This window comes from Streptomyces sp. NPDC093109, assembly GCF_040701725.1.
GTDB lineage: Bacteria > Actinomycetota > Actinomycetes > Streptomycetales > Streptomycetaceae > Streptomyces.
Genome location: NZ_JBFBEZ010000020.1, coordinates 115,344 through 157,153, shown reverse-complemented (window position 1 = coordinate 157,153; position 41,810 = coordinate 115,344). Strand labels below are relative to the sequence as shown.

Genomic DNA, 41,810 nt, shown 5'->3' with positions numbered 1-41,810 from the left:
CCTTCATCAACCCCTACCCATAACCATCCACCCCCCCCCCCCCCGCCTCCCGATGTTGCTGATCCCCGCGGGGGGGGGGGGGGGTGGCGGGCCCCCGGGGGGGGGCCGCCCCCCCCCCCGCCCCTACTCCCCCGTCTTCTCGATCGCCGCGATGATCGCCTTCAGCTCCTCCCCGATCCACCCCTCCGCCGCCGCCTTGTCCACGCCCAGGCCCGCGAGCACCCCCGTGCCGTCCTCCTGCTCCAGCAGCGCCAGCAGGATGTGCTCCGTACCGACGTAGTTGTGACCCAGCCGCAGCGCCTGCCGGAAGGTGAGTTCGAGCGCCTTCTTCGCGCCGGCGTCGAACGGGATCAGCGCGGGCACCTCACCCTCGGGCGGCGCCGGGATCGCCGCGCTCGCGGCCTGCCGTACGGCGTCCAGGGTGACGCCCTGGTCGATGATCGCCTTCGCGGCGAGCCCCTCCGACTCGGTCAGGATGCCGAGCACCAGGTGTTCGGGGCCGATCTCGTGGCTGCCGGCCTTGCGGGCCTCGATCTGCGAGGCGACCACGACGTTGCGGGCGCGGTCGGTGTAGCGGCTGAAGCCCTGTTCGGCGCTCAGGTCGGCCGTGCCGTCCTTGACGACGAAGCGCTTCTGGGCGGCCTGCTTGCTGACGCCCATGCTGCGGCCGATCTCGGTCCAGGAGGCGCCGGAGCGGCGGGCCTGGTCCACGAAATGGCCGATGAGGTGATCGGCCACATCACCCAGGTGATCTGCGGCGACAACCGCATCGGAGAGCTGCTCGAGCGGCGCATCGGTGTGGGCCTTCTTGATGGCCTGGATGAGGTCGTCGAGGCGTACGGGATGAGGATCCTGCAAGGGGTTCGTCATGCGTCAACCATAGGTTGACGATCACGCAATCGTCAACCCCGGGTTGTCGATCTCGCGCCCCAAACCCAGGTGTCTCGTACCCATTTGATGGGCTTCCTGCACCTTTCGCGCATGGACGCCACACAGGGGAGGTACGTAATTCCCCATGACCGCCACCGACCCCACCGCCACCGACTCCACACCCCCCACGCCCCCGACCTGCCCGTTCGACTTCAACCAGTCCCTGGACTTCGACCCCGCCCTCGCCGACCTCATGTCCCGGGGGACCGTGACGCGGATCCGGCTGTCGTACGGCGACGCGGACGCCTGGCTGGTCACCGGGTTCGACGCCGTACGGCAGGTGACGACCGACCGTACGTTCAGCCGCGCGGCGATCATCGGCAAGGACTTCCCCCGGATGACGCCGGAGCCGATCGTCTCCCCCGAGTCGATCAACGTGATCGACCCGCCCCGGATCAGCAGGCTGCGCCGGCTCACCTCGCAGGCGTTCACCAAGCGGCGCGTGGACGCCATGCGGCCCGCCATCGAGGCCATCACCCACCGGCTGCTGGACGAGATGGCCGCGCACGGACAGCCCGCCGACCTCGTCCACCACCTCTCCGAGCGGCTGCCCCAGGAGACCATCTGCGAGCTGCTCGGCATTCCGGCGCCCGACCGGCCCTGGCTCCAGGCGTCCGCGCTCCGGATGCTGTCCATGACGCCCGACAGCCGCCAGGACGCGGCGGCGGCGAAGGCCGAGATCATCGCGTACTTCCACGAGCTGGTGACCGAGCGCCGGCGTGCGCCCGGGGACGATCTGCTGAGCGTCCTGGCCGCCGCCAGGGACGGCGAGGACATGTTCGACGACCAGGAGCTCGCCGTCATGGCGGAGACCCTGATGCTCAGCGGCCACGACACGGCCACCTGCCAGATCAGCGACATCGCGTATCTGCTGCTCACCCGCCCCGAGCTGGCGGACCGCCTCAGGGGCGCGCCGCGCGAGTCGCTCTCCCGGGCGCTGGACGAGCTGCTGCGCTACATCCCGTTCCGCAACGGCGTCGGGATTCCGCGCGTCGCCCTGAAGGACGCCGAGATCGACGGCGTACGGATCCGGGCGGGCGACTTCGTCCACGTCTCGTACCTCACGGCGAACCGCGATCCCGAGCGGTTCCCCGACCCGGACGTCATCGACCTCGACCGGCCGCCCACCCCGCACATGACCTTCGGCTGGGGCGGGCACCGCTGTATCGCCGTTCCGCTCGCCATGGCGGAGCTGGAGACGGCGATCGGCCTGCTGCTGACGCGCTTCCCGGGGCTGCGGCTCGCGGTGCCGCCGGAGGAGATCCGCTGGGACACCAGGACCATCAGGCGCTTCCCGATCGAGCTGCCCGTGGCCTGGGAGTAGCCGTTACGCCCCTACAGCACCTTGCAGCACCTTGCAGCGGCGCTTACAGCCCGGAGCCGCCGTGGACCATGTAGTGGTCGAGCAGTTTGGTACGGGCCGCCTCCAGGCGGCGGCCGAGGATCTGGGCGACCGTACGGGTCAGCGCGTAGCCGAGGACCGGATCGGCCTCGCACATCGACCGTACGGCCGCCGCGTCGAACTCATGGGCCCGTACGGGACTGAACGCCTCCGCCCCGAAGTGCCACTGGTGCGGCGGGAACAGCCAGGACCAGCCGAGCAGATCGCCGACGCCGAGGGTCTCCACCGTCACCCGGCGCCGGCCCGGTACGCACAGGTCCAGCGCCACCGTGCCCGTGTGGATGATCCAGAAGGTGTCGGCCTGGCTGCCTTCCTCGAAGATCCGCTCGTCCTGGGGGAAATAAACGTGGTGTGACAGCCTCATCAGCATGTCGCCGCGGTCGGCCGGAAGTCCTGTCAGCAAGCGCGTAGCGGAAGTCATGGTGGGAACCTCCCTGACGGGTGCCGACGAGTGAGCCCGATGGAACGCTCGGTAACCGGGGGCCGCGACGGCTGTACATACGATCGTATCCCCAAGGCCCCATATCGCCCCCGCCTCACCACCCACCCCGTACCACCCCGTACCACCCCGTACACAAGCAGGAACGCCGCACGCCCGCCCGCCCGCACGCACACAGCCGACCGGCCCGTACGGAAGGCGTCTCCGTACGGGCCGGTCGGGGGAAGGGCCGGGATCAGGGCCTGGCGGGCCCTGGGGTGGGGGGTGTCAGACCCCGGCCTGGGTCTTCTCGGTGGATACGGGGGCGGCGGCGGCCGGCGTCGCGGCCTCCGGCTCCGGCGTGTCCTCCACCGCTCCGTGGCCGTCGTCCACCAGCGTCTTCTCGTCGAACGGGATCTTCCCGGCGAGGACTTCGTCCACGCGGGCCTTGTCGATCTCCTTCGTCCACGTACCGATCAGCACCGTCGCGACCGCGTTGCCCGCGAAGTTCGTCATGGCACGCGCCTCGCTCATGAAGCGGTCGATACCGACGATCAGGCCGACACCGTCGACCAGTTCGGGGCGGTGCGACTGGAGGCCACCGGCCAGCGTCGCCAGACCGGCGCCCGTGACACCCGCCGCGCCCTTCGAGGCGACGATCATGAAGAGCAGCAACGAGATCTGCTCACCGATCTTGAGCGGGTTGCCCATGGACTCGGCGATGAAGAGCGACGCCATCGTCAGATAGATGGCCGTGCCGTCGAGGTTGAACGAGTAGCCGGTCGGGACGGTGATGCCGACGACGGGCTTGCTGACACCCAGGTGCTCCATCTTCGCGATGAGACGCGGCAGCGCCGACTCGGAGGACGAGGTGGAGAGGATCAGCAGGAACTCGCGGCCGAGGTACTTGAGCAGCGAGAAGATGTTCATGCCCGCGACCAGCCGCAGCAGGGCGCCCAGGATCAGGAAGACGAAGAGCGCACAGGTGACATAGAAGCCGATCATGATCATCGCGAGCGACTTCAGCGCGTCGAGACCGGTCTCGCCGACGACCGCCGCGATGGCGCCGAAGGCACCCACCGGCGCGGCCCACATGATCATGCCGAGGATGCGGAAGACGAGGCGCTGGATGTGGCCGATGCCCCGGATGATCGGCTCGCCGGACTTGCCCATCGCCTGGATGGCGAAGCCCGCGAGCAGCGCGATCAGCAGGGTCTGGAGGACCGAACCCTCGGTGAAGGCCGACACCATCGTCTTCGGGATGATCCCGAGGAGGAAGTCCGCGGTGGTCTCGCTCGCGCCTTCGGCCTGGGCGGCGCCCGCGCCCTTGGTGGCCTCGGTGAGGTGGAGCCCGGCGCCCGGCTGGAGGATGTTGCCGACGACCAGGCCGATGCCCAGCGCGACGGTCGACATCACCATGAAGTAGCCGAGGGCGAGCCCGCCGACCGCGCCGACCTTGGCGGCCTTGCGGACGGAACCGACGCCCAGCACGATGGTGCAGAAGATGACCGGCGAGATCATCATCTTGATGAGGTTCACGAAGCCGGTACCGAGCGGCTTCAGTTCGACGGCCACACCAGGAGCCGCGAAGCCCACCAGAATGCCCAGCACGACGGCTGCGATCACCGCGATGTACAGATAGTGGGTACGGTCCCGCCTTGCGGCCACGGGTCCTCCTTGACTCGTCACTGCGATTCCCCCCGTCCCTGTCCCGGGGGGTCCCGAGGACTATCCATCAGGCTGTGACGCCGGTCACCCTTACGTTCATTTCGTTCATATGAATCAGGCCAGGCATTCTTGTTTCATGCACCTGCCGCACCGTCCCCGTTCCCTCGCCACACAGCTCTTCGCGATGCAGGTCGTGCTGGTCGCGGCCGTCGTCGCGGGCTGCGGGGTGTTCGCGTACGTCACCGGCCGCGCGCACACGGACGAGACCGCGCGCAAGCAGGTACTGGCCACCGCCCACGCGCTGGCCGACTCGCCGTCCGTACGGGAGGCGATCCATACGCCCGACCCGAGCGCCGCGCTCCAGCCGTACGCGGAGCGGGTCCGCCACGACACCGGCATCGACTTCATCACGATCATGAACCCGGAGGGGATCCGCTGGACGCACCCCGACCCGGCCCAGATCGGGATGCGCTTCCTGGGGCGCCGGGACCCCGCGCTGCGCGGAAAGACCTTCACCGAGACCTACACCGGCACCCTCGGCCCGTCCGTCCGCGCGGTCACCCCCATCAAGGACGGGCCCGACGGCAGGATCATCGGACTGGTCAGCGTGGGCATCACCGTGGACCGGATCTCGACCGAGGTGACCCAGCAGGTCAAGGTGCTCGCCCTGGCCTCGGGCGCGGCACTGGTCCTCGGCGGGCTCGGTACGTACGTGATCAACGCGCGGCTGCGCCGGCACACCCACGGGATGAACGCGGCGGAGCTGAGCCGGATGCACGACTACCACCAGGCCGCGCTGCACGCCGTGCGCGAGGGGTTGCTGATGCTCGACGGGGCGCGCAGGATCGCCCTGATGAACGACGGCGGCCGGGAGCTGCTCGGCCTCGACGAGTCGGCGGTCGGCCGGCCCGTCGCCGAACTCGGCCTGCCCGCGCCGCTCACCGGCGCGCTGCTCGCCTCAGAACCGCGCGTGGACGAGGTCCATATGACCGATGACCGGATCGTGGTCGTGAACACCCGCCCGGTGGTGGGCGGTGAGCAGCGCGGTACGGTGATCACCCTGCGCGACCACACCGAACTTCAGGCGCTGTCGGGCGAGTTGGACTCGGAGCGCGGCTTCACCCAGGCCCTGCGCTCGCAGGCGCACGAGGCGGCCAACCGGCTGCACACGGTGGTCTCGCTGATCGAGCTCGGCCGGGTGGCGGAGGCGGTGGAGTTCGCGACGGCCGAGCTGGAGCTGGCCCAGGACCTCACGGACCGGGTGGTGGGCGCGGTCGGCGAACCGGTCCTGGCCGCACTGCTGCTGGGCAAGGCGGCGCAGGCGAACGAACGCGGGGTGGAACTGGTGCTGGCCGAGGACAGCCGTATCGACGACGGCGTACTGCCGCCGACCCTGCCCCCGCGCGATCTGGTCACCATCCTCGGCAACCTCATCGACAACGCGGTGGACGCGGCGCAGGGCGGCGAGGGCGCGCGGGTCACCGTGACGGCCCTGGCGGACGGCGGTGAACTGCTCCTGGCCGTACGGGACACGGGCGCCGGCGTCGACCCCGGCGACCGGGAGGAGGTCTTCCGGCGCGGCTGGTCGACCCGGGGGCCGGGGCGCGGTCTCGGGCTCGCCCTGGTCCGGCAGGCGGTCCACCGGGCACACGGCACCATCGAGCTGACGCCACCGGGCGGGGGCTCCGGCGCGGGTGACGCCGGTGGCAGGGGCGTCGGTGGCGCGGAGTTCACCGTACGGCTGCCGCTGAGCGCCCGTCCCGGCCGTACCGCCGCCGCCGAGGTGTCCTCATGAGCGCGGCGCCCATCCGGGTCCTGGTCGTCGAGGACGACCCGGTCGCGGCCGACGCGCACCAGCTGTACGTGGGCCGGGTGACGGGCTTCACCGTGGCGGGCGTGGCGCACTCGCGCGTCGAGGCGGGCCGGCTGCTGGACCGTACGGAGATCGATCTGATCCTCCTCGACCTCTACCTCCCCGACGGGCACGGCCTCCAGCTCCTGCGCAGCCTGCGGGCGGCCGGGCACCAGGCGGACGTCATCGCCGTCACCTCGGCGCGGGACCTGACGGTCGTCCGGGAAGGGGTGTCGCTGGGCGTCGTGCAGTACGTACTGAAACCGTTCACCTTCGCGACGCTGCGCGACCGGCTCGACCGGTACGCGGAGTTCCGCGGGGCGGCGGGCGAGGCGAGCGGGCAGGAGGAGGTGGACCGTGCCCTGGGCGCGCTGCGCGCTCCGCAGCCGTCCTCCCTGCCGAAAGGGCTGAGCGCGCCGACGCTGGAGGCGGTCACCCGCACCCTGCGCGACGCGGCCGGCGGCCTCACGGCGGCCGAGGCGGGCACCCGGGTCGGTATCTCCCGCATCACGGCGCGCCGCTATCTGGAACACCTGGTCACCAACGGCCGGGCGGCCCGCAGCCCGCAGTACGGCCAGGTGGGCCGCCCTGAGTTGCAGTACCGCTGGCTGCCGGCGGCGCGCTGAACGTCGGCCCGGCGCGGTGGTGACCAGCGGTGGTGACCCGGGTGGGGCGACCGGTGGTCAGGCCGCGTCCGGCCGCCGGGCCTGCCGCACGAATCGAGACCCGCGGCACCGGACAGCGGGCCGGCCGGAGCGGGCCGGCTAGAAGACCGACTCCGCCTCGAACATCCGGTCCTCCGGCACCGTCTTGAGCTGTGTCACGGCCTCCGCCAGCGGCACCATCTCGATCGCCGTCCCCCGCAGCGCCGTCATCCGCCCGAACTCCCCCCGGTGCGCCGCCTCCACCGCGTGCCAGCCGAAGCGGGTCGCGAGGACGCGGTCGTACGCCGTCGGGGTACCGCCGCGCTGGACGTGGCCGAGGATGACCGGCCTGGCCTCCTTGCCCATGCGGCGCTCCAGCTCCGCCGCGAGGACGTTGCCGATGCCCCGGAAGCGCTCGTGGCCGAACTGGTCGATCTCGCCCTTGCCGTACTCCATGGAGCCCGGCGCCGGGTGCGCGCCCTCGGCGACGCAGATGACGGCGAACTTCTTGCCCCGGGAGAAGCGCTCCTCGACCATCTTGACCAGGCTGTCGACCTCGAAGGGCCGCTCCGGCAGGCAGATGCCGTGCGCGCCGCCCGCCATGCCGGACTCCAGCGCGATCCAGCCCGCGTGCCGGCCCATGACCTCGACGACCATCACGCGCTGGTGGGACTCGGCGGTGGTCTTGAGGCGGTCGATGGCCTCGGTCGCGACCGTGACCGCGGTGTCGAATCCGAACGTGCGGTCGGTGGAGTAGATATCGTTGTCGATGGTCTTCGGGACGCCCACCACGGGCATTCCGGCGTCGGAGAGCAGCCGCGCGGCGGTCAGCGTGCCCTCGCCGCCGATCGGGATGAGCGCGTCGATCCCGTACCGGTGGGCCAGCTCCGCGCAGTTCTCGGCGGCTTCGCGCAGCCGCCCGCGCTCCAGCCGTGCCGAGCCGAGGATCGTGCCGCCGCGCGCGAGGATGCCGCTGACGGCGTCGAGGTCGAGCGGGCGGAAGTGGCCGTCGAGGAGGCCCTTGAACCCGTCCTCGAATCCGACGACTTCGTCTCCGTGCCCGGTCATGGCGCGATGCACGACCGAGCGGATCACCGCGTTCAGGCCGGGGCAGTCGCCGCCTGCCGTGAGAACTCCGATACGCATCGTGCTGTGTCTCCTGCTCGCTCGTCCTGCTCGCTCGTGTACTGCGGATACGTGCCACCCGGGGGTGGGGCCCCAGCCGTACGCCGGATCCGATCCTCCCACGCTTCCCTCGCGGCGTGACCCGGGCCACTTGCCCGCCCCCCGTCCCGTTCCCCTGCCCACTCCCCGGGCGCACTAACTATCTCCGGAGGTACTGTCAAGAGGGCATTGTCGCGCTTTGCCGCGCATTGCCACCCTCACGGGATTCGTCGTTCACCAGATGCGGGACATCCCACGGGCCGCCGGGCCGCAGGGGGACCCCCGAAACCCCGGCCCCGTCGCGCGATGTCCCACGAGCAGGGACAGGAGTGCACACGTGACGCGCAGCGTGTACGTGACCGGGATCGACCGCGGGGACGGCCGGCAGGTCGTGGAGCTGGGGGTCATGGAGCTCCTGACCCGCCAGGTGGACCGGGTGGGGGTCTTCCGTCCGCTGGTCCACGACGGTCCCGACCGCCTCTTCGACCTGCTGCGCGCCCGCTACCGGCTGTCCCAGGACCCGGCGACGGTGTACGGGCTCGACTACCACGAGGCGTCCGCGCTCCAGGCCGAGCGGGGCACCGACGAGCTGGTGTCGCGGCTGGTGGAGCGGTTCCACCGGGTGGCGCGGGAGTACGAGGTGGTGCTCGTGCTCGGGACGGACTTCGCGGCGACGCAGCTCCCCGACGAGCTGTCGCTGAACGCGCGGCTGGCGAACGAGTTCGGGGCCTCCGTGATCCCCGTGGTCGGCGGCAAGGGCCAGACCGCCGAGTCGGTACGTGCCGAGGCGCGCAACGCCCACCGCGCCTACGAGGTGCTGGGCTGCGAGGTGCTGGCCATGGTCGTCAACCGGGTCGCCGCCGAGGACCGTACGGAGATCGCCGAGCAGCTCTCGGCGCAGCTCCCGGTGGAGTGCTACGTGCTGCCGGACGAGCCGGCGCTGGCCGCCCCGACCGTCGCGCAGATCACCCAGGCGCTGGGCGGCACGGTGCTGCTCGGGGACGATTCGGGGCTGGCCAGGGACGCGCTGGACTTCGTCTTCGGCGGGGCGATGCTGCCGAACTTCCTGAACGCGCTGACGCCCGGCTGCATGGTGGTCACCCCCGGCGACCGGGCGGATCTCGTGGTGGGCGCGCTGGCCGCGCACTCCGCCGGTACGCCGCCCATCGCGGGCGTCCTGCTCACACTGGACGAGCGGCCCGACGACGCGGTGCTGACGCTGGCCGCGCGGCTCGCGCCGGGCACGCCGGTGGTCTCCGTACCGGGCCGCTCCTTCCCGACCGCGACCGAACTCTTCGGTATGGAGGGGAAGTTGAACGCGGCGACCCCGCGCAAGGCGGAGACCGCGCTCGGTCTGTTCGAGCGGTACGTGGACACGGCGGTGCTGCTGGGCCGGCTGGCGGTGGCGCGCAGCGGCCGGGTGACCCCGATGATGTTCGAGCACGAGCTGTTGGAGCAGGCGCGGGCCCACCGGCGCCGGGTGGTGCTGCCCGAGGGCGCCGAGGAGCGGGTGCTGCGCGCCGCCGATGTGCTGCTGCGCCGTGATGTGTGCGATCTGACGCTGCTCGGGGACACGGATGTCATCCGCAAGAAGGCGGCGGACCTCGGCATCGATCTGTCGTCGTCCGCGACCCAGCTGATCGACCCGGCCGCCTCCGAGCTGCGCCAGGGCTTCGCCGAGCGGTACGCGAAGCTGCGCGCGCACAAGGGCGTGACGGTGGAGCTGGCGTACGACGTGGTGGCGGACGCGAACTACTTCGGCACGCTGATGGTGGAGGAGGGGCTGGCCGACGGCATGGTGTCGGGCTCGGTCCACTCGACGGCCGCGACGATCCGTCCGGCGTTCGAGATCATCAAGACCCGGGCGGACGCGTCGATCGTCTCGTCGGTCTTCTTCATGTGCCTCGCCGAGAAGGTGCTCGTGTACGGGGACTGCGCGGTCAACCCGGATCCGGACGCGGAGCAGCTCGCCGACATCGCCGTGCAGTCCGCCGCGACCGCCGCCCGCTTCGGTGTGGAGCCGCGGATCGCGATGCTCTCGTACTCCACGGGCACCTCGGGCTCCGGCGCGGACGTCGACAAGGTGCGCGCGGCGACCGAGCGGGTGCGGGCGGCCAGGCCCGATCTGCGGATAGAGGGGCCGATCCAGTACGACGCGGCCGTCGAGCCGTCGGTGGCGGCGACGAAGCTGCCGGACTCGGAGGTCGCCGGGCAGGCGACGGTGCTGATCTTCCCGGACCTCAACACCGGCAACAACACCTACAAGGCCGTGCAGCGCTCGGCCAACGCCGTGGCCGTGGGCCCGGTGCTCCAGGGGCTGCGCAAGCCGGTCAACGACCTGTCGCGCGGCGCCCTGGTGCAGGACATCGTCAACACGGTCGCGATCACCGCGATACAGGCGCAGGGCGAGACCGCGTGACCGCCGCCGTACCCCCTTCCCCTTCAGCAGAGAGCAAGCAGCCAGTGACTTCGCGTGCCACCCGTGTCCTCGTCCTCAACTCCGGTTCCTCGTCGCTGAAGTACCAGCTGCTGGACATGCGGGACGGCTCCCGGCTCGCGGCCGGGCTGGTCGAGCGGATCGGCGAGGCGTCCTCGCGCCTGGTGCACACCCCGCTCGCGGGCCCGGACGCCGCCACCGACGGCGCGAAGCGCGAGCGTACGGAGCCGATCGCCGACCACGCGGCGGCGCTTGAGGCGGTCGCCGCCGAGCTGGCGCGCGACGGGCTCGGCCTCGACTCCCCCGAACTGGCGGCGATCGGCCACCGGGTGGTCCACGGCGGGCTGCGGTTCAGCGAGCCGACGGTCGTCGACGACGAGGTGCTGGCCGAGATCGAGCGGCTGGTGCCGGTGGCGCCGCTGCACAATCCGGCGAACCTGACCGGGATCCGTACGGCGCGGGCGCTCCGTCCCGATCTGCCGCAGGTCGCGGTCTTCGACACGGCGTTCCACACGACGATGCCGGAGTACGCGGCCCGGTACGCGATCGATGTGGCGACGGCCGACGCGCACCGGATCCGCCGCTACGGCTTCCACGGCACGTCGCACGCGTATGTCTCGCGCAGGACGGCCGAGCTGCTCGGCAAGGACCCGTCCGAGGTCAATGTCATCGTGCTGCACCTGGGCAACGGCGCGTCGGCGTCGGCCGTCGCGGGCGGGCGCTGTGTGGACACGTCGATGGGGCTGACCCCGCTGGAGGGGCTGGTGATGGGGACGCGGTCGGGGGACATCGATCCGGCGGTGACGTTCCATCTGCACCGGGTGGCCGGAATGTCCGTGGACGAGATCGATGAACTTCTGAACAAGAAGAGCGGTCTCGTCGGCCTCTGCGGGGACAACGACATGCGTGAGATCCGCCGCCGGGTGGACGAGGGCGACGAGCGGGCGCGGCTGGCGTTCGACGTCTACATCCACCGGCTGCGGAAGTACATCGGCGCGTACAGCGCGGTGCTCGGGCGGGTGGACGCGGTGGCGTTCACGGCGGGTGTGGGTGAGAACGCGGCGCCGGTACGGGAAGCTGCCGTGGCCGGGCTGGACACGCTGGGCCTGGCGGTGGACGCCGGGCTCAATGCCGTACGTTCCGACGAGCCGCGGGTCATCTCGCCGGCGGACTCCCGGGTGGTGGTGGCCGTCGTACCGACCGATGAGGAGCTGGAGATCGCACAGCAGACCTTCGCACTCGTGCGTGACGCCCGAACACGTATCGCCTGAGCGGCCCCCCGCCCATTTGTACGTTCCACCAGACGGAAAATTCCGCACTGAAACAAACCGATAGGATGCGCCTCATGCGCCGTTCCAAAATCGTCTGCACACTGGGCCCCGCCGTCGACTCCTACGAGCAGCTGAAGTCGCTCATCGAGGCCGGCATGAACGTGGCCCGGCTCAACATGAGCCACGGAAGCCACCCGGAGCACGAGGAGCGGTACCACCGCGTCCGGAAGGCGGCGGCCGACACCGGCCGCGCCGTCGGCGTGCTCGTGGACCTCCAGGGCCCCAAGATCCGTCTGGAGACCTTCGCCGAGGGACCCGTCGAGCTGGTACGCGGTGACGAGTTCACCATCACCACCGAGGACGTCCCCGGCGACAAGTCGATCTGCGGCACCACCTACAAGGGCCTGCCCGGCGATGTCTCCAAGGGCGACCAGATCCTGATCAACGACGGCAACGTGGAGTTGCGGGTCGTCGCGGTCGAGGGTCCCCGGGTCAGGTCCATCGTCATCGAGGGCGGGGTGATCTCCGACCACAAGGGCATCAACCTGCCGGGCGCGGCGGTCAACGTCCCGGCCCTGTCCGAGAAGGACGTCGAGGACCTGCGCTTCGGGCTGCGGATGGGCGCCGACATGGTCGCGCTCTCCTTCGTCCGCGACGCGAGCGACGTGCTGGACGTCCACAAGATCATGGACGAGGAGGGCCGCCGGGTCCCCGTCATCGCCAAGGTCGAGAAGCCGCAGGCGGTGGCCAACATGGAGGCCGTCGTCGCGGCCTTCGACAGCGTCATGGTGGCCCGTGGTGACCTGGCCGTAGAGTATCCGCTCGAAAAGGTCCCCATGGTCCAGAAGCGGCTGATCGAGCTGTGCCGCCGCAACGCCAAGCCGGTGATCGTGGCGACCCAGATGATGGAGTCGATGATCACCAACTCCCGCCCGACCCGCGCCGAGGCGTCCGACGTCGCGAACGCGATCCTGGACGGCGCGGACGCGGTCATGCTCTCCGCCGAGTCCTCGGTCGGCGCGTACCCGATCGAGACCGTCAAGACGATGTCGAAGATCGTGGTCGCGGCCGAGGAGGAGCTGCTCTCCAAGGGCCTCCAGCCGCTGGTCCCGGGCAAGAAGCCGCGCACGCAGGGCGGTTCGGTCGCCCGCGCGGCCTGCGAGATCGCGGACTTCCTGAGCGCCAAGGCGCTGGTCGCCTTCACCCAGTCCGGTGACACGGCCCGCCGTCTCTCCCGCTACCGCGCGGCCCAGCCGATCCTGGCCTTCACCACGGACGAGGCGACCCGCAACCAGCTCGCGCTGAGCTGGGGCGTGGAGCCCTTCGTGGTGCCGCTGGTGGACAGCACGGACGCGATGGTCGAGCTGGTCGACGAGGAGCTGCTCAAGCTCCAGCGGTACAGCGAGGGCGACTCCATGATCATCACCGCCGGCTCCCCGCCCGGAGTCTCCGGCACGACGAACATGGTCCGCGTCCACCACCTGGGCGGCACGAACCGCGGCTGACCCCGCGGCACGCACCACGGCCCGTACCACCCCCGCCGGGGAGGTACGGGCCGTTCGCGCGTCCGGGGAGAAAACGGGCCACGGATCCTCAGCCGGTGAGTCAGCCGGTGAGGTAGTTCCGCAGGCCGGGGATGGTGAGCGTGCCGCCGAACTGGCCGGCCTGGACCACATGCGCGTCCGTGAAGAAGGCGAAGGGGACGTTCAGCGGCGGCGGGGTCGCCGGGCTGAAGGTGACGGGGATGATGCCGAAGAGATTGCCCTTCAGCTCCTCCGTGTACATCGTCACCTCGCCGCCGCGGATCGTGGAGGTGGAGCCGGTACGTGCCTGGACATGGGCCGTCATGCCCATCGGGTAGACGGCGGTCTGGTGCAGGTCCTTGATGTCCAGCGAGGTCGCGGTGAACTTGAGCGCCTTCTTGACCACGCCGTTGCCCGTCCTGACCTCGACAATGCCGTGGTAGTCGAGGCCGCTCAGCGTGAGCAGGGTGCTGTCGAGCTGCCAGGGTTCGTCGGGCAGCAGAGGGATGCCGGACTCCTCCTCGGCGGCGGCCAGGGCCGCCGGGTCGGCGGTGGGGCAGGGGAAGGGCTCCTTGCCGGACGTGCCCACGGTGGTGGACGTGCCACCCGCCGCGGCGGGGATCTCGTCGTCCGCGCGGACGTCGAGTCCCCTGGCGTCCTCGTCCAGTTCCTCGACGGTGGCGCCGGCCTCGTCCGCCGCGTCCTTGATCGCGTCCTTGGCGGCGTCGGACGCGGAGTCCGCCGCGTCTTTCGTGTCCTTCGTGCCTTTCGTGTCCTCGGAGTCCTCCGCGTCCTCGGTGGCCTTCTTCCTCTTCTCCCCGGCCGGCACGAGGGCGCTCGGCTCCGGGTCGGTGGGCTCCGGGTCGGTGGGCTCCGCGCCGCTCGTCGCCTCCTCCTCGGTTCCGCCGCCGATGAGGCCGCTCAGCACGTCACCGAGGCCCAGCGGATCGAGCGGATTGCTGGACGACACGGCCGGCTCGGGCTCCGCGGACGCCGAAGGCGAGGGCGCAGGCTCCTTCGCCTTGTCCTTCTCCGCGTCCGACGCCGATTCCGACTCCGACGCCGAGGGCGACGGGGCATCCGTGGTCGACGAGGCCGAGGGCGACGGCGAGGACGGCGAAGCGGCGGAGGGAGTGGGAGCGGGCGTGGTGGGCGCCGGACTGGACGACGCCGACGCGTCCGGCTCGTCCGAGCGCGTCACACACGGTCCGGGGGCGAAGGGGATGTCCTTGTCGTCGGCCATCGCGAGCCGGGGCGTGAGGCCCATGCCCACGAAGACCGCCGTCGGCATCGCCGCCAGGGCCATCGCCTTGCCCGCGGGTATCTGGAGCTTGGTCAGGAACGACTTTCTGGGGGCCGCGTGCCGCGGCCCTTTCTTCACCCGGGTTCCATCGCCTCCGGCCGCGATGCGCTGCGCGTCGTCACCCCGCACTGTTCCTCCCGCCGTTGGCTTGAGCAGTCGTCGTATCCGTCACGTTCAGGCTCTCCCTGTCGCGCGGACCGGGAAGGTACGAGGCACCGGACCCGCCGGGGTCCACCTCGTCGTGGGGGGTGTCGTGCTCGGAGTCCGGCTCCACGGGTGTGCCGGGCATCCAGGAGATGGAGAGCGCCCCGCCGATCAGGGCGAACAGGAAGCCCAGCAGGAAACCGCCGATGTTGGAGACGGGGATCGACACGAGCGCCAGCAGGATCGCGGCGACTCCGGCGAATACGCGGACGACGCTCTGGAACCACATCGTCAGCCCCAGTGTCACCAACAGGACACCGATGATCAGCGAGCCCGCGCCGGCCGTGGTGGACATGGCCAGCGTGAGATTGCCGAAGTGCAGCTGTGCGTAAGGAAAGTAGGCGATCGGCAGTCCACCGAGAAGAGTGAACAGGCCCGCCCAGAACGGCCGGGTACCTCGCCAGCCTCTGAACCGAAGCCGCCAGTAAGAGAATCCGCGGGAACCTGTGGACTCGGCGCTCATGGAAAACAGCTCCCTGGGAAAACGGTAAGCGGTATTACGATCGGAAGGCGGGGCCGGGCGGGCCGAGCGGTCCGAGGACTGTTCGGCCCGCCCGCCGCGAGCGCCTAATAGCACTCGTACTGCTTCGGGTCACCGACTTTGAGCCTGAGGTTCAGGTCGGGGAGCCGGAAGGTGCCCGCGGTGGTGGCCCACGCGGTCTGCTTCACCTTGGTGAGCGTGGCGATTCGGGACTCCTGGCCGAAGCCGAACTTGCCCGCGTCCGAACCCTTGTAGAGCTTGTTCGAACCCGCCGCGATACCGATGTTGATGTCCTCGAAAACCGCGTCGGCGTCAAGGGATTCGACATCGAGGTAGAGATTGTCGGCGGTGATCTCCTTGCCCTTGTCACCGGCATTGAGCACCAGCGTCACGCTCGTACCGAGCAAGGGCACCGGAGTGACCACCGACTGGCACATCGAGGTGATCTCGGCCGACTTGAATCCGGACACCGCGACGGGGTGAGCCGCCTTGTTGCCCTTGGCGTCGACCCCCTCGGCGACCGCGCCGTACTGGACGAAGTCGTGGCCGACCAGCTTGTCGGCGGTGACCTTGAAGTTCTGACCCGACACACTGAAGGACGCCGCCAGCGCCCCCTGTGCCAGTGATACGCCTATCGCGGCCGTCGCGGCCACGCTGGGCACCATGACTACGGCGAACCGCTTCCATCTGGTCCCGCCACGAACTTGGGACTCCATGAATGTCCTCCTTCTCGGACGTACATCTCCGGATCGGGTGGAAACCGGCCCCGGGATGGGAGAAGTGCTACGTCCTCGGGAAGGAGAGCGCCCGTTCCGGAGGCGCTAACCGCGTTCCGAAGCACCGGCGATCACCCCCGAGCGACAACCACTGGGCCACGCGTTCGCGCAACCTCTGGACAGGCCCTGCCGGTTCGGCAGGAACCCCCCTGTCCGGACCGGCGACGCTGCCGCCGGACCACCCGGTGGGGCACCGGAACCGACGGGCGCGACTGGGTGCCGCGCCGGTGCGGAACTGGACCGAGCGTCGCTGATCGTGGTGCATTCACGCCGATGACACAAGGGGGTTCGTTACTGGCTAGTAACGGCCCGATAACCGGCCGGCGACCCGATGGCGTCGCGCCGCCACACAGGGTGCCGCCGACCGGTGCGACACAAGCGGTGAAGGTCGCCCATAGCGGGACAGAACTGGGGGGTTGATTTACTGCGAGTAACAGCAGCCGGGGTTATCAAGTTTTGGTAAACACGGCCACTGCCGGCATTACTTCACCAAGCCCGTGCTGGAGCCACGGATTCGGCGGCGCCGGCGAAACCGGCGCGGCCGACAGCCTATCGGTGGACAGGAAGCGGGCGGAAACACGCGCCCCTCCCCGCGTCGGCTAGAAAAGAACCCGCGCCAGCGCCGAACGGGCCGCGGTCACCCGGGGATCGTCACCGCCGATGACCTCGAACAGCTCCAGCAGCCGCACCCGCGCCGCCTCCCGGTCGTCCCCGAACGTCCGGCGCACGACCTCGACCAGCCGGCCGAAGGCGTCCTCGACATGTCCGCCGACCAGGTCGAGATCGGCGGCGGCGAACTGCGCCCCGATGTCGTCGGGCCGCTCGGCGCCGCCCTTCCGTACGGCGGCCGGGTCAAGACCCTGGACGCGCGCGAGGAGTTCGGCCTGGGCGAGGCCGAGCTTGGCCTCCGTGTTGCCGGGGTCGGCGGCGAGCACCTCGCGGTACGCGGCCGAGGCGCCGGCGAAGTCGTTGGCGTCCAGCGCGTCCACAGCCGCGGACAGCAGTGCGTCGTACGGCCCTTCGGGTACGGGCGCCTCCTCCGGCTCCGCACCGCCGTCGGCCTCGTCCGCCCCGGCGTCGACCGCGATCCCGGTGAGGCCGAAGCGCTCCTCGCCGACCTGGATCAACTGATCGAGCGTGGCGCGGATCTGGGCCTCGGGGGCCGCGCCCTGGAAGAGCGGCAGCGCCTGGCCGGCCACCACCGCGAAGACCGCGGGGATGCCCTGGATCCCGAACTGCTGCATCAGCATCTGGTTGGCGTCGACATCGATCTTGGCGAGCACGAAACGGCCGGCATACTCCCGCGCCAGCCGTTCCAGTACGGGGCTCAACTGCTTGCACGGCTCGCACCACTCGGCCCAGAAGTCGATGACGACCGGGACCTCCGTGGACCGCTGGAGGACATCGCGCTCGAAGCCCGCCTCATCGACGTCGATCACCAGGCTGGACGGGGGTACGGCGGCGGGGCCGCCCTGGCGGGCCGCCTCGGCACGGGCCTGCTCCGCCTTCACCTTGGCCTCACCGGCCGCCTTCACCGCGGCGAGGTCGACGACGCCGCTCATGGACATGTTCCTAGGCTGCATGAGTACATCCTCCCCCCTCCGCGCCCGCTCGGGAAAAGCGGTCCGCGCGCCATCGGCCGGCCGGGACCCGGCACGGGCCGAACTCCGGCTTACGCTACGGGTCGTAGCGTAACTTCCGGGTCCGGGGACCGGGCCGTTTCCACCGGTGAACTGGCTCACACGGGACCGTACCGAACGGGGCGCTCCGGACGTACCGAGCGGTATGGTCACCGTCATGGGCAGCCGCCGCACCAGCCCCGCCGACCCGGGCCCGGACGCACCGCACCGTACGGACACAGCACAGGCCCGTACGGACGCGCCGCGCCGTACCGGCCGCCCCCGCAGCGCCGGAGCGGACTCCGCGATCCTGGCCGCGACCCGTGAGGCGCTCGGTGAGCTGGGCTGGTCCAAGCTGACGATGGGCGAGGTGGCGGCCCGCGCGGGCGTCGCCAAGACCACGCTCTACCGGCGCTGGGCGGGCAAGAACGAACTCGTCGTGGACGCGGTCGCGGTCCTCTTCGACGCGCTGGAACTGCCGGACCGCGGCAGCCTGTCCGCCGATGTCGAGGGCGTGGTGCTCCAGCTCGCGGCGGTGCTGGAGCACCCGGAGGCCAAGACCGCGCTCATGGCGGTGATAGCCGAGTCCACCCGTGACGCGGCGCTGCGGGACCGGATCCGCGACTCGATCGTCGGCCGTCAGAAGCGGCTGGTCCTGCTGGGCCGCGAGCGCGCCCAGCACCGCGGCGAACTCCCCCGCGAACCCGATCCGGCGACGGCGGCCCGCACCGCCGACCTGATCTTCGACGTCATCGCCGGCGCGGTCGTCCACCGCACGCTGGTCAGCGCGGAGCCGGTGGACGAGAGCTGGGCCCGCGCCTTCACGGCCCTGCTGCTCGGCGGCCTGGCCCAGCGGGGAACTCAGCGCGCCAGCCTGCCCAGCAGGGACGAGGCCGCCACGATCCCCAGCACGGCCGCCACCAGCAGCACCCCGAAGTCCAGCGGCAGATGCGACGGCGTACCGAGCAGCAGCCCGCGCAGCGCGTCGACCTGATAGCTCAGCGGGTTGACGCGGCTGACGACCTGGAGCCAGCCCGGCATGATCGCCACCGGGTAGAGCGCGTTCGACGCGAAGAAGAGCGGCATGGTGATGGCCTGTCCGATGCCCATCAGCCGGTCGCGCGTGAGCACGATGCCCGCGATCGTCATGGACAGGCAGGAGAAGAAGGCCGAGCCGAGCACGACGGCGACGGCCACCCCGAGCAGCCGCAGCGGGTTCCAGGTCAGCCCCACGCCGAGGGCGGCGGCGATGACGATCACCACGACCGCCTGGATCAGCGCCTTGACCCCGGAGGCGAATGCCTTGCCGCTGATCAGGGCCGCTCTTGGGGTGGGTGTGACCAGCAGTTTGGTCAGAATCCCGGCATCGCGCTCCCAGATGATCATGATGCCGTAGAAGATCGCGATGAACATCGCGGACTGGGCGATGATGCCGGGCGCGAGATAGTCGATGTAGGGGATGCCGCCCGTGGGGATGGCCTTGATCCTGGTGAAGGTCTCACCGAAGATCAGCAGCCAGAGCGCGGGCTGCACGGCCCGGGTGTACAGCTCGGTACGGTCGTGGCGCAGCTTCTGCAGCTCCACCACGCACATCGCGGCGACCCTGGCGGGCAGCACGCGCCAGCCCGTACGGGCCTTGGGCGGTACGAGCAGGAGATTCGTCTCAGCCAACGCGGGTCGCGGTCCTGCGGGTGCTCCGAACATCGCGGAAGGCGCCTCCCTCCTCGTCGAGACCGCTGCCGGCGACGTCCCGGAAGACGTCCTCCAGCGTCGGTACCGGATCCTTCTCGCCGGAGACACCGGAGGCCGTCCGCCGCTCCCGCAGCGCGGCCCGCAGCTCGTCCGGCGTGCCGAGCGCGTGGATCCGGCCGCGGTGCATCAGCGCGACGCGGTCGCAGTACTGCTCGGCCTCGTCCATGTAGTGCGTGGTGACCAGGACGGTCATGCCCGTGGCCCGCCGTACGGCGGTGATGTGCTCCCACACGCTGGTACGGGCGATCGGGTCCAGGCCGATCGTCGGCTCGTCCAGCATCAGCAGCCGGGGCGCGCTGACGAGCGCCTGCGCGAGTTCGAGCCGGCGGATCATGCCGCCGGAGTACGTGGTGGTCATGCGGTCGGCGGCGTCGGTCAGGTCCACCGCGGCCAGCGCCTGGGCGACGCGCTCGGCGCGCTCGCGGCGGGAGACGTCGAAGACGCGGGCGAAGAGCGTGACGTTCTCGCGGCCGGTCAGCGCGGCGTCGGCGGACAGTTGCTGCGGTACGTAGCCGAGGAGCCGGCGCACGGCCATCTTCTCCCTGGCCGCGTCGTGCCCGAACACCCGGACCGTGCCCGCCCGGACGGGCAGCAGCGTGGTGATGCAGCGGATCGCGGTGGTCTTGCCGGCGCCGTTCGGCCCGAGCAGTCCGAAGACCTCGCCCGCGCCGACCGAGAGATCGAGGCCGTCGACGGCTCTGGTCTCGCCGAACTTGTACGTCAGGCTCCGGCAGCCGACGGCTTCGGCCGGCTCGCCCGTGGTGGTGGTTGGCGGTATCTCCCCGGTCATGGCGGTCATGGACCCTCCATCTCGTCACGCATGTTCCGGACGAGCCTGCGCAGTGCCGGCAGCGCCGCGACGAGGGCCGTCCGGTCCTCCTCGGTGAGCCGTGCCACCTGCTCCCTGACGAGAGCGGAGCGGCGCGCCTCCCACTGGGCCAGCCGCGCGGCGGCCTCCTCGGTGGGCAGCAGCCGGGCGGAGCGCCGGTCGGCGGGGTCCGTCTCACGGCGCAGATATCCGGCTCGGCCGAGCTGATTGACCAGCGTGGAGACCGAGTTGCCGGCGAGGTACAGCTCCTCGGCGGCGTCCGACACCCGGATCCCGGGCCGGTCCGCCACCAGCCGCAGCAGCTCGACCTGAGCGCCCCGCAGCGGCGGTGCGCTCAGGCCGGAACGCAGCCGCCGCCGGACGGTGCGCTGGAAACCTGCCAGCACGGCGGCGAGCGAGTCGGGGAACTCCTCGGTGGCCATGCTGTCCATTTTAGCTCTGCGTGAGAGGTATTACCTTAAATGCCCGGAGGTCCGGAGGTCAGGCGCGGAGAGCAGGCCCGGAGGTCAGGCCCGTTCAGAAGCCGGGCGGCTCCGTGTAGACGCCCCACTCGTCGCGCAGTACGCCGCAGATCTCGCCCAGCGTCGCCTCCGCCCTGACCGCCTCCAGCATCGGGGCGATCATGTTCGCGCCGGTACGGGCCGCCGTCAGCATCTCCGCGAGTGCGGTACGGACCCGGGCGTCGTCGCGGGCGGCCCTGCGCTCGCCCAGGACCCGCACCTGGTCGCGCTCGACCTCGTGGCTGACGCGGAGGATCTCCAGGTCGCCGGTGACCGAGCCGTGGTGGACGTTGACGCCGACGACCCGCTTCTCGCCCTTCTCCAGCGCGCGCTGGTACTGGAACGCCGACTCGGCGATCTCGCCGGTGAACCAGCCGTCCTCGATCCCGCGCAGGATCCCGGAGGTGATGGGGCCGATGGGGTGCAGCCCGTCCGGGTGGGCGCGCCGGCCGCGCTCCTTGATCTGCTCGAAGATCTTCTCGGCGTCGGCCTCGATCCGGTCGGTGAGCTGCTCCACGTACCAGGAGCCGCCGAGCGGGTCGGCCACGTTCGCGACGCCGGTCTCCTCCATCAGCACCTGCTGGGTACGGAGCGCGATCTCGGCGGCCTGTTCGCTGGGCAGGGCGAGGGTCTCGTCCAGGGCGTTCGTGTGCAGCGAGTTCGTGCCGCCCAGGACCGCCGACAGCGCCTCCACGGCCGTCCGTACGACGTTGTTGTACGGCTGCTGCGCGGTGAGCGAGACGCCGGCGGTCTGGGTGTGGAAGCGGAGCCACTGCGCCTTGTCGGTGCGCGCGCCGTACACGTCCCTCATCCAGCGCGCCCAGATCCGGCGGGCCGCCCGGAACTTGGCGATCTCCTCGAAGAAGTCGAGGTGCGCGTCGAAGAAGAAGGAGAGTCCCGGCGCGAAGACGTCCACGGCCAGGCCCCGGCTCAGCCCCAGCTCCACATAGCCGAAGCCGTCCGCGAGGGTGTACGCCAGCTCCTGCGCGGCCGTCGCGCCGGCCTCGCGGATGTGGTAGCCGGAGACGGAGAGCGGCTTGTAGGCGGGGATGGCGACGGCGCAGTGCTCCATCAGGTCCCCGATGAGCCGCAGATGGGGCTCGGGCTGGAAGAGCCACTCCTTCTGGGCGATGTACTCCTTGAAGATGTCGGTCTGGAGCGTGCCGTTGAGGACGGCAGGGTCGACGCCCTGGCGCTCCGCCGCGACGAGATACATGCAGAAGACCGGGACGGCCGGGCCGCTGATCGTCATGGAGGTGGTGACGTCACCGAGCGGGATGTCCCCGAAGAGGATCTCCATGTCGGCGGCCGAGTCGATGGCGACCCCGCAGTGACCGACCTCGCCGAGCGCGCGCGGGTCGTCGGAGTCGCGGCCCATGAGCGTGGGCATGTCGAAGGCGACGGAGAGCCCGCCGCCGCCGTTGGCCAGGATCTTCCGGTAGCGCTCGTTGGTCTGGAGGGCGTTGCCGAACCCGGCGAACTGGCGGATGGTCCACGTTCTGCCGCGGTAGCCGGTCGGGTGGAGGCCGCGGGTGAACGGGTACTCGCCGGGCCAGCCGATCCGCTCGAATCCCTCGTACGTGTCACCGGGCCGGGGCCCGTAGACCGGCTCCACCGGATCGCCGGAGAGCGTGGAGAAGTCCGCGTCGCGCTTGCGGGCCTTGTCGTAGCGGGCCTGCCAGCGCCGGCGGCCCTCTTCGATCGCGTCGGTCGCGCCCGTCGCTTCGGTGTTCATGCTTTAAATTTACTAGGACGTCCTAGTAAATGTCGATGGGAAACCGCCCACGCGTTCGGCGCGCGGGCGGGGAGAGAAAAGGAGGGGGTCGCCGGCGGCCTATGCCTCGGCCGCCACCGGCGTGCGGTCGGTCAGCAGGGGGCGGATCTCGCGGGTGATCTTCGGCTCCACGAAGAACGACGCGGCGGGGATACAGCCCACGGCCAGCACCCAGAGCAGCTTCCCGAAGGGCCACTTGGCCTTGGAGCCCAGGTCGAACGCGAAGACCACGTAGACGATGTACAGGATGCCGTGGATCTGGGAGATCAGCATCGTGTCACCGGTGTCGAACCCGTACTTCAGGACGATCGCCACGGTGAAGACCAGCAGCCATACGGCGGTGACGTACGCCATCACCCGGTAGCGCGACAGCACATTTGACTTCATGGGGCGAGCCTAACGGGGCACATGGGGCGATCTTCGCCCACCCCTGCCCGCCGCTTCCCCGTCCCTGCCGCCGCTCCCCCGTCCCCGCTCCCCCGCTCGCCTACTCCTCGAAGTCCTGCGCGGCGACCCGCAGCGGGCGGAGCATCGCGAAGATCTCCGCGCACTCCTCCGCGTCGTACGCCCCGAGCCCGAAGTCCATCTCCATCAGATCCCGGGTGGCCGCCTCGACCACCTCGCGCCCCTTGTCCGTGATCGAGGCGAGGGTGCCGCGGCCGTCGGCGGGGTTGGGGCGCTTGTCGACCAGACCGGCGGTGACCAGCCGGTCCACGGTGTTGGTGACCGACGTCGGATGCACCATCAGCCGCTCGCCGATCTTGGACATCGGCAGTTCGCCCGCCTTGGAGAAGGTCAGCAGCACCAGCGCCTCGTACCGGGCGAAGGTCAGTCCGTACGGTTTGACGACCGCGTCGACCCCGGCAAGCAGGATCTGGTGCGCGCGCATGACCGAGGTGATCGCGGCCATCGAGGGAACCGGCCCCCAGCGCTGCCGCCAGAGTTCATCGGCGCGGGCGATCGGGTCGAAGGGCAGACTGAGGGGCTTTGGCACGGCTTCGACCTTACCCACTGGCCACTTGAGGGTCAGCCCCGTCTCGCCCCTCGACCCTCCCGTCGGCCTTCCCGTCGGCCTTCCCGTCGGCCTCCCCGGCCACGGGCGTCCCGCCGCCGGGCCCCGCCGTCCGCCGGACCTCCCGTACGAGCACGAGGCAGCACAGGGTCCCGATCAGGCCGGACCCGGCCACGACCTGATGGACCGGGAAGAACTCGCCGGCGAGACCGGCGAGCGCCATACCGAGGCCCTGGATCGTCATCAGACCGGCCGTGAGCAGGGTCATCGCCCGGCCGCGCAGCTCCTCGGGGACCGCGTCGACGAACCACCGGTCGAGGCCGACGACATACGCGGCCCCCACCCCGGACAGAGCGAGCGCCGCCAGCGCCCAGCCGAGACCGGGCTCGGCCGCGTACACCAGCAGGGGCAGCAGCCCGACGGCGGCGACCGGCAGTACGATCCGCCCCCGGGCCCGCGGGGAGAGCTTCGAACCGACGTACAGCTCCGCCCCGATGTGCCCCACCGGAATCGCGCACATCAGCAGCCCCAGCGCCGCGGGCCCCACCCCCAGGGAGTCGGCGTACGGCGCGACGAGGGCCTCCGGGGCGACCGCGAACATGGCCGGAACCCAGAAGAGCAGCAGCAGCGCCCGCGTCCTGCGGTCACCGAGCAGCAGCCGGGCACCGCTGAACGAATCCCCCAGCAGCGCACCGCCGTTGCCCGCACTCCTGGCCGGCCTGGCCCGCGTCCCGAAGCGCAGCAGCACGGCCGAGCAGAGGAACGTGACGAACGTGATGGCGATCGCCCCGCGCGCGGGAATCACCGCGAGCAGCACCCCGCCCACCCCGAACCCGGCGAGCTGCGCGCCCTGCGAGACGAGCCGCAGGAGCGAGCGCCCCAGTACGTAGCGGTCACCGTCGCCGAGGATGTCGGTGAGCGTGGCCGCCCTGGTCCCGGTGAACACCGGCGCGATGGCGGCGACCACGCACCGCAGCGCCAGCAGCGCCGCGATCGGGGTGCCCGGCAGCACCATCACCCCGACGCAGCCGGCGCAGAGCAGATCGCAGACCACCAGCACCCGCCGGGCCGGGTAGCGGTCGGCGACCCCGGCGAAGAGGGTCCCGCCGATGAGGTACGGCAGCATGCCGAGGGCGAAGGTGAGCGCGCTGAGCAGGGGGGAGCGGGTGAGGACGTAGACGAGATAGGTCAGCGCGATCTCGCTGACGACCACCCCGAGCAGCGAGAGCAGGTGCGCGGCGAACACGTACCGGAACTCGCGCACGGCGAAGACGGCCCGGTACCCGCCGGGGGATGCGTTCTTGGACATGGGCACAGACTGAGGGAGCGGGCGCGCCCCGCCATAGACTTTCGGCCCCACCCGAATCCTCGCCTTCTCCCCCGTTCGAGAGCGTCCGCCACCGTGCCCTTCCATCTCCACTTCGCCGAGAGCGATCTGCTCCGCTGCCGCTTCGCCGTCTCGCCGCTCTGGGAGACCCAGGAGGCGGTACGCACCCTCGCGCGCCCCGAACGGCACGGCTACCACCTGCCCTGGCTGCGGCGGATCCGGGCCGCAGCCGACGGTCTCGATCTGCGCCCGCTGCATCTGCTGATGCCGCCGTTCGGCCACAATCCCGACTTCCTCAGCCAGACACCGCCGGGGCCCGGCGCCGTCTTCGAGGACGAGATCGCGGCCGTGCGCGCCACCGACCCGGAGACGGCCGGGGCCGATATCGCCCTGGCGCTCGCCGACACCCCCGGCGCCACGGAGAGCCCCGCCGGGCGGGCGATGCTGGCGGATCCGGCGCGGGCCGTCGGCGACCTGGCCGAACTGCTGGAACGGGCGTGGCGGGCGCTCGTCGAGCCCGAGTGGCCCCGGCTGCGCACCCTGCTGGAGGCCGATGTGGCCTACCGTTCGCGGCGGTTGGCGGAAGCGGGCTTCGAGCGGCTGATCGGGGAGCTGAGCCCCCAGCTCAGCTGGACCGACGGCGCCACCCTGACCATCACCGGGGTGAACGGCAGCCACACGCGCGTGCTCGGCGGCGAGGGGCTCGTGCTGATGCCGAGCGTCTTCTGCTGGCCCCGGGTCGTGAGCGGGTTCCTGCCGCCGTGGCGGCCGGCCGTGGTCTATCCGGTGCGCGGCATCGGCGGCCTGTGGACGGAGCCGTCGGACCGTACGCCCGACGCGCTCGCCCGGCTGCTGGGCCGCGCGCGGGCCCATGTGCTGTGCGCCCTCGACGAGCCGGCCTCCACCACCGCGCTGGCGCGGCTGCTCGGACTCGCGCCCTCCTCCGTGTCGGAGCATCTGTCGGTGCTGCGCGGGGCGGGGCTGCTGACCTCACGGCGGTACGGACATCAGGTGCTGTACGAGCGGACGCCGCTCGGGATCGCCCTCGCGGTGTCGCATCCCGGAACCGACTGAGCGTTATGTAACGATATGCCGGTCTCGCCATTCCCGTGCGCTCACCGCCCGAGAGGTATGGATGTCCGGCCGCAGACCACACCGCCCACGCACCGCGACCGCCCTCGTGGCGGCCCTCATCGGGCTGGCCCTGACCGGCTGTTCCGCCCTCTCCCCCGACCCGTCCGCCGCCGGTGACCGCCGGGACGCGTCCGGGCGGACCGACTCCGCCGAGGTACGGGGCGAGGCCGCTCCGGCCGTCGCGTCGCCCTTCTGGGTCGACCCGGACAGCGACGCGGCCCGCCAGGTCAGGGCGTGGGAGAAGCAGGGGCGCGCGGACGACGCCAGGATCCTGCGGCGCGTCGCGGAACACGCGGTCGCCGACTGGCCCGCCGGGGACGACCCGGAACCGCGGATCCGCACAGCCGTACGGGGCGCGAAGGCCGCCAAGCGCACCGCGGTCCTCGTCGCGTACAACATCCCGCACCGCGACTGCGGCCAGTACTCGGCGGGCGGCGCGCACGACGCCGACGCGTACCGCGCGTGGATCGGCGCCTTCGCCGGCGCGATCGGCGACGCCGACGCCATCGTGATCCTGGAGCCCGACGCCGTACCGCACCTGACGGACGGCTGCACTCCGGACGAGAACCAGGGCGAGCGGTACGAGCTGCTCTCCGGGGCGATCGGCCGGCTGAAGCAGCAGCCGCACACCCGGGTCTATCTGGACGCCGGCAACCCCGCCTGGGTCACCGACCCGGACAAGCTCGCCGGGGCGCTCCAGCGGGCGGGCGTCGGCGCGGCCGACGGCTTCTCCCTCAATGTGTCGAACTTCCAGACGAACGACACGGTCAAGACGTACGGCACCCGGCTCTCCTCGCTGCTGAACGACGCGCACTTCACCATCGACACCAGCCGCAACGGCGCGGGCCCGCTCTCCGGCGAACGCGACCAGGCCTGGTGCAATCCGCCGGGGCGGGCCCTGGGTTCGCCGCCCACCACCAACACCGGCAACGAGCTGGTCGACGCCTTCCTCTGGATCAAGCGGCCCGGCGATTCGGACGGCCCGTGCCGGGGCGGCCCGGCGGCCGGGACCTGGTGGCCGGAGTACGCGCTCGGCCTGGCCCGCCGGGCGAAGGGCTGACCGCGGGCGGTGCGGGCGGCGCCGCCCGCGCCCGTACGTCCCGCACGTCCTGCACGTCCCGTACGTCCCGTACGTCCCTCATCCGACCTGGATCCACTTCGCCTCCGACGGAACGCCCGCCGAGTCCGTGACGAAGAGCATGTACCAGCCCGGGGGCACCATCGCCCGGTCGTTGGGCGCCTCGACGGTCACCGCGCCCTTGGCCTTGCTGACCTTGAGGTCGACCGAGCGCTGTTCCACATCCGTCGAGTGGGTGACGGCGCTGGGGCGCATCAGGCGGGCCTTGGCGATGCGCTCCGGGTGGGGCGTACGGAAGGTCGCGCGGCCCTTGGCGTCGAGCTTGTCGGGCCCTGAGCCGAGGGAGGGGCGGTTCTCCTTCTTCCCCTTGTCGCCCTGGAGGTAGGGCGGGGTGTAGATCTCCACACGCTGTTCGAACGTGCCGAGTTTGGTGTTGTCGGCGTCGTTGAAGAGCGGGTCGGAGCCGAAGGTGACGACCCGGCCGTCGGGGAGCAGCAGCGCCTCCGAGTGGTAGTTGCGGCCGACGGTGGGGTCGGCGGCCGGGCGGAAGGTGTTGGCCTTGGGGTCGTAGAACTGCGCCTTGAGGATGTCGCTGGCGCTGCGGCCCCGGTAGCCGGAGGAGCCGCCGGTGGTGAAGACCGTGTCGTCGGGGAGGAGCACGCTGCTGAGGTAGCGGGTGCCCTGCGGCAGCTTCGGGCCCGCCGTGAAGGCGGGGCTGTCGCGGTTGAGGTCGACGATGGCCGTGCGGGCGGTGGATCTGGGCGACTCGCCGACCCCGCCGCCGCCCAGCAGCATCACCCGCTGGTCCTGGACCGGGGGCAGCATCAGGGAGGTGGAGGTCTCGGTCTGGTCGGCGTCGGTGAGACCGTCGATCTTCTTGAAGGTGTTCCGCTTCAGGTCCCAGAGCCCCGGCTGCCTGCCCTTGTCCGCGGGGCCGTACCCGGCGTTGGAGCCGGAGTAGAAGAGCTTGCCGCCCTTGGTGAGGAAGAGCGCGGGGTAGGTGGGGAAGTAGCGGGTGGGGCCCGGGGACCACTTCTTGGTCGCCGGGTCGTACAGCTCGTTGTCGCCGGTGACCACGGCCCCGACGTCGTCGAGGCCGGAGACGGCGAGGACCTTGCCGTCGTCCAGGGTGACGAGGGTGGGGTACCAGCGGGCCTCCCGCATCGGGTCGACGGGGACGTACTTCTCGGCCCTGGGGTCGAATTCGTACGCCGACTTGATGCCCTGGAAGTCCTGCTTCTCGGTGGTGAGCTTCTGCGCGAGGCCGTAGAGGTTGTCGGCGTCCTTGCCCTTGAGGCCGAGGATCTCGTACTGCGCGGCCTGGGTGGTGAGCGCCTGGGGGCCCTTGTCGACGGCTTCGACGAAAACGCGGGCCTCCCCGGCCGTGATCTTGGTCCGCCAGGGCAGCATCCGGCCGCTCTTGCCGTATCCGACCTGAAACTCCTTCTTCGCCTTGGGGACGGTGACGGCGGTGGTGGTGACGTACTCGATGCCCGACGGGGAGCGGAAGCGGGTGCCCTTCTTGAAGGTGTGGGCCCGGTCCGGGTTCTCGTTCTTGACGCGCATCCCGCCGCCGGCCCGGCTGACCTCGCCGTCGAGGACCTCGTAGCGCGCGGTGCCGCCCGCCACCAGGAGCCGTCCGTCGGGGAGCTGGGAGTGGCCGGCGCAGAAGAAGTCCTCGGGGGTGGGGATCCGCTTGAACGAGTTGTCGGCCGGGTTCCAGAGGATGGTGTCGAAGGAGCCCTCGTCGAATTTCCGCTGGTTGTTGCCCGAGCCCGCGACGATCAGCACCTTGCCGCTGTGCAGCAGGGCGGCGTGGATCGCGTTCGTACGGAACTTCTTGGGGACGTCGAGCATCGACCAGGAGCCGTAGCGCTGCATGTAGCCGGGCTGGGCGATCTTGTAGGCGTGGTACTTCTCGGCGGCGAAGGAGTAGGCGGCGGGCGCGTTGAGGCCGACGAGCACCACCAGGGCGCCGCCGCCCAGCAGCGTCTTCCGCAGTTTCTTCGACGGCCGGTACCGCGGCTTGTTCCGCGGCTCGTTCCGCTGCCTGTTCCGCTGCTGCATGGGTCAGTTCCCTCCTGACGTCGATACGGTCACCGGGACCGCGGCAGGCGCGTGTGTGGGGGCGGGCGCGGGCGCCTGCGCGGGGGCGGGGGCGCGCGTGGGGACGGCGTCCGTACGGGCGGCACCGGCGCGTTCGGCGCGCAGGGTCCAGAGCCAGACGGCGACCGGGGCGAGCGCGATCACGAGCGCGAGCGCGGCCCAGGTGCGCATCGCCGCATGGGTGTGGCCGAGGAGTACGGACGCGACGAGCGAGCCCGCGAGGACGGCGGCCCAGAAGAGGTGGAGCCGGAAGGTCGCGGGCCCGTCGGCGCTGGTCCGGCCGCCCTTGGGGGTGACCACGAAGCGGCCCTCGGTGCGCAGCAGCGCCGAGCAGAGCGACTTGAGGTAGACGGGCGCGGAGAGCGCCGACATCGCCATGCCGGCGAGACCGCCGGAGCCCTGGGGTTCGTGGGGCGAGACGTTGTGGCGCCGGTTCCAGAGGTAGAGGCCGATCTGGAGGGCGGCGGCGTCGCTGTAGAGCATCAGCAGGACCGAGGACGAGACCTGGGTGCCCGAGGCGCCGAGCCAGAGGAAGAGGACGCAGCTGAGGATGCCGAGGAACCAGTTGACGGCGGTCATGGGGTAGTAGACGAGCATCAGCGTGTAGCTGAGCAGCCGGCCCGGCGGCACCCGGAAGGGCGCCTTCCAGTACTGCTTGATGAGCGTCTCGTAGGTGCCCCGGGACCAGCGCAGCTGCTGGGTGAAGAAGTCGGTCCAGGACGCGGGCCCCTCGCCGACCGCCAGCACGTCGGGGGTGTACACGGAGCGCCAGAAGCGGCCGGTGAGCGGGTTGCGGGTGCGGTGGATCTCGAAGCCGGTGGCCATGTCCTCGGTGATCGAGTCGTACAGCCCGCCGATCTGCTGGAGCGCCTTGATCCGGACGACGTTGTTCGTGCCGACGAACATGGGGGCGTGGTAGCGGTTGCCGGCCCGCTGGATCAGCGCGTGGAACAGGAACTGCTGGGACTCGGCGGCCTTGGTGACGGGCGAGGTGTAGTTGCCGTACACCTGGGGGCCGACGACGAAGGCGATGTCCGGGTCGCGGAAGTAACCGAGCATCCGCTCCAGGAAGTTGGGGAGCGGGATGTGGTCGGTGTCGACGGAGGCGAAGAAGTCGTAGTCGTCGCCGTGCATCGCGAGCCAGGCGTTGTAGTTGCCGTGTTTGGTGCGCGCCTTGTGGACGCCCTTGCGGCGGTTCCACTCGGGGACACCCCTACGGGTGAAGTGCCGTACCCCCAGCTCCGCGCAGAGCGCCCGGGCGGCGGGGTCGTCGCCCTCGTCGAGCAGCCAGATGTCGAGCGGGCCGCGGTGGCGCAGCCGTACCGCTCCTTCGAGGGTGCCCCGCACCATGGCGAGCGGTTCGGTGCCGGGGACGTATGTGGTGAGGAAGGCGACCCGGGTGCCGATCTCGGCGGGGACGGGTATCGGGTCCCGCGCGACCATGGTGGCGTGGGCCACCGAGGCGACGTTGACCAGCATGAACAGGGCGATGCACCCGATCGAGCCGAGCATCACGTGGTCGAAGACGATGAGCCAGCGGTCGCCGCCCTCGCGCTCGGTGCGGTGGCTGGGCCAGACCAGGTAGACCAGCAGGGCGCCGGAGAGGACCGGTGCGAGGGCCATCAGCAGGACGGCGCGTATTCGGCGGGGCTCGCGCGCGAGCAGACTCCGGTAGCCCACTCGGTAGGGGGCGGTCCGGCCGGGCTCCATGAGGGGGCCGGCCAGACAGCTGTGGGCGTCGTAGTCGTAGGCGAGTACGTCGTCCTGGTCGAGGTCGAGGTCGTTGTCGTCACCCTCGGGCCGCACGGTGCCTCCAGCTGATTCGCGAGGTCGATATCCCCACAGAAAGGGAGATTGACCGGCGTGTCGACTGGAGGCGTCCGTGCGGGCGGTTTTACGCTCGCGGGTTACTGCGTACGGGGTCCACCGGGGGCGGATCCGCGGCGGCGGCTACGGGGCGAGGTAGCGCTCCACGGTCTCGACCTTCGAGGTGAGACCGTCGGTGACGCCGGGCCTGATGTCGGCCTTGAGGACGAGCGAGACGCGGCCGGCGCGGGCCTCGACGGCGGCGACGGCGCGCTTGACGACGTCCATCACCTCGTCCCAGTCGCCTTCTACGGAGGTGAACATCGCGTCCGTACGGTTCGGCAGACCGGACTCGCGGACGACCCTGACGGCGTCGGCGACATACTCGCCGACGTCCTCCCCGACACCGAGGGGAGAGACGGAGAAGGCGACGATCATGCGGTCACGGTACCTTCGCGGCGGGCGCGGGAGGCGATGACGGCGTCGTCGAGTTCGCGCTTGAGCTTGCGGTCCGCGAAGAAGCCGCCGGCCGGCAGCACGGAGAGCACGAAGTAGAGGGCGGCCGTCCCGAAGGACCACCGGACGCGGATCCAGGCGAGGGCCCAGAAGATCACGTACAGGATGAACAGGACGCCATGGATGGCTCCCATCACCGGGACCGCGTTGAAGTCCGTCGTCCGCTTGAGCACCGAGCAGACCATGAGGAGGAGGAACGATACGGCCTCCGGCACGGAGATCAGGCGGAGGCGGTGGAGCGGGGCGGCGTTGCTGATGTCCACGAGGCAGGCACCTTCGTCATCGGGGGCTACGTGATCTCGTGCGGCGCCAACCCGATCTTGTGAAAGCGCGCACAAGCGCTCGGCCATTGTGCCAGCCCGGCTTCGGCCCGTTCCGGCCAGGGTCGGGTCAGGGGTGTGTCCGGGACGGCTCAGGGGCCGTTCAGGGGCCGTTCGGGGGCGGAAGCCCTGTCGGCGGCGGGTGGGGCCGGGATACCGTCGATGCGTGGCTCAGTTCCGACTGCAAGGCAGCAAGGTGCTCGCCGTCGACATGACCGGCGACGCCGTCAAGGCGAAGAACGGTTCGATGGTCGCGTACGACGGCCGGATGACGTTCAAGAAACTGACGGGCGGCGGTGAGGGGCTGCGGGGAATGGTGACCCGTCGGCTCACCGGCGAACAGATGACCGTGATGGAGGTGAAGGGCCAGGGGACCTGCTATTTCGCGGATCGCGCGAGCGATATCAACCTCGTCTCGCTGCACGGCGACAAGCTCCATGTCGAGTCGAGCAATCTGCTCTGCACCGACGCGGGGCTGCGCACCGGCACGACGTTCACGGGGCTGCGCGGGGGCGCGTCGGGCAATGGCCTGTTCACGACCACGGTCGAGGGCACGGGCCAGGCGGCGATCATGTCGGACGGCGAGGCGGTGATCCTCCGGGTGACCCCCCAGTACCCGCTGTACGTCGACCCGGGCGCGTACATCGCGCATCAGGGGAAGCTCCAGCAGAAGCTCCAGTCCGGGGTGAACTTCCGGACGATCATCGGGGAGGGAACGGGCGAGTCCTTCCAGATCCGCTTCGAGGGCGACGGGCTCGTCTACGTACAGCCGAGCGAGCGCAACACGATCGGGGGTGATCTCTAGTGCCGTTCCGGGAGATCAACGCGAAGGTGGTCGAGGCGACGGTGGCGCCCGGCCGGACGATGTACAGCCAGCGGGGCGCGATGCTCGCGTACCGGGGCGAGGTCAGTTTCACGCCGAACATCCAGGGCGGCCAGGGTGGCCTGATGTCGATGATCGGCCGGCGCGTGGCCAACGAGGCCACCCCGCTGATGACGGTGGAGGGGAACGGCACGGTGATGTTCGGCCACGGCGGCCACCACATCCAGGTGATCAACCTCGCCGGCGACACCCTGTACGTGGAGGCCGACCGGCTGCTCGCCTTCGACGGGACGCTCCAGCAGGGCACGATGTTCATGGGCTCGCAGGGCGGGGTCATGGGCATGGTGCGCGGCCAGGTGACCGGCCAGGGGCTGTTCACCACCACGCTCAAGGGCCATGGCGCGGTCGCGGTGATGGCGCACGGCGGGGTGATCGAGCTGCCGATCACCCCGGGCGCGGACATCCGGGTGGACCCGCAGGCGTACGTGGCCCACCACGGCGACGTACGGAACAAGCTCTCGGCGGCGGTCGGCTGGCGCGAGATGGTGGGCCGCGGTTCGGGCGAGGCGTTCCAGCTGGAGCTGAGCGGCACCGGCGCGGTCTATGTCCAGGCATCGGAGGACAAGCTGTGAGCGGTGGAGCCCTGAGCGCGCCGGTGGTGTTCGACCCGACGACGCTGCCGAGCGACGACAACGTCAACGCGTACACCTTCTGTGTGGAACTGGCGGGGAGTCAGTGGTTCCTCCAGAAGGGCAAGATGATCGCCTACTACGGGCAGATCGACTTCGACGGGATCGGCCACGGCCGGTTCGAGGGGCTGATCCGCGGCAGCTTCCACTCGCCGCTGCACGTGGCCGACTGGGTGGTGGCGGCGGGCAGCGGCAAGATGCTGCTGGCGGACCGGGCCTTCGACGTCAACTCCTTCGACCTGGAGGACGGGAATCTGACGATCCGGTCGGGGAATCTGCTGGCGTTCCAGCCGTCGCTGTCGCTCAAGCAGTCGATCGTGCCGGGGTTTCTGACGCTGATCGGCACGGGGAAGTTCGTCGCGGCGTCGAACGGGCCCGTGGTGTTCATGGAGCCGCCGCTACGGGTGGATCCGCAGGCGCTGGTCGGCTGGGCGGACTGCCCGTCCCCCTGCCACCACTACGATCATGGCTATATGTCCGGCGTGTTCGGCGGCTTCCGGTCCCTGACGGGGTTCGGGGGCGTGTCCGGCGAGGAGCACCAGTTCGAGTTCGTCGGGGCGGGAACGGTGCTGCTCCAGTCGTCGGAGGAGCTGATGGCGGAACAGCCGACGGGCACACCGCCGCCCGAGGCCGGAGCCGGGGTGCCCGGCGCCGACCACCAGCGCCGCTTCGGTCAGTGAGCGGTAGTCTGCGGAGTGTGACGTCGAACGCGTGACCCCTTCCGCGGGCCTCCGCGACGAAGATCCCGTGCGCGGCGTCACACTCCTCACCCGGAGGAATTTCGTCCAGAATTCAACTTCTTAGGTAGAATAGATACATGGAGACCGAGACGGCCACCCGCTGGCTGAGCGACGCCGAGCAGTGCGCGTGGCGCACCCATCTGGATGTCAACAAGCTGCTGACACACCAGCTGGAGAAGGACCTTCAGCCGTTCGGCCTGACCATGAACGACTACGAGATCCTGGTGAATCTCTCCGAGTCCGAGGGCCGCCGGATGCGGATGAGCGATCTCGCCGCCACCACACTCCAGTCCAAGAGCCGCCTCTCCCACCAGATCACCCGCATGGAGGCGGCCGGGCTCGTCCGCAGGGAGCACTGCGAATCGGACCGGCGCGGACTCTTCGCGGTCCTCACGGACACCGGCATGGCGACCATGCAGAAGGTCGCGCCGCACCACGTCGAGTCCGTCCGGAAGCACTTCATCGACCTGCTCTCCCCCGAGGCCCTGGCCGAGCTGCGCGCGTCCCTGACGCCGGTGGCGGAGCACCTCCACGGGCGGCGCGGCAAGCTCTGAGCCGACGGTACGCCCGGCCGCCGGCCCTCAGGGCCCGTCGGGCGCCTCGGCGCCGTCGGCCGGGGGCAGCCGCAGCTCGAAGAGCGCGCCGCCGCACTCCGCGCGGCCGACCGTGAGCGTACCGCCGTGCCGCTCGGCCACATCGCGGGCGATGGCCAGCCCGAGCCCGGCGCCGCCTTCGTCGCGGCTGCGGGCGTCGTCGAGCCGTACGAACCGTTCGAAGATCCGCTCGCGCTCCGCGTCCGGCACCCCGGGGCCGTCGTCGGCGACCACGAGGACGACCGCGGAGCCCGACCGCCGTACGGACGCGGTGACCGAACCGGCGGCGTGGCGCTGCGCGTTGTCCAGCAGATTGCCCAGCACCCGGGCCAACTGCCCACGGGATCCGGCCACTTCCGCGCCCGGCCGCACATCGAGAACGACCGGAAACCGGTCCCCGGTCCGCTGCGACACCTCCTCGTGCGCCAGCGCGCCCAGATCGAACCGGGCGGCACGGGAGGGCCGTTCGCCCGCGTCCAGCCGTGCCAGCAGCAGCAGATCGGCCGCGAGCCGCTGGAGCCGTACGGTGTCGGCGACCGCGCCGGGAACGTCCAGCAGCGCCGGATGCGCCTCGCCCACCTCCAGCTGGGTACGGAGCGAGGCGATGGGGCTGCGCAGTTCGTGCGAGGCGTCCGCGACAAAGCGGCGCTGCCGCTCCACGGACGTCTCCAGCGCGGCGAGCGTCTCGTTGGTCGTACGGGCCAGCCGGGCCACCTCGTCGCGCGTGGCGGGCTCAGGCACCCGCCGGGACAGGTCCTGGGAGGCGGTGATGGCCGCCATCTCCCGCCGGATGCCCTCCACGGGCCTGAGCGCCCGGCGGGTCATCAGCCAGGTCACTCCCCCGACCACCAGCAGCAGCACGGGCAGGCCCGCCAGCATGGCGGCGGCGGTGCCGGCGACGGTGCTCCGCCGGTCCGCGAGCGAGGCGCCCGCGTGGACGAGGACCGTCCTGCCCGCGCGGTCGGTCGCCTCGATCGTCGCGAAGCGGTAGTCGGCGGTGTCACCGTCCACCGTGGCGCTGCCCGAGCTGTACGAGGTCGTGTCGCCGATCTCGCCGACGGCGGGGCCGTCATCGTCATGGGCGCCGTCGTCATGGGCGCCGTCGTCATGGGCGCCGTCGTCATCGGCATCGTCGTCCCCGTCGTCATCCCCGGCGTCGTCCCCGGCGGCGGCGGGCGTGGCCGTCACCCGTACCGCGCGGACTCCGGTACCGCTGATCCGTTCCAGCCCCTCACTGGCCACCAGCAGCCGGCCGTCCTCGTCGGTCACCTGGACCGGATGGTCCTCCTCGTCGGGCAGTTCGAGCTTCGCGTACGCGACCCGGTCAGGGACCCGGGAGGCGATGTCCAGCGCGACCTCGCGCGCCGCCCTGTCTGCCTGCCGGCCGGCCTGCTCCGTGAGGTTCGACCGCAGCGAGAGAAGCACCGCGACGCCCGCGGCCAGCAGCGCGACCGCCACCACGGCCGTCGCGCCGAGGGACGCCCTGGCCCGTACGGATCCGAACCGGCGGCGTCTCACGACGCGACCAGCCGGTATCCGGCGCCGCGCACCGTCTGGATCGCCGCCGCGCCGAGCTTGCGCCGCAGCGCGCTGATGTAGACCTCGATGATGTTCGGGTCGCCGTCATAGGCGAAGTCCCAGACGTGCTCCAGGATCCACTGCTTGCCGATCACCTCGCCCGCCCGCACCGCCAGTTGCTCCAGAACGGCGAACTCCTTTGCCGTCAGAGCCACTTCGGTCTCGTCCCGGAAGACCCTGCGAGCCGCCGTGTCGACGCTCAGCGTCCCGATCCGCAGCACCGGCGAGACACCGGCCGAACCGCGTCTGCGCAGCAGCGCCTTGACCCGGGCCACCAGCACGACGTACGAGAACGGCTTGGTCAGATAGTCGTCGGCGCCCGTGTCGAGCCCCTCCGCCTCGTCGTACTCGCCGTCCTTCGCGGTGAGCATCAGGATCGGTACGTCATGCCCGGCGGCGCGCAGGGCCGCGCAGACCCGGTAGCCGTTCATGCCCGGCAGCATGATGTCGAGCACGACCAGGTCGTGGACGCCCTCGCTCGCGCGGTGCAGCCCTTCGAGTCCGTCGTGCACGACATCGACGGCGAAGCCCTCGGCCCGCAGTCCCCCGGCGAGGGAGACCGCGAGCCGCTTCTCGTCCTCCACGATCAGCAAGCGCATGGCCCCACCCTGCCAAACCGAACCTGAAGATCGCTTCAGCCGGCTTCAGGCTGCCTTCAGCTTCCGCGGGACACAGTGAGAACCGGATCGACACGGATCCCCAACGGCCCACCCGGGAGACCCTCATGAAGCTGAAGCTCGCCCTCTCCGCGATCACCGCGGCGGCGCTGATCGGCGGCGGCACCTACACGGCACTCGCCGCCTCGCACAGCACGGACACCGTACGGGCGGAGCGTCCGACGGCGACGGCGGCGCCGACCGCCACAGCCACGGGCACCGCCACAGCCACGGCGGTGTCCTCGGCCGGAGACCGTACGGAGCTCACCGCGAGCGAGGCGGTGGCGGCGGCCCTGAAGGAGTTTCCCGGCGCGGCCGTGGCCTCCGTAGAGCGGGACGACGACCGCGCCGGCCGCTGGGAGATCGACCTCTTCGCCACGGACGAGGTCCGGCGCGAGCTGACGGTGGACGCGGCCACCGGCGCCGTACGGGTGGACCGCGCGGACCGCGACGACGACAGGGACGACCGGGACGACGACGCCGAGGACCGCGCCGCGCTGAGCGCCGCCGCGGTGGACGTCCGGCGGGCGGTCGCCGCCGCCCTCGCCTCCGTACCGGGCGCCGTGGAGTCCGCCGAGATCGACGACGACGCCCCGGGCGCCCGCTGGGAGGTCGAGGTGCGCGGCGAGGACGGCCGTGAGCGCGAGGTGCACGTGGACGCGCGGACCGCCAAGGTCACGGCGGACCGCGACGACGACAGCGACCGCTCCGACGACCACGACCACGACCGGTACGACGACTGAGGCGGACGGAAAGGCGGTCAGCGCCGGCCGCCCGTAATGCCCGTCACCAGTTCGTCCGCCGCCGTGTACGGGTCCAGTTCCCCCGCCACGATGCGCTGCGCCAGGGCGTCCAGGCGGCGGTCGCCGTGGAGGTCGCCGATGCGTTCGCGCAGGGTGGTGACGGCGATGGTCTCGACCTCGTGGGCCGCGCGGCGGGTGCGGCGTTCGGCGAGGACGCCGTGCTCCTCCATCCAGGCGCGGTGCTTCTCCAGCGCCTCGACCACCTCGTCGATGCCCTCGCCCCTGGCCGCCACGGTCTTCACGATGGGCGGGCGCCAGTCGCCGGGGCCGCGTGCCTCGCCGAGGCCGAGCATGTGGTTCAGCTCGCGGGCCGTCGCGTCCGCGCCGTCGCGGTCCGCCTTGTTGACCACGTACACATCGCCGATCTCCAGGATGCCCGCCTTGGCCGCCTGGATGCCGTCGCCCATCCCCGGTGCGAGCAGCACCACGGACGTGTCCGCCTGGGAGGCGATCTCCACCTCCGACTGGCCGACCCCGACGGTCTCCACCAGGATCACGTCGCAGCCCGCCGCGTCCAGCACCCGGATCGCCTGCGGCGCCGCCCACGCCAGGCCGCCGAGATGGCCGCGGGTGGCCATCGAGCGGATGTAGACGCCGGGGTCGGAGGCGTGCTCGGACATCCGGACGCGGTCCCCCAGCAGCGCGCCGCCGGAGAACGGCGACGAGGGGTCGACGGCCAGCACCGCCACCCGCCGGCCCGCCCGCCGGTACGCGGAGACCAGCGCGGACGTCGAGGTCGACTTGCCGACCCCGGGCGGTCCGGTCAGCCCGACGACGTACGCGCTGCCCGCGAGCGGCGCCAGCGCCGCCATCACCTCGCGCAGCTGCGGGGACGCCCCCTCGACCAGCGAGATCAGCCGGGCCACCGCCCGCGGCCGGCCCTCCCGCGCCCGTGCCACCAGCTCGGGGACGTCCTGCGTCACAGCTCGGTTCCTCTCCTCGTCGGTGAAGGCCACGCAAGTCGGCGCGTAAGCCGGCGCGTGAGTCGGCGCGTCATTTGGAACGACCGTGAACTACTCGGCCGCGCGCCCGGGCACCTTGACGATCAGCGCGTCGCCCTGGCCGCCGCCCCCGCAGAGCGCCGCCACCCCGGTCCCGCCGCCGCGCCGCCCCAGCTCCAGCGCCAGGTGCAGCACGAGCCGGGCGCCCGACATGCCGATCGGGTGGCCCAGCGCGATGGCGCCACCGTTCACGTTCACCCGTTCCGGGGACACCCCGAGATCCTCCATCGACTGGAGGGCGACCGCCGCGAACGCCTCGTTGATCTCGATCAGATCGAGGTCCTCGACGCCCAGGCCCGCCTTGTCCAGCGCGTGCCGGATCGCGTGCGACGGCTGGGAGTGGAGCGAGTTGTCCGGGCCCGCCACATTGCCGTGCGCGCCGATCTCGGCGATCCAGTCGAGCCCCAGCTCCTCCGCCTTCGCCCGGCTCATCACCACGACCGCCGCGGCGCCGTCGGAGATCGGCGAGGACGTGCCCGCCGTGATCGTGCCGTCCTTGGCGAACGCGGGCCGCAGCCCCGCCAGGGACTCGGCCGTCGTCTCGGGGCGGATGCCCTCGTCCTGGGCGAAGACCACCGGGTCGCCCTTGCCCTGCGGGATCTCGACGGGGACGATCTCCGCCTCGAACACGCCATTCTTGCGGGCCGCCGCCGCCCGCTGGTGGGAGAGCGCGCCGAACTCGTCCTGCGGGCCGCGCGCGATGCCCAGGAGCGCGTTGTGCTTCTCCGTGGAGGCGCCCATCGCGATGCCCTCGAAGGAGTCGGTCAGCCCGTCGTGCGCCATCGAGTCGAGCATCTCGACCGCGCCGTACTTGTACCCCTCGCGGGACTTGGGCAGCAGATGCGGGGCGTTCGTCATGGACTCCTGGCCGCCCGCCACGATCACATCGAACTCGCCGGCGCGGATCAGCTGGTCGGCCAGCGCGATCGCGTCGAGCCCGGAGAGACAGACCTTGTTGACCGTGAGCGCGGGCACGCTCATCGGGATGCCGGCCAGGACCGCGGCCTGGCGGGCCGGGATCTGGCCCGTACCTGCCTGGAGCACCTGGCCCATGATCACGTACTGCACCTGGTCGCCGCCGATCCCGGCCCGCTCCAGCGCGGCCTTGATGGCGAAGCCGCCCAGTTCGGCGCCGGAGAAGGACTTCAGCGAGCCGAGCAGCCGCCCCATCGGGGTACGGGCGCCCGCGACGATCACGGAGGTGGTGGTGTGCGGAGCTGTCATGAGACGCGATCCCCTTATTACGGCGTGGGACAGGGTGTGAACGCTGGTTCACTTCAAATGTACTGAGCGGTCAGGTCCCGGGTCACCCGCCGGTGCGTGTGACGGCGCGCACGTTGCGTAATCACCCCCGTGCCGCTGCACTGTTCCCATGCTGACGCGAATCGACCACATCGGAATCGCCTGTTTCGACCTCGATGCGACCGTCGAGTTCTACCGGGCCACGTACGGCTTCGAGGTGTTCCACACCGAGGTCAACGAGGAACAGGGGGTGCGCGAGGCCATGCTGAAGATCAACGAGACGTCGGACGGCGGGGCTTCGTACCTCCAGCTCCTCGAATCCGTCCGGGAGGATTCGGCCGTCGGGAAGTGGCTGGCGAAGAACGGCGAGGGAGTTCATCACATCGCGTTCGGTACCGCGGACGTGGACGGGGACGCCCAGGCGGTGCGCGAGAAGGGCGTCCGGGTACTGTACGACCAGCCGCGGACCGGGTCGATGGGCTCCCGCATCACCTTCCTGCACCCCAAGGACTGCCACGGCGTACTGACAGAACTCGTCACCTCCCGCCCGGAGCACTGACCTTAAGGATTCCCGGCCCGGTAGAGTGGGCGACTCCGGGCCGGGGCCGGGCCGGGGCCGCGCCCCTGTCATTGATCTGTCACCATTCCCCGGGGGGCCGTTCGCCGAGAGCGGTGCCCAATTGGGCAGTTGCGACCATGGGACGGATGGGACCGCGCAGTGCGGGGCTACGAACGCCAGGAGAGCCACCGAGCTGACGACGACCACCTTTCGCGGTTCGAAGCCGAGATGGACCGGCTGAAGACCGCGCGGGAGAAGGCCGTCCAGCACGCCGAGGACCTCGGTTACCAGGTCGAGGTATTGCGCGCCAAGCTCCATGAGGCGCGCCGCAGTCTGGCGACCCGCCCGTCCTACGACAGCGGCGACCTCGGCTACCAGGCCGAACAGCAGCTGCGCAACGCCCAGATGCAGGCCGAGCAGATGCGCGCCGACGCCGAGCGCGAGCTGCGGGAGGCGCGCGCGCAGACGCAGCGGATCCTCCAGGAGCACGCGGAGCATCAGGCCAGGCTCCAGGCCGAGCTGCACGGCGAGGCCGTCCAGCGGCGCCAGCGGCTCGACCAGGAACTGGCGGAGCGTCGGCAGACCGTCGAGTCGCACGTCAACGAGAACGTCGCGTGGGCCGAGCAGCTCCGCGCCCGTACGGAGTCCCAGGCGCGGCGGCTGCTCGACGAGTCGCGCGCCGAGGCCGAGCAGTCCCTGTCGGCCGCCCGCGCGGAGGCCGCCCGGATCGCCGAGGAGGCGCGCAGGCGGCTCGGCTCGGAGGCCGAGGCGTCCCGCTCGGAAGCAGAAGCGATGCTGCTGCGGGCCCGCAGGGACGCCGAGCGGCTGCTGAACGCGGCGCAGGCGCAGGCGCAGGAGACCGCCGGCCACGCCGAGCAGCTGCGTTCCTCGACGGCCGCCGAGTCCGACCAGGCCCGTCAGCAGGCCGCCGAGCTGAGCCGCGCCGCCGAGCAGCGGATGCAGCAGGCGACGGAGCGGCTGCGCGAGGCGCGCGCCGAGGCCGAGAAGGTCGTCGGGGAGGCCAAGGAGACCGCGGCCAAGCGGCTGTCCGGCGTCGAGTCGCAGAACGATCAGCGCACCCGTACGGCCAAGTCCGAGATCGCGCGGATGGTCGGCGAGGCGACGAAGGAGGCCGAGGCCACCAGGTCCGAGGCCGAGCAGGCGCTCGCCGACGCCCGCGCCGAGGGCGAGAAGCTGGTCGCGGAGGCCGCGGAGAAGGCCCGTACGGTCGCGGCGGAGGACACCGCGGCCCAGCTGGCGAAGGCCGCCCGTACCGCCGA

Annotated in this window: 38 protein-coding genes and 1 pseudogene (1 of these 39 only partly in view); 16 read left to right on the top strand and 23 right to left on the bottom strand. The window is 71.1% G+C overall.

Annotated elements, in window-relative coordinates; translation table 11 throughout:
- Positions 1-123 precede the first annotated feature (123 nt).
- A complete protein-coding gene (locus AB0389_RS20890) occupies positions 124-870 on the bottom strand; it encodes a Clp protease N-terminal domain-containing protein (protein ID WP_366396918.1) in 747 nt (248 codons plus the stop codon).
- A gap of 145 nt (positions 871-1,015) precedes the next feature.
- On the opposite strand from AB0389_RS20890, the gene AB0389_RS20885 reads away from it, so the two are divergent.
- On the top strand, positions 1,016-2,254 hold the full coding sequence (locus AB0389_RS20885) for a cytochrome P450 (RefSeq protein WP_366396917.1): 1,239 nt from the start codon (positions 1,016-1,018) through the stop codon (positions 2,252-2,254).
- A 43-nt stretch (positions 2,255-2,297) separates the two neighbouring features.
- Here AB0389_RS20885 and AB0389_RS20880 read toward each other — a convergent pair whose 3' ends face one another.
- Both AB0389_RS20880 and AB0389_RS20875 read right to left on the bottom strand, forming a co-directional pair.
- Positions 2,298-2,753, bottom strand: a complete 456-nt coding sequence (locus AB0389_RS20880) for a cyclic nucleotide-binding domain-containing protein (RefSeq protein ID WP_366396916.1) — start codon at positions 2,751-2,753, stop codon at positions 2,298-2,300.
- Between the two features lie 285 nt (positions 2,754-3,038).
- Positions 3,039-4,418, bottom strand: coding sequence for a cation:dicarboxylase symporter family transporter (locus tag AB0389_RS20875; RefSeq protein ID WP_366396915.1), 1,380 nt, complete (start codon positions 4,416-4,418; stop codon positions 3,039-3,041).
- Positions 4,419-4,554: 136 nt separating this feature from the next.
- On the opposite strand from AB0389_RS20875, the gene AB0389_RS20870 reads away from it, so the two are divergent.
- Positions 4,555-6,213, top strand: a complete 1,659-nt coding sequence (locus AB0389_RS20870; RefSeq protein WP_366396914.1) for a sensor histidine kinase — start codon at positions 4,555-4,557, stop codon at positions 6,211-6,213.
- Positions 6,210-6,896 carry a response regulator gene (locus AB0389_RS20865; protein WP_366396913.1) on the top strand — a complete coding sequence of 229 codons (687 nt, stop codon included), beginning with the start codon at positions 6,210-6,212 and terminating at the stop codon, positions 6,894-6,896. The genes AB0389_RS20870 and AB0389_RS20865 overlap by 4 nt, the downstream gene beginning before the upstream one ends.
- A 138-nt stretch (positions 6,897-7,034) precedes the next feature.
- Here AB0389_RS20865 and AB0389_RS20860 read toward each other — a convergent pair whose 3' ends face one another.
- Complete coding sequence (locus AB0389_RS20860; RefSeq protein WP_366396912.1) at positions 7,035-8,060, bottom strand: ATP-dependent 6-phosphofructokinase; 1,026 nt, start codon at positions 8,058-8,060, stop codon at positions 7,035-7,037.
- Between the two features lie 355 nt (positions 8,061-8,415).
- Between AB0389_RS20860 and pta the strand changes: the two genes are divergently transcribed.
- The 3 genes from pta (at position 8,416) to pyk (ending at position 13,291) form a co-directional block, all read left to right on the top strand.
- Positions 8,416-10,497 (top strand): phosphate acetyltransferase, encoded by a 2,082-nt coding sequence (gene pta, locus AB0389_RS20855; protein ID WP_366396911.1) that lies wholly within the window; start codon positions 8,416-8,418, stop codon positions 10,495-10,497.
- A gap of 44 nt (positions 10,498-10,541) precedes the next feature.
- A complete protein-coding gene (locus tag AB0389_RS20850; protein ID WP_366396910.1) occupies positions 10,542-11,786 on the top strand; it encodes an acetate kinase in 1,245 nt (414 codons plus the stop codon).
- 74 nt (positions 11,787-11,860) lie between these two features.
- Positions 11,861-13,291 (top strand): pyruvate kinase, encoded by a 1,431-nt coding sequence (gene pyk / locus AB0389_RS20845; RefSeq protein WP_366396909.1) that lies wholly within the window; start codon positions 11,861-11,863, stop codon positions 13,289-13,291.
- Positions 13,292-13,391: 100 nt separating this feature from the next.
- Here the strand turns inward: pyk and AB0389_RS20840 are convergent, their stop codons facing one another.
- From AB0389_RS20840 to AB0389_RS20825, 4 genes are all read right to left on the bottom strand, one after another.
- Entirely contained in the window at positions 13,392-14,741 is a 1,350-nt protein-coding gene (locus AB0389_RS20840; protein WP_366396908.1) for a hypothetical protein, read from the bottom strand.
- Positions 14,731-15,279 (bottom strand): DUF6114 domain-containing protein, encoded by a 549-nt coding sequence (locus tag AB0389_RS20835; protein WP_366396907.1) that lies wholly within the window; start codon positions 15,277-15,279, stop codon positions 14,731-14,733. Before AB0389_RS20835 ends, AB0389_RS20840 begins: the two co-directional genes overlap by 11 nt.
- A gap of 104 nt (positions 15,280-15,383) precedes the next feature.
- Positions 15,384-16,013, bottom strand: coding sequence for a DUF6230 family protein (locus tag AB0389_RS20830; protein WP_366396906.1), 630 nt, complete (start codon positions 16,011-16,013; stop codon positions 15,384-15,386).
- 659 nt (positions 16,014-16,672) lie between these two features.
- Complete coding sequence (locus AB0389_RS20825; RefSeq protein ID WP_366396905.1) at positions 16,673-17,656, bottom strand: tetratricopeptide repeat protein; 984 nt, start codon at positions 17,654-17,656, stop codon at positions 16,673-16,675.
- A 202-nt stretch (positions 17,657-17,858) separates the two neighbouring features.
- Here AB0389_RS20825 and AB0389_RS20820 point away from each other — a divergent pair.
- Positions 17,859-18,539, top strand: a pseudogene (locus AB0389_RS20820) (TetR/AcrR family transcriptional regulator); the annotation flags it as partial.
- Positions 18,540-18,553: 14 nt separating this feature from the next.
- Here the strand turns inward: AB0389_RS20820 and AB0389_RS20815 are convergent.
- The 7 genes from AB0389_RS20815 to AB0389_RS20785 form a co-directional block, all read right to left on the bottom strand.
- Positions 18,554-19,396, bottom strand: a complete 843-nt coding sequence (locus tag AB0389_RS20815) for an ABC transporter permease (RefSeq protein WP_366396904.1) — start codon at positions 19,394-19,396, stop codon at positions 18,554-18,556.
- On the bottom strand, positions 19,356-20,243 hold the full coding sequence (locus tag AB0389_RS20810; RefSeq protein WP_366396903.1) for an ATP-binding cassette domain-containing protein: 888 nt from the start codon (positions 20,241-20,243) through the stop codon (positions 19,356-19,358). The genes AB0389_RS20815 and AB0389_RS20810 overlap by 41 nt, the downstream gene beginning before the upstream one ends.
- Entirely contained in the window at positions 20,240-20,695 is a 456-nt protein-coding gene (locus AB0389_RS20805; RefSeq protein ID WP_366396902.1) for a MarR family transcriptional regulator, read from the bottom strand. Before AB0389_RS20805 ends, AB0389_RS20810 begins: the two co-directional genes overlap by 4 nt.
- A 94-nt stretch (positions 20,696-20,789) precedes the next feature.
- A complete protein-coding gene (locus AB0389_RS20800; RefSeq protein WP_366396901.1) occupies positions 20,790-22,508 on the bottom strand; it encodes a methylmalonyl-CoA mutase family protein in 1,719 nt (572 codons plus the stop codon).
- A gap of 99 nt (positions 22,509-22,607) precedes the next feature.
- A complete protein-coding gene (locus AB0389_RS20795; RefSeq protein WP_366396900.1) occupies positions 22,608-22,934 on the bottom strand; it encodes a DUF3817 domain-containing protein in 327 nt (108 codons plus the stop codon).
- Between the two features lie 100 nt (positions 22,935-23,034).
- On the bottom strand, positions 23,035-23,541 hold the full coding sequence (locus AB0389_RS20790; RefSeq protein WP_366396899.1) for a MarR family transcriptional regulator: 507 nt from the start codon (positions 23,539-23,541) through the stop codon (positions 23,035-23,037).
- A 10-nt stretch (positions 23,542-23,551) separates the two neighbouring features.
- Positions 23,552-24,868: an MFS transporter gene (locus AB0389_RS20785; protein WP_366396898.1), complete on the bottom strand. Its 1,317-nt coding sequence runs from the start codon at positions 24,866-24,868 to the stop codon at positions 23,552-23,554.
- Positions 24,869-24,961: 93 nt separating this feature from the next.
- Between AB0389_RS20785 and AB0389_RS20780 the strand changes: the two genes are divergently transcribed.
- Together AB0389_RS20780 and AB0389_RS20775 are read left to right on the top strand one after the other, a co-directional pair.
- Positions 24,962-25,960: a DUF5937 family protein gene (locus tag AB0389_RS20780; RefSeq protein ID WP_366396897.1), complete on the top strand. Its 999-nt coding sequence runs from the start codon at positions 24,962-24,964 to the stop codon at positions 25,958-25,960.
- Positions 25,961-26,021: 61 nt separating this feature from the next.
- Positions 26,022-27,080, top strand: coding sequence for a glycoside hydrolase family 6 protein (locus AB0389_RS20775; RefSeq protein WP_366396896.1), 1,059 nt, complete (start codon positions 26,022-26,024; stop codon positions 27,078-27,080).
- Between the two features lie 78 nt (positions 27,081-27,158).
- Here the strand turns inward: AB0389_RS20775 and AB0389_RS20770 are convergent, their stop codons facing one another.
- From AB0389_RS20770 to AB0389_RS20755, 4 genes are all read right to left on the bottom strand, one after another.
- Entirely contained in the window at positions 27,159-29,165 is a 2,007-nt protein-coding gene (locus tag AB0389_RS20770; RefSeq protein ID WP_366396895.1) for a kelch motif-containing protein, read from the bottom strand.
- A gap of 3 nt (positions 29,166-29,168) precedes the next feature.
- Positions 29,169-30,914, bottom strand: coding sequence for a cellulose synthase catalytic subunit (locus AB0389_RS20765; protein ID WP_366396926.1), 1,746 nt, complete (start codon positions 30,912-30,914; stop codon positions 29,169-29,171).
- Between the two features lie 240 nt (positions 30,915-31,154).
- Complete coding sequence (locus AB0389_RS20760; protein WP_366396894.1) at positions 31,155-31,448, bottom strand: MTH1187 family thiamine-binding protein; 294 nt, start codon at positions 31,446-31,448, stop codon at positions 31,155-31,157.
- Positions 31,445-31,789, bottom strand: a complete 345-nt coding sequence (locus AB0389_RS20755; RefSeq protein WP_366396893.1) for a DUF3817 domain-containing protein — start codon at positions 31,787-31,789, stop codon at positions 31,445-31,447. Before AB0389_RS20755 ends, AB0389_RS20760 begins: the two co-directional genes overlap by 4 nt.
- A gap of 223 nt (positions 31,790-32,012) precedes the next feature.
- Here AB0389_RS20755 and AB0389_RS20750 point away from each other — a divergent pair, with 223 nt between their 5' ends.
- The 4 genes from AB0389_RS20750 (at position 32,013) to AB0389_RS20735 (ending at position 34,652) form a co-directional block, all read left to right on the top strand.
- Entirely contained in the window at positions 32,013-32,651 is a 639-nt protein-coding gene (locus AB0389_RS20750) for an AIM24 family protein (RefSeq protein WP_366396892.1), read from the top strand.
- Positions 32,651-33,301 (top strand): AIM24 family protein, encoded by a 651-nt coding sequence (locus AB0389_RS20745; protein WP_366396891.1) that lies wholly within the window; start codon positions 32,651-32,653, stop codon positions 33,299-33,301. Before AB0389_RS20750 ends, AB0389_RS20745 begins: the two co-directional genes overlap by 1 nt.
- Positions 33,302-33,312: 11 nt before the next feature.
- Positions 33,313-34,038, top strand: a complete 726-nt coding sequence (locus AB0389_RS20740; protein ID WP_366396925.1) for an AIM24 family protein — start codon at positions 33,313-33,315, stop codon at positions 34,036-34,038.
- 137 nt (positions 34,039-34,175) lie between these two features.
- Positions 34,176-34,652 (top strand): MarR family transcriptional regulator, encoded by a 477-nt coding sequence (locus AB0389_RS20735; RefSeq protein WP_366396890.1) that lies wholly within the window; start codon positions 34,176-34,178, stop codon positions 34,650-34,652.
- A gap of 27 nt (positions 34,653-34,679) precedes the next feature.
- On the opposite strand, the gene AB0389_RS20730 is transcribed toward AB0389_RS20735, so the two are convergent.
- Entirely contained in the window at positions 34,680-36,209 is a 1,530-nt protein-coding gene (locus tag AB0389_RS20730) for a HAMP domain-containing sensor histidine kinase (protein WP_366396889.1), read from the bottom strand.
- A complete protein-coding gene (locus tag AB0389_RS20725) occupies positions 36,206-36,868 on the bottom strand; it encodes a response regulator transcription factor (protein ID WP_366396888.1) in 663 nt (220 codons plus the stop codon). The genes AB0389_RS20730 and AB0389_RS20725 overlap by 4 nt, the downstream gene beginning before the upstream one ends.
- A gap of 125 nt (positions 36,869-36,993) precedes the next feature.
- Here AB0389_RS20725 and AB0389_RS20720 point away from each other — a divergent pair, with 125 nt between their 5' ends.
- Positions 36,994-37,668 (top strand): PepSY domain-containing protein, encoded by a 675-nt coding sequence (locus AB0389_RS20720; protein ID WP_366396887.1) that lies wholly within the window; start codon positions 36,994-36,996, stop codon positions 37,666-37,668.
- A gap of 17 nt (positions 37,669-37,685) precedes the next feature.
- On the opposite strand, the gene meaB is transcribed toward AB0389_RS20720, so the two are convergent.
- Together meaB and AB0389_RS20710 are read right to left on the bottom strand one after the other, a co-directional pair.
- A complete protein-coding gene (gene meaB, locus AB0389_RS20715; RefSeq protein WP_366396886.1) occupies positions 37,686-38,651 on the bottom strand; it encodes a methylmalonyl Co-A mutase-associated GTPase MeaB in 966 nt (321 codons plus the stop codon).
- Positions 38,652-38,741: 90 nt separating this feature from the next.
- A complete protein-coding gene (locus AB0389_RS20710; protein ID WP_366396885.1) occupies positions 38,742-39,953 on the bottom strand; it encodes an acetyl-CoA C-acetyltransferase in 1,212 nt (403 codons plus the stop codon).
- A gap of 148 nt (positions 39,954-40,101) precedes the next feature.
- Between AB0389_RS20710 and mce the strand changes: the two genes are divergently transcribed.
- Both mce and scy read left to right on the top strand, forming a co-directional pair.
- Positions 40,102-40,530: a methylmalonyl-CoA epimerase gene (mce, locus tag AB0389_RS20705; RefSeq protein WP_114661895.1), complete on the top strand. Its 429-nt coding sequence runs from the start codon at positions 40,102-40,104 to the stop codon at positions 40,528-40,530.
- Positions 40,531-40,689: 159 nt separating this feature from the next.
- Positions 40,690-41,810: the 5' portion of a polarized growth protein Scy gene (scy, locus tag AB0389_RS20700; protein WP_366396884.1), read on the top strand. 2,596 nt of this gene lie beyond the right edge of the window; only the first 1,121 of its 3,717 coding nucleotides appear in the window; it begins with the start codon at positions 40,690-40,692; its stop codon lies beyond the right edge, outside the window.

Bases quoted from the DNA above. Each gene is read 5' to 3' on its own strand.
- AB0389_RS20795 (WP_366396900.1), bottom strand. From the start codon at position 22,934: ATGAAGTCAAATGTGCTGTCGCGCTACCGGGTGATGGCGTACGTCACC.
- AB0389_RS20815 (WP_366396904.1), bottom strand. From the start codon at position 19,396: ATGTTCGGAGCACCCGCAGGACCGCGACCCGCGTTGGCTGAGACGAAT.
- pyk (WP_366396909.1), top strand. From the start codon at position 11,861: ATGCGCCGTTCCAAAATCGTCTGCACACTGGGCCCCGCCGTCGACTCC.
- AB0389_RS20710 (WP_366396885.1), bottom strand. From the start codon at position 39,953: ATGACAGCTCCGCACACCACCACCTCCGTGATCGTCGCGGGCGCCCGT.
- AB0389_RS20765 (WP_366396926.1), bottom strand. From the start codon at position 30,914: ATGGAGCCCGGCCGGACCGCCCCCTACCGAGTGGGCTACCGGAGTCTG.
- AB0389_RS20860 (WP_366396912.1), bottom strand. From the start codon at position 8,060: ATGCGTATCGGAGTTCTCACGGCAGGCGGCGACTGCCCCGGCCTGAAC.
- AB0389_RS20720 (WP_366396887.1), top strand. From the start codon at position 36,994: ATGAAGCTGAAGCTCGCCCTCTCCGCGATCACCGCGGCGGCGCTGATC.
- AB0389_RS20825 (WP_366396905.1), bottom strand. From the start codon at position 17,656: ATGCAGCCTAGGAACATGTCCATGAGCGGCGTCGTCGACCTCGCCGCG.
- AB0389_RS20810 (WP_366396903.1), bottom strand. From the start codon at position 20,243: ATGACCGCCATGACCGGGGAGATACCGCCAACCACCACCACGGGCGAG.
- AB0389_RS20880 (WP_366396916.1), bottom strand. From the start codon at position 2,753: ATGACTTCCGCTACGCGCTTGCTGACAGGACTTCCGGCCGACCGCGGC.
- AB0389_RS20785 (WP_366396898.1), bottom strand. From the start codon at position 24,868: ATGTCCAAGAACGCATCCCCCGGCGGGTACCGGGCCGTCTTCGCCGTG.
- AB0389_RS20735 (WP_366396890.1), top strand. From the start codon at position 34,176: ATGGAGACCGAGACGGCCACCCGCTGGCTGAGCGACGCCGAGCAGTGC.
- AB0389_RS20725 (WP_366396888.1), bottom strand. From the start codon at position 36,868: ATGCGCTTGCTGATCGTGGAGGACGAGAAGCGGCTCGCGGTCTCCCTC.
- AB0389_RS20800 (WP_366396901.1), bottom strand. From the start codon at position 22,508: ATGAACACCGAAGCGACGGGCGCGACCGACGCGATCGAAGAGGGCCGC.
- AB0389_RS20775 (WP_366396896.1), top strand. From the start codon at position 26,022: ATGTCCGGCCGCAGACCACACCGCCCACGCACCGCGACCGCCCTCGTG.
- AB0389_RS20760 (WP_366396894.1), bottom strand. From the start codon at position 31,448: ATGATCGTCGCCTTCTCCGTCTCTCCCCTCGGTGTCGGGGAGGACGTC.
- AB0389_RS20870 (WP_366396914.1), top strand. From the start codon at position 4,555: ATGCACCTGCCGCACCGTCCCCGTTCCCTCGCCACACAGCTCTTCGCG.
- AB0389_RS20830 (WP_366396906.1), bottom strand. From the start codon at position 16,013: ATGGAGTCCCAAGTTCGTGGCGGGACCAGATGGAAGCGGTTCGCCGTA.
- AB0389_RS20770 (WP_366396895.1), bottom strand. From the start codon at position 29,165: ATGCAGCAGCGGAACAGGCAGCGGAACGAGCCGCGGAACAAGCCGCGG.
- AB0389_RS20865 (WP_366396913.1), top strand. From the start codon at position 6,210: ATGAGCGCGGCGCCCATCCGGGTCCTGGTCGTCGAGGACGACCCGGTC.
- AB0389_RS20805 (WP_366396902.1), bottom strand. From the start codon at position 20,695: ATGGCCACCGAGGAGTTCCCCGACTCGCTCGCCGCCGTGCTGGCAGGT.
- AB0389_RS20835 (WP_366396907.1), bottom strand. From the start codon at position 15,279: ATGAGCGCCGAGTCCACAGGTTCCCGCGGATTCTCTTACTGGCGGCTT.
- AB0389_RS20885 (WP_366396917.1), top strand. From the start codon at position 1,016: ATGACCGCCACCGACCCCACCGCCACCGACTCCACACCCCCCACGCCC.
- AB0389_RS20890 (WP_366396918.1), bottom strand. From the start codon at position 870: ATGACGAACCCCTTGCAGGATCCTCATCCCGTACGCCTCGACGACCTC.
- mce (WP_114661895.1), top strand. From the start codon at position 40,102: ATGCTGACGCGAATCGACCACATCGGAATCGCCTGTTTCGACCTCGAT.